At 64.3% G+C, this 56,398-nt stretch carries 51 protein-coding genes, 1 tRNA gene and 2 rRNA genes (2 of these 54 cut by a window edge); 34 read left to right on the forward strand and 20 right to left on the reverse strand.

Features of this window, described 5'->3' with window-relative positions; genetic code table 11:
- The 4 genes from HUK73_RS13365 to HUK73_RS13380 form a co-directional block, all read left to right on the forward strand.
- Positions 1–2,627 (forward strand): 23S ribosomal RNA (locus HUK73_RS13365); it begins 164 nt to the left of the window's first position.
- A 118-nt stretch (positions 2,628–2,745) separates the two neighbouring features.
- Positions 2,746–2,860 (forward strand): 5S ribosomal RNA (gene rrf / locus HUK73_RS13370).
- 65 nt (positions 2,861–2,925) lie between these two features.
- Positions 2,926–3,002 (forward strand) — tRNA-Met (locus HUK73_RS13375).
- 328 nt (positions 3,003–3,330) lie between these two features.
- Positions 3,331–4,629, forward strand: a complete 1,299-nt coding sequence (locus HUK73_RS13380) for an isoprenylcysteine carboxylmethyltransferase family protein (RefSeq protein ID WP_176592334.1) — start codon at positions 3,331–3,333, stop codon at positions 4,627–4,629.
- Positions 4,630–4,663: 34 nt separating this feature from the next.
- Here HUK73_RS13380 and HUK73_RS13385 read toward each other — a convergent pair whose 3' ends face one another.
- Both HUK73_RS13385 and HUK73_RS13390 read right to left on the reverse strand, forming a co-directional pair.
- Positions 4,664–6,037 carry a glutamate--cysteine ligase gene (locus tag HUK73_RS13385; RefSeq protein ID WP_176592335.1) on the reverse strand — a complete coding sequence of 458 codons (1,374 nt, stop codon included), beginning with the start codon at positions 6,035–6,037 and terminating at the stop codon, positions 4,664–4,666.
- A gap of 122 nt (positions 6,038–6,159) precedes the next feature.
- Positions 6,160–6,906, reverse strand: coding sequence for a 16S rRNA (uracil(1498)-N(3))-methyltransferase (locus HUK73_RS13390; protein ID WP_176592336.1), 747 nt, complete (start codon positions 6,904–6,906; stop codon positions 6,160–6,162).
- 79 nt (positions 6,907–6,985) lie between these two features.
- Between HUK73_RS13390 and ubiA the strand changes: the two genes are divergently transcribed.
- Positions 6,986–7,888 carry a 4-hydroxybenzoate octaprenyltransferase gene (gene ubiA, locus HUK73_RS13395; protein ID WP_176592337.1) on the forward strand — a complete coding sequence of 301 codons (903 nt, stop codon included), beginning with the start codon at positions 6,986–6,988 and terminating at the stop codon, positions 7,886–7,888.
- 15 nt (positions 7,889–7,903) lie between these two features.
- Here the strand turns inward: ubiA and smc are convergent, their stop codons facing one another.
- The 4 genes from smc to HUK73_RS13415 form a co-directional block, all read right to left on the reverse strand.
- Entirely contained in the window at positions 7,904–11,347 is a 3,444-nt protein-coding gene (gene smc / locus HUK73_RS13400) for a chromosome segregation protein SMC (protein WP_176592338.1), read from the reverse strand.
- Between the two features lie 80 nt (positions 11,348–11,427).
- A complete protein-coding gene (locus HUK73_RS13405) occupies positions 11,428–12,162 on the reverse strand; it encodes a thioredoxin domain-containing protein (RefSeq protein ID WP_176592339.1) in 735 nt (244 codons plus the stop codon).
- A 44-nt stretch (positions 12,163–12,206) separates the two neighbouring features.
- Positions 12,207–12,878, reverse strand: coding sequence for a thioredoxin domain-containing protein (locus tag HUK73_RS13410; RefSeq protein WP_176592340.1), 672 nt, complete (start codon positions 12,876–12,878; stop codon positions 12,207–12,209).
- Between the two features lie 45 nt (positions 12,879–12,923).
- On the reverse strand, positions 12,924–13,466 hold the full coding sequence (locus HUK73_RS13415; RefSeq protein WP_176592341.1) for a DUF721 domain-containing protein: 543 nt from the start codon (positions 13,464–13,466) through the stop codon (positions 12,924–12,926).
- A gap of 26 nt (positions 13,467–13,492) precedes the next feature.
- Between HUK73_RS13415 and HUK73_RS13420 the strand changes: the two genes are divergently transcribed.
- The 4 genes from HUK73_RS13420 to HUK73_RS13435 are packed head-to-tail and all read left to right on the forward strand — an operon-like array spanning position 13,493 to position 17,641.
- A complete protein-coding gene (locus HUK73_RS13420) occupies positions 13,493–14,563 on the forward strand; it encodes an A/G-specific adenine glycosylase (RefSeq protein ID WP_176592342.1) in 1,071 nt (356 codons plus the stop codon).
- The gene (gene nudC / locus HUK73_RS13425) at positions 14,550–15,470 is read left to right on the forward strand and encodes an NAD(+) diphosphatase (protein WP_176592343.1); all 921 of its coding nucleotides are present in this window, start codon (positions 14,550–14,552) and stop codon (positions 15,468–15,470) included. The genes HUK73_RS13420 and nudC overlap by 14 nt, the downstream gene beginning before the upstream one ends.
- A 40-nt stretch (positions 15,471–15,510) precedes the next feature.
- Positions 15,511–16,857: a TldD/PmbA family protein gene (locus HUK73_RS13430; RefSeq protein WP_176592344.1), complete on the forward strand. Its 1,347-nt coding sequence runs from the start codon at positions 15,511–15,513 to the stop codon at positions 16,855–16,857.
- Positions 16,844–17,641 (forward strand): inositol monophosphatase family protein, encoded by a 798-nt coding sequence (locus tag HUK73_RS13435; RefSeq protein ID WP_176592345.1) that lies wholly within the window; start codon positions 16,844–16,846, stop codon positions 17,639–17,641. The genes HUK73_RS13430 and HUK73_RS13435 overlap by 14 nt, the downstream gene beginning before the upstream one ends.
- Here HUK73_RS13435 and HUK73_RS13440 read toward each other — a convergent pair.
- Entirely contained in the window at positions 17,638–18,351 is a 714-nt protein-coding gene (locus HUK73_RS13440) for a GDSL-type esterase/lipase family protein (protein WP_176592346.1), read from the reverse strand. The two genes, HUK73_RS13435 and HUK73_RS13440, sit on opposite strands and share 4 nt — an antisense overlap.
- A 119-nt stretch (positions 18,352–18,470) precedes the next feature.
- On the opposite strand from HUK73_RS13440, the gene HUK73_RS13445 reads away from it, so the two are divergent.
- The gene (locus HUK73_RS13445) at positions 18,471–19,427 is read left to right on the forward strand and encodes an acyltransferase (protein ID WP_176592347.1); all 957 of its coding nucleotides are present in this window, start codon (positions 18,471–18,473) and stop codon (positions 19,425–19,427) included.
- 7 nt (positions 19,428–19,434) lie between these two features.
- Here HUK73_RS13445 and HUK73_RS13450 read toward each other — a convergent pair whose 3' ends face one another.
- Positions 19,435–19,956, reverse strand: coding sequence for a hypothetical protein (locus tag HUK73_RS13450; RefSeq protein WP_176592348.1), 522 nt, complete (start codon positions 19,954–19,956; stop codon positions 19,435–19,437).
- 63 nt (positions 19,957–20,019) lie between these two features.
- A complete protein-coding gene (gene purD / locus HUK73_RS13455; RefSeq protein WP_176592349.1) occupies positions 20,020–21,303 on the reverse strand; it encodes a phosphoribosylamine--glycine ligase in 1,284 nt (427 codons plus the stop codon).
- 7 nt (positions 21,304–21,310) lie between these two features.
- On the opposite strand from purD, the gene xseA reads away from it, so the two are divergent.
- From xseA to HUK73_RS13475, 4 genes are all read left to right on the forward strand, one after another.
- Positions 21,311–22,807 carry an exodeoxyribonuclease VII large subunit gene (gene xseA / locus HUK73_RS13460; protein ID WP_176592350.1) on the forward strand — a complete coding sequence of 499 codons (1,497 nt, stop codon included), beginning with the start codon at positions 21,311–21,313 and terminating at the stop codon, positions 22,805–22,807.
- A 32-nt stretch (positions 22,808–22,839) separates the two neighbouring features.
- Entirely contained in the window at positions 22,840–23,049 is a 210-nt protein-coding gene (locus tag HUK73_RS13465; RefSeq protein ID WP_176592351.1) for a DUF2093 domain-containing protein, read from the forward strand.
- Positions 23,050–23,886, forward strand: a complete 837-nt coding sequence (locus HUK73_RS13470) for a M23 family metallopeptidase (RefSeq protein WP_176592352.1) — start codon at positions 23,050–23,052, stop codon at positions 23,884–23,886. It abuts the gene before it with no gap.
- Between the two features lie 323 nt (positions 23,887–24,209).
- Complete coding sequence (locus HUK73_RS13475) at positions 24,210–27,200, forward strand: TonB-dependent receptor domain-containing protein (protein ID WP_176592353.1); 2,991 nt, start codon at positions 24,210–24,212, stop codon at positions 27,198–27,200.
- Between the two features lie 123 nt (positions 27,201–27,323).
- Here HUK73_RS13475 and clpB read toward each other — a convergent pair whose 3' ends face one another.
- Positions 27,324–29,903, reverse strand: a complete 2,580-nt coding sequence (clpB, locus tag HUK73_RS13480; RefSeq protein WP_176592354.1) for an ATP-dependent chaperone ClpB — start codon at positions 29,901–29,903, stop codon at positions 27,324–27,326.
- 98 nt (positions 29,904–30,001) lie between these two features.
- On the reverse strand, positions 30,002–31,621 hold the full coding sequence (locus HUK73_RS13485) for a M28 family metallopeptidase (protein WP_176592963.1): 1,620 nt from the start codon (positions 31,619–31,621) through the stop codon (positions 30,002–30,004).
- Positions 31,622–31,760: 139 nt separating this feature from the next.
- Between HUK73_RS13485 and HUK73_RS13490 the strand changes: the two genes are divergently transcribed.
- From HUK73_RS13490 to HUK73_RS13520, 7 genes are all read left to right on the forward strand, one after another.
- Positions 31,761–34,631: a pitrilysin family protein gene (locus HUK73_RS13490; protein ID WP_176592355.1), complete on the forward strand. Its 2,871-nt coding sequence runs from the start codon at positions 31,761–31,763 to the stop codon at positions 34,629–34,631.
- A gap of 23 nt (positions 34,632–34,654) precedes the next feature.
- On the forward strand, positions 34,655–34,957 hold the full coding sequence (locus tag HUK73_RS13495) for a hypothetical protein (RefSeq protein WP_176592356.1): 303 nt from the start codon (positions 34,655–34,657) through the stop codon (positions 34,955–34,957).
- A 149-nt stretch (positions 34,958–35,106) separates the two neighbouring features.
- Complete coding sequence (locus tag HUK73_RS13500; RefSeq protein ID WP_176592357.1) at positions 35,107–35,556, forward strand: MarR family winged helix-turn-helix transcriptional regulator; 450 nt, start codon at positions 35,107–35,109, stop codon at positions 35,554–35,556.
- Between the two features lies 1 nt (position 35,557).
- Positions 35,558–37,633 carry an FUSC family protein gene (locus HUK73_RS13505; protein WP_176592358.1) on the forward strand — a complete coding sequence of 692 codons (2,076 nt, stop codon included), beginning with the start codon at positions 35,558–35,560 and terminating at the stop codon, positions 37,631–37,633.
- A complete protein-coding gene (locus tag HUK73_RS13510) occupies positions 37,630–37,845 on the forward strand; it encodes a DUF1656 domain-containing protein (protein ID WP_176592359.1) in 216 nt (71 codons plus the stop codon). The genes HUK73_RS13505 and HUK73_RS13510 overlap by 4 nt, the downstream gene beginning before the upstream one ends.
- Positions 37,842–38,744: an efflux RND transporter periplasmic adaptor subunit gene (locus HUK73_RS13515; protein WP_176592360.1), complete on the forward strand. Its 903-nt coding sequence runs from the start codon at positions 37,842–37,844 to the stop codon at positions 38,742–38,744. The genes HUK73_RS13510 and HUK73_RS13515 overlap by 4 nt, the downstream gene beginning before the upstream one ends.
- Positions 38,737–40,137, forward strand: a complete 1,401-nt coding sequence (locus HUK73_RS13520) for an efflux transporter outer membrane subunit (RefSeq protein WP_176592361.1) — start codon at positions 38,737–38,739, stop codon at positions 40,135–40,137. The genes HUK73_RS13515 and HUK73_RS13520 overlap by 8 nt, the downstream gene beginning before the upstream one ends.
- Positions 40,138–40,221: 84 nt before the next feature.
- On the opposite strand, the gene pal is transcribed toward HUK73_RS13520, so the two are convergent.
- The 6 genes from pal to ybgC all read right to left on the reverse strand — a co-directional run bounded on the left by pal (position 40,222) and on the right by ybgC (position 44,800).
- The gene (gene pal, locus HUK73_RS13525) at positions 40,222–40,731 is read right to left on the reverse strand and encodes a peptidoglycan-associated lipoprotein Pal (RefSeq protein WP_176592362.1); all 510 of its coding nucleotides are present in this window, start codon (positions 40,729–40,731) and stop codon (positions 40,222–40,224) included.
- Between the two features lie 73 nt (positions 40,732–40,804).
- A complete protein-coding gene (gene tolB / locus HUK73_RS13530) occupies positions 40,805–42,154 on the reverse strand; it encodes a Tol-Pal system beta propeller repeat protein TolB (protein ID WP_255326279.1) in 1,350 nt (449 codons plus the stop codon).
- On the reverse strand, positions 42,151–43,113 hold the full coding sequence (locus HUK73_RS13535) for a cell envelope biogenesis protein TolA (RefSeq protein WP_176592965.1): 963 nt from the start codon (positions 43,111–43,113) through the stop codon (positions 42,151–42,153). Before HUK73_RS13535 ends, tolB begins: the two co-directional genes overlap by 4 nt.
- A 19-nt stretch (positions 43,114–43,132) precedes the next feature.
- Complete coding sequence (gene tolR / locus HUK73_RS13540) at positions 43,133–43,597, reverse strand: protein TolR (protein ID WP_176592363.1); 465 nt, start codon at positions 43,595–43,597, stop codon at positions 43,133–43,135.
- A gap of 16 nt (positions 43,598–43,613) precedes the next feature.
- Entirely contained in the window at positions 43,614–44,333 is a 720-nt protein-coding gene (gene tolQ / locus HUK73_RS13545; RefSeq protein ID WP_176592364.1) for a protein TolQ, read from the reverse strand.
- Positions 44,330–44,800, reverse strand: coding sequence for a tol-pal system-associated acyl-CoA thioesterase (ybgC, locus tag HUK73_RS13550; RefSeq protein ID WP_255326281.1), 471 nt, complete (start codon positions 44,798–44,800; stop codon positions 44,330–44,332). The genes tolQ and ybgC overlap by 4 nt, the downstream gene beginning before the upstream one ends.
- Before the next feature lie 170 nt (positions 44,801–44,970).
- On the opposite strand from ybgC, the gene HUK73_RS13555 reads away from it, so the two are divergent.
- Positions 44,971–45,849, forward strand: coding sequence for a 3-hydroxybutyryl-CoA dehydrogenase (locus tag HUK73_RS13555; protein WP_176592365.1), 879 nt, complete (start codon positions 44,971–44,973; stop codon positions 45,847–45,849).
- A 41-nt stretch (positions 45,850–45,890) separates the two neighbouring features.
- On the opposite strand, the gene pspF is transcribed toward HUK73_RS13555, so the two are convergent.
- Entirely contained in the window at positions 45,891–46,907 is a 1,017-nt protein-coding gene (gene pspF / locus HUK73_RS13560) for a phage shock protein operon transcriptional activator (protein WP_176592366.1), read from the reverse strand.
- Positions 46,908–47,085: 178 nt separating this feature from the next.
- On the opposite strand from pspF, the gene HUK73_RS13565 reads away from it, so the two are divergent.
- The 9 genes from HUK73_RS13565 to HUK73_RS13605 all read left to right on the forward strand — a co-directional run bounded on the left by HUK73_RS13565 (position 47,086) and on the right by HUK73_RS13605 (position 50,660).
- Positions 47,086–47,259: a hypothetical protein gene (locus HUK73_RS13565; protein ID WP_176592367.1), complete on the forward strand. Its 174-nt coding sequence runs from the start codon at positions 47,086–47,088 to the stop codon at positions 47,257–47,259.
- 38 nt (positions 47,260–47,297) lie between these two features.
- Complete coding sequence (gene pspA / locus HUK73_RS13570; protein WP_176592368.1) at positions 47,298–47,978, forward strand: phage shock protein PspA; 681 nt, start codon at positions 47,298–47,300, stop codon at positions 47,976–47,978.
- 3 nt (positions 47,979–47,981) lie between these two features.
- Entirely contained in the window at positions 47,982–48,278 is a 297-nt protein-coding gene (gene pspB, locus HUK73_RS13575) for an envelope stress response membrane protein PspB (protein WP_176592369.1), read from the forward strand.
- A gap of 1 nt (position 48,279) precedes the next feature.
- On the forward strand, positions 48,280–48,660 hold the full coding sequence (gene pspC, locus HUK73_RS13580) for an envelope stress response membrane protein PspC (protein WP_176592370.1): 381 nt from the start codon (positions 48,280–48,282) through the stop codon (positions 48,658–48,660).
- A 171-nt stretch (positions 48,661–48,831) separates the two neighbouring features.
- The gene (locus HUK73_RS13585) at positions 48,832–49,038 is read left to right on the forward strand and encodes a hypothetical protein (protein ID WP_255326365.1); all 207 of its coding nucleotides are present in this window, start codon (positions 48,832–48,834) and stop codon (positions 49,036–49,038) included.
- Positions 49,039–49,091: 53 nt separating this feature from the next.
- On the forward strand, positions 49,092–49,343 hold the full coding sequence (locus tag HUK73_RS13590) for a hypothetical protein (protein WP_176592372.1): 252 nt from the start codon (positions 49,092–49,094) through the stop codon (positions 49,341–49,343).
- 36 nt (positions 49,344–49,379) lie between these two features.
- The gene (locus HUK73_RS13595; protein WP_176592373.1) at positions 49,380–49,613 is read left to right on the forward strand and encodes a hypothetical protein; all 234 of its coding nucleotides are present in this window, start codon (positions 49,380–49,382) and stop codon (positions 49,611–49,613) included.
- A gap of 46 nt (positions 49,614–49,659) precedes the next feature.
- Positions 49,660–50,097 carry a SufE family protein gene (locus tag HUK73_RS13600; RefSeq protein ID WP_176592374.1) on the forward strand — a complete coding sequence of 146 codons (438 nt, stop codon included), beginning with the start codon at positions 49,660–49,662 and terminating at the stop codon, positions 50,095–50,097.
- Between the two features lie 68 nt (positions 50,098–50,165).
- Positions 50,166–50,660 carry a hypothetical protein gene (locus tag HUK73_RS13605; RefSeq protein ID WP_176592375.1) on the forward strand — a complete coding sequence of 165 codons (495 nt, stop codon included), beginning with the start codon at positions 50,166–50,168 and terminating at the stop codon, positions 50,658–50,660.
- Between the two features lie 2 nt (positions 50,661–50,662).
- Here the strand turns inward: HUK73_RS13605 and ggt are convergent, their stop codons facing one another.
- A complete protein-coding gene (ggt, locus tag HUK73_RS13610; RefSeq protein WP_176592376.1) occupies positions 50,663–52,363 on the reverse strand; it encodes a gamma-glutamyltransferase in 1,701 nt (566 codons plus the stop codon).
- A 48-nt stretch (positions 52,364–52,411) separates the two neighbouring features.
- Entirely contained in the window at positions 52,412–53,449 is a 1,038-nt protein-coding gene (locus tag HUK73_RS13615; protein ID WP_176592377.1) for a quinone-dependent dihydroorotate dehydrogenase, read from the reverse strand.
- A gap of 456 nt (positions 53,450–53,905) precedes the next feature.
- On the opposite strand from HUK73_RS13615, the gene HUK73_RS13620 reads away from it, so the two are divergent.
- From HUK73_RS13620 to sufB, 3 genes are all read left to right on the forward strand, one after another.
- On the forward strand, positions 53,906–54,736 hold the full coding sequence (locus tag HUK73_RS13620; RefSeq protein ID WP_255326366.1) for an AraC family transcriptional regulator: 831 nt from the start codon (positions 53,906–53,908) through the stop codon (positions 54,734–54,736).
- 104 nt (positions 54,737–54,840) lie between these two features.
- Positions 54,841–55,284, forward strand: a complete 444-nt coding sequence (locus tag HUK73_RS13625; protein WP_176592379.1) for an Rrf2 family transcriptional regulator — start codon at positions 54,841–54,843, stop codon at positions 55,282–55,284.
- Positions 55,281–56,398, forward strand: partial view of a Fe-S cluster assembly protein SufB gene (gene sufB, locus HUK73_RS13630; RefSeq protein WP_176592380.1) — the 5' portion only. The gene runs 367 nt beyond the window's last position; 1,118 of the gene's 1,485 nt are visible here — the first part of the coding sequence; it begins with the start codon at positions 55,281–55,283; its stop codon lies off the right edge, out of view. Before HUK73_RS13625 ends, sufB begins: the two co-directional genes overlap by 4 nt.

Here is a 56,398-nt window from a genome sequence, read left to right on the forward strand (position 1 = left end):
GCGAGGGTTTATCGGGACAGGTATCTCTTAGCTGAATAAAATAGGCTTCGAGAGGCGAACCCGGGGAACTGAAACATCTCAGTACCCGGAGGAAAAGACATCAACCGAGATTCCGTTAGTAGTGGCGAGCGAACGCGGACCAGGCCAGTGCCTGGTGCTTAATTAGCAGAACGATCTGGAAAGTTCGGCCATAGCGGGTGATAGCCCCGTATGCGAAAATGAAGCATCAGGACTTGAGTAGGGCGGAGCACGTGAAACTCTGTCTGAACATGGGGGGACCACCCTCCAAGCCTAAATACTCGTACATGACCGATAGCGAACCAGTACCGTGAGGGAAAGGTGAAAAGCACCCCGATGAGGGGAGTGAAACAGTACCTGAAACCGGATGCCTACAAGCAGTGGGAGGGTCCTTGAGACCTGACCGCGTACCTCTTGCATAATGGGTCTGTGACTTAGTGTATCATGCAAGCTTAAGCCGTTAGGTGTAGGCGCAGCGAAAGCGAGTCTGAATAGGGCGACAGAGTATGATGCATTAGACCCGAAACCCGGCGATCTAGGCATGACCAGGTTGAAGGTGCGGTAACACGCACTGGAGGACCGAACCGTTTAATGTTGAAAAATTATCGGATGAGTTGTGTTTAGGGGTGAAAGGCCAATCAAGCCGGGAAATAGCTGGTTCTCCGCGAAATCTATTGAGGTAGAGCGTCGGATGATTGCCGTTGGGGGTAGAGCACTGGATGGTTGCGGGGGTCGCGAGATCTACCAATACTAACCAAACTCCGAATACCAACGAGTCTAGTCCGGCAGACAGACGGCGGGTGCTAAGGTCCGTCGTCAAAAGGGAAACAGCCCTAACCTACAGCTAAGGTCCCCAAGTCACGTCTAAGTGGGAAAGCATGTGGGATTTCCAAAACAACCAGGAGGTTGGCTTAGAAGCAGCCATCCTTTAAAGAAAGCGTAACAGCTCACTGGTCTAAATAAGAGATCCTGCGGCGAAGATGTAACGGGGCTCAAGACGTGCACCGAAGCTTAGGGTTCAGCGTAAGCTGAGCGGTAGCGGAGCGTTCCGTAGGCCGTTGAAGCGATCTGGTAATGGGTCGTGGAGGTATCGGAAGTGCGAATGCAGACATGAGTAGCGATTAACAGTGTGAGATGCACTGTCGCCGAAATTCCAAGGGTTCCTGCTTAAAGCTAATCTGAGCAGGGTAAGCCGGCCCCTAAGACGAGCCCGAAGGGGGTAGTCGATGGGAACCACGTTAATATTCGTGGGCCTGGAGGTGTGTGACGGATGGCGTAACTTGTCTGGCCTTATTGGATTGGTCCAGGCAGGGAAGTTGTCCCAGGAAATAGCCCCTCCGTATAGACCGTACCCTAAACCGACACAGGTGGAATGGTAGAGTATACCAAGGCGTTTGAGAGAAGTATCCTGAAGGAACTCGGCAAATTGCCTCCGTACCTTCGGAAGAAGGAGGCCCCACATGAAGGCAACTTTTTGTGGGGGGCACAGGCCAGGGGGTAGCGACTGTTTAGCAAAAACACAGGGCTCTGCTAAGTCGGCTTCAAGACGACGTATAGGGCCTGACGCCTGCCCGGTGCCTGAAGGTTAAGAGGAGGAGTGCAAGCTCTGAATTGAAGCCCAGGTAAACGGCGGCCGTAACTATAACGGTCCTAAGGTAGCGAAATTCCTTGTCGGGTAAGTTCCGACCTGCACGAATGGCGTAACGACTTCCCCACTGTCTCCAGGATATGCTCAGCGAAATTGAATTCTCCGTGAAGATGCGGAGTACCCGCGGTTAGACGGAAAGACCCCGTGCACCTTTACTGCAGCTTCAGAGTGGCATTAGGAAAGAACTGTGTAGCATAGGTGGGAGGCTTTGAAGCTTGGGCGCCAGCCCAAGTGGAGCCATAGGTGAAATACCACCCTGTTGTTTTCTGATGTCTAACCTCGCACCGTTATCCGGTGCAGGGACCCTCTGTGGCGGGTAGTTTGACTGGGGCGGTCGCCTCCTAAAGAGTAACGGAGGCGCGCGATGGTGGGCTCAGGACGGTTGGAAACCGTCTGTTAGAGTGCAATGGCATAAGCCCGCCTGACTGCGAGACTGACAAGTCGAGCAGAGACGAAAGTCGGTCATAGTGATCCGGTGGTCCCTCGTGGAAGGGCCATCGCTCAACGGATAAAAGGTACGCCGGGGATAACAGGCTGATGATTCCCAAGAGCTCATATCGACGGAATCGTTTGGCACCTCGATGTCGGCTCATCACATCCTGGGGCTGGAGCAGGTCCCAAGGGTTTGGCTGTTCGCCAATTAAAGTGGTACGTGAGCTGGGTTCAGAACGTCGCGAGACAGTTTGGTCCCTATCTGCCGTGGGCGTCGAAATTTGAGAGGAGTTGACCCTAGTACGAGAGGACCGGGTTGAACATGCCTCTGGTGTACCTGTCGTCCTGCCAAGGGCGCAGCAGGGTAGCTATGCATGGACGGGATAACCGCTGAAAGCATCTAAGCGGGAAGCCTCCCTCAAGATAAGATTTCTTCGAGCGGTCGTAGACCACGACCTTGATAGGCCGGATGTAGAAGTGTGGTAACATATGGAGCTAACCGGTCCTAATTGCTCTGATCGCGCCTGAGAGTCCCACCATCAATGACAACACTGGATACCCCAGCGTCAGACGATGTGGTGATAACCCAGACCAGATACGAATTTGCACGGAAACATCGATTGAAACCCAAAGCGCAAGCTTCATTGCTTGGTGACCATAGCGTCTGTGACCCACCCGATCCCATCCCGAACTCGGCCGTGAAACCAGTCTGCGCCGATGGTACTGTGGCTCAAGCCCCGGAAGAGTAGGGCGTCGCCAGGCATTGCAGCTCGCGCTTTGATACAAATACCCATCACAACATTTGCGACCTCCGGTCACGCCTTTGGCGCGGGATGGAGCAGCCCGGTAGCTCGTCAGGCTCATAACCTGAAGGTCGTAGGTTCAAATCCTACTCCCGCAACCATAGGTCGCCTTCCTTTCATTATCATAGCCGCCTCAGCAGTCAGGCGATTTGCCCCCATGATCTCTCAGATCATTGGGCTGCGTTCGTTTCGCCGGATTGCATTTTGTCCTGCCATCTCGTCAGGTTCATAAGCTGAAGGTCGCAGGTTCAAACCCTGCCCCCCGCAACCAGATCCAGCCCGCATTCAACCGCCGTGGCCAAGGCTATCGCTTCCACACCTATTCCGGTCAGTAGACGCCATATGGGCTATCCGCTGCACATCCGCGCTACAATTCCCTAAACATCGACCTTCACGGCTTGCTTACCATTCATTGCTAGGCCCGGCAGCATGAGCAAAAATGCCGATCCTTGCCCCAAATCCGCTGTCAGTCATGGCGTTGGTATCGCCGGGCTTGTCGGGCTGGCGCTTTGGACCTTGGTCGCACGGCATTATGGCATGAATGGGCCTAATGCAGGTTTTGCCGCCGTGATCGCCTGTGGCGTGCCGATGCTGTTGTGGTCGCTGCTTGTCGATAAGGTTCATAGAAATACGTCGACCGGCATCGACTGGCATGCGCCCATAAGAGCCTGGCGCTCGGTGCTGGATATCAGCTTGGTGAAGATCGCTGGGCTTTGGGCGACCTGGCTCGCCATGGCCGTCTTTTACTGCGTTGCCCGTTGGTATTGGAGCGGGAATTATCATTATTCGATGGCCTTGTTCATCACTGTGGCTCCCTGGTTGCTGCTGACATCGGTGCCCTATGTGATCTGGCTCGATCAGCGGCTGACAGAACCCAGGGACGCGACCTATGCCTTCGGGCAGTGGGTGATTGGCGGGGTCGCCGGTGTGCCGGACAGGACCGAGGTCGCCCATCATGCGCGGGCCTGGGCGGTGAAGGGATTTTTCCTCGCCTTCATGCTGTCGATCGTGCCTGGCAATTTCGCCAGTGTCGTTGAGTGGCGGATCGAGGATGCCTTGCGCGGTCCGGTTGCTCTGGCCGGATTCCTGATTGCAATCATGTTCATGATCGATGTCTGCATGGCGACCGTGGGCTACATGCTGACGATGAGGCCGCTGGATTCACATATCCGCACGGCCAATCCGTTGCTGGCCGCCTGGGTGGCCGCATTGATCTGTTATCCGCCATTCGTGCTCATGGGGAATGGTGGGCCGCTGGATTATCATGCGGGCGGTGCTGAGTGGGATTATTGGACGCAGGGGCATGTGCCGTTGCAATGGCTGCTCGGAGGAGTGTTGGTGCTGCTGACCGGCATCTATGCCTGGGCGACGGTGGCTTTTGGACTCCGTTTTTCGAACCTGACCCATCGCGGGATTTTGACCCATGGTCCTTATCGCTGGACACGGCATCCGGCCTATCTGTCGAAGAATTTGTTCTGGTGGTTTTCCGCGCTGCCATTTCTGAGCGTGTCGGGAAGTTTGACCGATATCGTGCGCAACTGTGCGATGTTGGCGATGACCAATGCGGTTTATTACTGGCGCGCCAAGACCGAGGAAGCCCATTTGCAGGCTGACCCGGATTACCGGGCCTATAGCGACTGGATGGAGCGCAATGGCTTGGTGCCGCGCTTCTTTGCCCGGTTAACAGGACGCAGGCCACAACCGAATGTGGTGCAGCCGGCGGAGTGAGGGTAACTTCTCCATCCGGCCGCAACCTTCTCCATCAAAAGCTTTCTTCGGCGTAGATGTGACTCAAATCGCCTTGCCATTCCCCATGATAGCGGGCGAGCAGCCGTTCCGCATGGGTCTGGCCTGACGCGACGATCTCATCCAGGGGAGCGAGATAGCCGGTCTCATTGTCGCCCGACGCGTTGAGCCGGGCGCGGGCGGAAAGGCCGCTACGGGCGATTTCCAGCACTTCGCCAGCGATATCCCGCAGCTTGCGATCGCCCGCAACAGGTGCGTCCAGAGCCAGTTTCGGCACGGAATCGCGCAGGACCTGCCGCTCCTCCATGCTCCAGTCCTTCACGAGATCCCAGGCAGCGTCCAGCGCGCCTTCATCATAGAGCAGGCCGACCCAGAAGGCCGGAAGCGCGCAAATGCGGTTCCACGGCCCGCCATCGGCACCGCGCATTTCGAGGAAGCTCTTCATCCGCACTTCGGGGAAGGCGGTGGAGAGATGATCCTCCCAATCCTTTTCGGTCGGCTTTTCGCCGGGCAAAGCGGGCAGTCGGCCGTTGAGGAAGTCGCGGAAACTTTGCCCGGCGGCGTCGATATAGCGGCCGTCGCGATAGACGAAATACATCGGCACATCGAGCGCATAGTCGGCATAGCGTTCATAGCCGAAGCCGTCCTCGAACACGAAGGGCAGCATGCCGGTACGGCCGGGGTCGGTATCCGACCAGATATGGCTGCGATAGGACAGATAGCCGTTGGGCTTGCCGTCGGTGAAGGGGGAATTGGCGAAGAGCGCCGTCGCCAGCGGCTGCAGGGCGAGGGAGACGCGGAACTTCTTCACCATGTCCGCCTCGCTGCCATAGTCGAGGTTGGTCTGGATGGTGCAGGTCCGCAGCATCATGTCGAGGCCCAGCGTCCCCACGCGCGGCATGTGCCGCAGCATGATGTCGTACCGGCCCTTGGGCATGATGGGCAGCTCTTCGCGGCTCTTGTCCGGCCACATGCCCAGGCCCAGAAAGCCCAGGCCCAGCATGTCGCCGACATATTTCACCTGCTCCAGATGCCGGCTGGTTTCCGCGCAGGTCTGGTGCAGGTTCTCGAGCGGCGCGCCGGACAGTTCGAGCTGGCCCGCCGGTTCCAGGCTGACCGTGCCGTCGGTGCCGGACAGGGCGATGATATTCTCCCCCTCGAACACCGGATTCCAGCCATAGCGGGTGAGCCCGATCAGCAGCGTATGAATGCCGCCACGCTCATCATAAGAGGGCGCGTGATGATCCTTGCGGTTGTAGACGAATTTTTCGTGTTCCGTACCGATCCGCCAGCGATCCTTGGGCTTGGCGCCCTTGGCAAAGGCCGCGATCAACTGCTCGCGGCTCTCGATGATGGGATCATTGCCCCCTGAGTCGGTTCTGGTGCTCATGCCCCGCCTTAATCTATCCCCCTGATGCGTCAAACGCGCAACGTTCGGCGCACAGATAAGCTGCGTCTATGACAGCTTCAATCCGGTTGCGGAGGAAAACTGTATGAAACTTGTCTTGCCTCTCAGCGCCAATCGCCGTTGATCGTCATCCAGGCCGTGGTGGCGGCGATGGCGGCGGTTTCGGCGCGCAGGATGCGGGGGCCGAGCGAGATGGGCACGGCTTTCGCCTGCGCGCGGATGGCTTCGCGCTCCACGGGATCGAAGCCGCCTTCGGGTCCGATGAGGAAAGCCGCCGGGCCGGGATGGGCTTTCAGCGTATCCGCAAGGGGGGCGCCGCCCGTTTCGTCGGCGAAGAAGAGCCAGCGATCCTCCGGCCAATCCCTGAGCAGGGCGTCGAGCTTCATCATCTCGCCAAGCTCTGGCAGCGCCGTGCGCCCGCATTGCTCGGCGGCCTCGACCAGATGGGCGTGGAGGCGGTCGAGGTTGAGCTTGTCCACCACTGCGCGGCGGGTGAGCACGGGTTGCAGCCGCGCCACGCCCAGTTCGCAGGCCTTTTCCGCGATCAGGTCGATCCGGCCCTTCTTGATGGGGGCGCAGCACAGCCAGAAATCCGGGACATCCTCGGGCGCTTTGGTCTGGCTGACGACTTCCAGAATCAGGTCGCGCTTGCGGATGTCCCGCGCCCTGGCGGCCCATTCGCCCGATCGGCCGTCGAAGAGCAGCACGATATCGTCCGGCTTCACCCGCATGACGCTGATGAGATAATGGGCCGGGTTGCCGTCGACCGGCACGGCGACGCCCTCGCCCAATGGGGTTTCGACATGAAGGCGCGGGGCGCTCTGCGGTGGCCAGGCGGGGGTTGCGGTCATTTTGTCTCTTTGCTTGTGGTTGCCCCGTTCTAAAGAGAAGGGGAGGGCTTCGACAAGCTTTGGCCCGAACGGAGTGGTGGTGAATCAGACGATAGTTCCCGACAGCGAAGCGCGCGGTCTGGTCGCGCGCCTGCCGGATGTTCCGCGTGCATTGGCCCTGCTGGCGCGTTTCGACCGGCCCATCGGCTGGTGGCTGCTGTTCTGGCCGGGTGCCTGGGCAGTGGTGCTGGCGGGCGGCGTGCGTGCGCACTGGCCGCTGATCCTGTGGCTGCTGCTGGGCAGTATCGCCATGCGTGGGGCAGGGTGCGTCTTCAACGATATCGTCGACCGCGACCTTGACCGGCAGGTGGCGCGCACGGCTTCGCGTCCGCTGGCGAGCGGGGCGGTCTCGCTCAGGACCGCCTGGATCTGGCTGGTGTCGCTCTGTCTGGTCGGGCTGGTGGTGCTGCTGCAATTGCATCTTTACGCGCAGATCGTGGCGCTGGGATCGCTGGCGCTGGTGGCGGCCTATCCCTTCATGAAGCGGATTACCGGATGGCCGCAGCTTTGGCTGGGGTTGGTCTTTTCCTGGGCGGCTCTGGTCGGATGGAGTGAAGTCGCCGGTGCGCTGACCGTGGCGGGGTTGCTGCTCTATGGCGGCTGCATCTTCTGGGTGGTGGGCTATGACACCATTTACGCGCTTCAGGACCGGGAGGACGATGCGCTGATCGGTATCGGGTCCAGCGCCCTTTCCATGGGCCGGCATGTGCGGAGCGGGGTGATGCTCTGCTATGGGCTGGCGCTTGCGCTGTGGGCGGCGGCGATCTGGCAGGTCCGACCGCAGGGACTGGCGCTGGCGGCGCTGTTGCCGATGGCGGCGCATCTGTTCTGGCAGGTGGCGGCGCTCAAGGAGGATGGCGTCGATCCTCTCACCAAGTTCCGGTCCAATCGTTTTGCCGGGCTGCTGATGTTCCTGTGCTGCCTCGTGGTAGGCAGCGCGTGACGGAGGGAAGCGGGCCTATTCCGCGGCGAGCAGGGCTTCCGCGCCGCCCAGATTGACCGAAACCAGGCGGCTGACCCCCCGTTCGACCATGGTGACGCCGAACAGGCGGTGCATCCGCGCCATGGTCACGGCATTGTGGCTGACGATCAGATAGCGTGTGTCGGTCTGCCCCACCATCGCGTCGAGCAGATCGCAGAAACGCTCCACATTGGCGTCGTCCAGCGGCGCGTCGACTTCGTCCAGCACGCAGATCGGCGCCGGATTCGTCAGAAACAGCCCGAAGATCAGGGCGACGGCGGTGAGCGCCTGTTCGCCGCCCGACAGCAGGGTGAGCGCGGCGAGTTTCTTGCCCGGCGGCTGGGCCATGATTTCCAGCCCAGCCTCCAGCGGATCGTCGCTGTCGATCAGTTCCAGATGCGCCTGACCGCCGTTGAAGAGCGTGGTGAAGAGGCGGCGGAAATGGCCGTCCACCGCCTCGAACGCGGCGAGCAGGCGCTGGCGGCCCTCGCGGTTGAGGCTGCCGATCGATCCGCGCAGGCGGTTGATCGCCTGCGTCAGTTCCTCGCTTTCGGCGCGGCTGTTCGCCTGGGTGGCTTCCAGTTCCTCCAGTTCCTGCGCGGCGACAAGGTTGACCGGGCCGATGCGCTCGCGCTCGGTGGAGAGGCGGTCATGCTCACCCTGCTCGGTCTGCGCGATGCGGATTTCCGCGCTGGGAAAGCCCAGTTTTTCGGGCAGGACTGGGGGCGGGCATTCGAAGCGCTCCCCCGACAGGCGGTTGGTTTCGACGCGCTTTTCATCCGCCGCCTCGGCGCGGGCGACGGCGGTGGCGCGGGCTTCGCGGCATCCGGCGAGGGTTTCACCTGCCTGAGAAGCACGCTGCTCGGCGGCGCGCAGGGCGATGTCGGCGTCACTTTCCTCGCGCCGGGCAGTGTCGGCGGCCTCCGTCAGCGCGTTGCCCTGTTCGCTGAGCGTCGCGATCGTGGCAGCGAGGCTGTCGGGTTGGTCCGCGATTTCGGTGCGCTCTTTCGCGATGGCTTCGCTGCGCTCGACCATGGCGGCGATGCGCTTGGCCGCTTCGCCCGCGCGGGCGCGCCAGCCCTTGGCCTCGGCGTCGGCGGCGGCCATACGTTCCCGGTCGCTGCCGAGTGCCCGGTCGGCCAGCGCCTGATCGGCCTGAAGCTGACTGACGGTCAGGCGGGCCTTTTCGCTTGCCTGCTGCAATGTGGTGACGAGGGCACGGGTTTCCTCACCATCCGGCACGGCGATGCGGGCGGCTTGCGCCTTTTCATGTTCCGCCGTGGCAGAGCTGAGGTCGGCGCGTGCTTCGGTGAGGCGTTCTTCCACGGCTTCACGGCGGCCAGTCAGGCGTTCGAGCGCGGTGGCGGCTTCGTCGGCGGCGCGGAGCGCGGAGCGCAGGCGCTGATCGGCGCTGGAAAGCTGGGTGCGGCCGGTGGCCAAAGTCTGGGCGGCGTCGCGTTCTTGCGCGGCGGCCGAATCCTGCGCTGCGCGGGCGGTTTCGACCTCCGCGTCGGCAGCGGGGCGGGCGGCGGCAATGGCTTCGAGGCGGTTGAGGCGGATCAGCCGTTCGGCGGCGGCCGCGCCGCCCTCGATCGCCACATAGCCATCCCAGCGGCGAAGTTGACCGTCTGTGGTGACAAGGCGTTGGCCGACCGCGAGGGGCTGGCCTTCGTCACTGTCCGCGACCGCCACCTGCGACAGGCGGCGGGCCAGTTCTGGCGGCGCGGTCACATGGGCTGACAGGGCCGTGCAGCCTTCGGGCAGTTTCGGGTCGCTGTCGAGCGGCGCGGCGCCGGCCCAGCGGCGCTTGCCTTCGGTGGCGATGGGGGCTTCCAGATCGTCGCCCAGAGCGGCGGCCAGCGCCCGTTCATAGCCGGGGGCGGCCTTCAACCGGTCGAGCGCCCGGCTGCGGTTGTTGGTGCCGCTGTCGACGGCCCTTTTCAGGGCAGCGGCTTCGCTGTCGAGCGCGGCGAGCGCGGCGCGGGCGGAGGCGAGGGCGGCTTCGGCGCTGGCGCGGGTTTCGGCGGCTTCGGCGCGATCGGTTTCGGCGGAGCGGATCGCGGCTTCGGCGGCGTCGCGGTCGGCGCCTGCCTGTTGCTGGGCGGAGAGAGCCTCGGCGCGTCTGGCCTCCAATGGAGCGGCGTCGGGCAGGGCAGCGGCTTCGGCTTCAAGCCGCTGCGCCTCGCGGGTCGCGCGGTCGAGCCGGTTGCGCGTGGCGGCAAGGGCCGCTTCGGCCACGCGCAATTCGGCCTGCTCACCCGCCTGCTTGGCCATGGCCTTGGCGAGATCGAGTTCGGCGTCGCGGGCGGCATCCTCGGCGCGGGCGATGCGGCCCGCGAAATCGGGGCGCATTGCTTCGGTTTCGGCGATACGGGCTTTCAGCCTGGCGATTTCGTCGGTCAGGCGGGCAATCGCCTGCGCCGCGTCATTGGCGAGCGTGCCTTCGCGCTCCCGGTCTTCCTCCAGCCTGTCGGTCTGCTGCGCCAGATCGTGCAGGCGGCGAACCACCCCATCGCGCTCGGTGCGCAGGACGGCGAGTTTGTGCCCCGCTTCGCTGGCGGCGTCGCGGGCGGTCTGGGCGGCGACGCGTTTTTGGGCGAGGGCTTCAACGGCGGCATTGGCGTGGACGGCTGCGGCCTGCTGCGCCTCCTGCGCGGCGATGACGGCGGTTTCGGCCTGCTTCGCCTCGGCCCGGGCGGCGTCGGCACTGGCGGCGGCCTCACGCCAGCGGGCGAAGATCACGCGGGCCTCGGCTATGCGGATCTGCTCGGACAGGCGGATATAGCGTTCCGCCGCCTTGGCCTGACGGCGCAGGTTGTTGGCGCGGGCGTCCATGTCGGAGAGGATTTCGTCGAGCCGCGTCAGATTGGTTTCGGCGGCGCGCAGCTTCTGCTCGGCATCCTTGCGGCGGACATGGAGACCGGAAATGCCTGCCGCCTCCTCCAGCATGGCGCGGCGCTCCTGCGGGCGGGCGGCGATGACGGCGGCGATGCGGCCCTGACTGACCAAAGCCGGGCTGTGCGGACCAGTGGCGGCGTCGGCGAAGATCAGCGAGACATCCTTGGCGCGGACGTCGCGGCCATTGGCGCGATAGGCGCTGCCTGCGCCGCGCTCGATCCGGCGGGTGACTTCCAGCTCGCCGTCGGAGCCGACCTCCACCGCATTGAACAGTTCGCCCTGTTCCTGGATCGTCAGCAACGAAACTTCGGCAAAATCGCGTTGGGGGCGGGTGGAGGTGCCCGCGAAGATCACATCCTCCATGCCGCCGCCGCGCATCGACTTGGCGCTGGATTCACCCATGACCCAACGGATCGCTTCGAGCAGGTTCGACTTGCCGCAACCGTTCGGCCCGACAATGCCGGTCAGGCCGGGTTCGATGCGCAACTCCGTCGGGTCGACGAAGCTCTTGAAGCCGGAGAGCTTGAGGCGTTTTATCTGCATGATGCACGGTTGGGGCAGCGCGAAGCCGCCCCGCCCTTAGCGGGAAGCCGCATCGATGATGTCAGCCCCCTTTTTGCCAATCAGATCCCTGCCTGTTTGAGCTTGGGTTTGAGAGCGGACCATGCCGCCGTGTTTTCCACCATCACGCCGTTCAAGATGAAGGTCGGCGTGCCTTCGATCTTATATTGCTGATTGGCCGCTTCCACGCCCTTGGCCAGCTTTTCGGCGGCGGCGGTGTCAGCCAGGCACTGTTTCGCCTGATCTTCCGAAATGCCGCGCTGCTTGGCGAAGTCGATCAGGCCGACGGCAGCGGCGAGCTGACCGAAGCGCTGCGCCGGGGGCGCGCTCATCAACGCCTTATATTTGGCGTCGCCCAGCGCCTGCGCCTTTTCGAACATCGCATTCTGGTTGGCGAAGAACTGTTCCGACAGCGGATAATAAATATCCTTGCCACCACAGCGCGCCAGCAGCGATGTCGCGATGTCGATCGGGTCGCGCACGAAGTTGCGGAATTCGTAGCTCATCTTGCCGCTGTCGACCATCTGCTTGATCTCCTCCGACGATTCAGCGGAGAAATCGCGGCAGTGCGAGCAGGTGTAGGAGCCATATTCGACCAGCTTCACCTTGGCATTGGGGTTGCCCATCACAAACTGCCCTTCGGGCGTCGTGTTGAAGGTGGTCGACCAGGTCGTGCCGGCCGGCGGCGCCACGGCGGCGACCGGCGCGCTGGTGGGCTGGCTGGAACTGTCATTCTTGCCGCAGGAGGCAAGCGTCAGGGAAAGGGCGACAAGGGCAAGTCCGGACAGGGCTTTCACGTTCTTTTGGCTCCGTGGTCGGGCGAGAATGAGACGGGTGTAGATTAGTGTGACACGTCGGGCAATGCGGCCTGAACATGGGTCCAGTCCGAACCGCGAATCAGCGTGCCGTTCAGCGTGAAGCCGGGCGTGCCGGAAATCTGCACCTTGTTCCACGCCTCGTCGGTCATGGCGAGCACCTGCTTCATCGCATTGGCGTCGTTGATGCAGGCGTCGAGTTGGGCAGGCTTGTAGCCGCGCTTGGCCATGAAGGCGTAAAGGCCGGTCTTCTGCCCGATGTCGCGCAGGGCGGCCTTCTGATCGGCGGGCTTGGCCGCGTCCTTGTCATAGGCGACGACCTGTTCCATCCAGCTTTCCTGATTGGCGAACAGCGCCTCATGATTGCCGAAGAAGCGCTTTGGGTCGCCGCAGCGGGCGAGCAGGGCGACGGTCAGGTCATATTTGTCGCGCACCGCGTTGCGGATTTCGACGCTGACCTTGCCGGTCCTGACGTAATTGGCCTTGAGCGGCGCGCTCGCCTCTCCCGTGAAATGGGCGCAGTGCGGGCAGGTGTAGCTGATATATTCAACCAGCTTGCTGGGCGCGGCAGGGTTCCCCAGAATATGGCCGCCCGCAGGGGAGATGGTAACATGGTCGGCCCAATTGACGGCGGGGGCCGCGAGAGCGCCCGCGGGAAGGGCGAGCAAGGCGAGCAGAGCCAGGCGAATTTTCGTCATGCGATGATCCAATGAAGCGCCGCCCCTGCACGGCAATGGGTTGTTTCAACTGATCTTCGGCAAACCGCTCGAATTGGCAAGCCCCTGAGCGAGTGATTCAAGCACGGCGCGCAATTCCGGGTCGCCGATGTCGCGCAGCGAATCGCCCAACTCCATCGGAATGGGCTTCAGGTTGCGCGGCGGCGGGCGCCGTTCGGGTTCCGCCGCGCGGATCATGCCCTGTTTCATCGCGACCTTGGCGACGGCGGCATAGCCGAAGAAGCGGTTCACCCGATCGATGATGTCGGGCAGCACATGCTGGATCATCGGCGCATGGCCGCTCATGACGGTCAGTTGCAGCGTGCCGCCCGCTTTCTTGCCCGCCGGGAAGCGGATCGATTCGGGTTCGCTGATCGCGGCATAATGGGCGCCGACAATTTCCGCCCAGCGGGTGACGATGCTCGACTGCACGAAGCCGAATTTGCGGAAGGCGGCGGCGCCGATGGCCGGCATCAGGTCCGCGATCTGGCGCGGCGCGCCGATGCGCGGGCGTTCTTCCGCCGCTTTCTTGCGGCTTTTCATTTTGGGTGTCGCGGGGCGTTCCGTCATCGGCTTCACCATGGCATAGGGCTGGCATGCGCGTCGAGGGTAACGGAAAGAAAATCGCGGCAGATCTGCTCGCCCACTATGATGTTCATGCGCGCAAGCTGCCATGGCGGGCGCCGCCGGGGGCCAATGCCGCCGACCCCTATCGGGTGTGGTTGTCGGAGGTGATGCTCCAGCAGACGACCGTGGCGGCGGTCGGACCCTATTTCGCGAAATTCACGGAGCGCTGGCCCGATGTGACGGCGCTGGCGGCGGAAGAGGATGCCGAGGTGATGGCCGCCTGGGCGGGGCTTGGCTATTATGCCCGTGCCCGCAATCTGCTCGCTTGCGCGCGGGCGGTGGCGGGGGAGCATGGCGGGACGTTCCCCGATACGGAGGATGGGCTGCGGGCGCTGCCGGGCGTGGGCGCCTATACGGCGGCGGCGGTGGCGGCGATCGCCTTCGGCCGCCGCGCCGTGGTGGTCGACGCCAATGTCGAGCGGGTGGTGGCGCGGCTCTTTGCCATAGCGACGCCTCTGCCCGCGGCGCGCCCGGAAATCCGTGCGGCGACCGACGCCATCACGCCGGATGCCCGCGCCGGGGACTTCGCGCAGGCGATGATGGATCTGGGCGCGACCATCTGCACGCCCCGCAATCCGGCCTGCGGCATCTGCCCCTTGCGGCTGGATTGCGCGGCCTGTGCGACTGCCGATCCGGCGGCTTTCCCGGTCAAGGCGGCGAAGAAAGCCAAGCCGCATCGCCTGGGCCATGGCTGGTGGATCGAGCGGCCGGACGGGCATGTCTGGCTGGTGCGGCGGCCGGACAAGGGCATGTTGGGCGGGATGCGCGCGCTGCCCTCTTCGGACTGGAACGACACGCCTGATGCGACGCCGCCCCTGGCTGCGGGCTGGCGGCGGGTGCCTGATCCGGTGGCGCATGTTTTTACCCATTTCTCCCTCGCATTGACGGTGCACCATGCCCATGTCGGGCAGGACGCGACCCCGCCCGGCGAGGGGGAATGGTGGCCGGTGGCGGAGATCGGAAAGGCGGGCCTGCCAACCCTGTTCGCCCGCGCGGCCGAAGCCGCGATGAAGGAGAGAGTGAACGATGCACGGCCGTAATGTCCCGGATTCGCAGCTATTGGCTTATGTGGGGGGACGGCTGGACCGGGTCGATCACATCCGCACCAATCCCGATCTGCTGGCGCAGGTCTTTGCTTCGCCGCTTGCCCTCCGGGTGGTGCTGGAGGGGCTGGAGCCGGTGGTGGAGGGCGGCCATCTGCTGATGGAGCCGTTGCCGGGCGGCGCCTGGGTGGAACATTATGTGTTGCTCGGCATGGACGAGGGGCAACGCCCGATCTTCGCGGAACTGCTGGCGGATACGCCGGACAGCGCCTTTGCCACGGCGCGCAGCCGGGGTCTGGTGAGCGAGGTGCCGGGCCATGAAGTGGCTCTCTACGGCACGGCGCGCAGCCTGCTGTCCTGGCATGCGCGGCATCGCTTCTGCTCGGTCTGCGGGCAGCGCACCGCGCCGGTCAAGGCGGGCTGGTCGCGCCAGTGCCAGTCCTGCCAGGCCGAGCATTTTCCGCGTGTCGACCCGGTCGTCATCATGCTGGCTGAACATCGCGGGCGCGTACTGCTGGGCCGTCAGCATGGCTGGCCGGCGGGACGTTATTCCGCGCTCGCCGGTTTCGTCGAGCCGGGCGAGGCGCTGGAAGAGGCCGTGGCGCGGGAGATCAAGGAGGAGGCGGGCGTCGCCGTCCATTCGGTGCGCTATGTGATGAGCCAGCCCTGGCCCTTCCCCTCCTCGCTGATGATGGCCTGCACGTCGCAGGCCGATGACGATGCGCTGAAAATCGACGAAACCGAACTGGAACATGCCTTCTGGTGCGATGCCGAGGGCGTTCGCGCCGCGCTGGCGGAGGAGGAGGGCGCGCCCTTCATCGCCCCGCCGCCGATGGCGGTCGCCTGGCACCTTCTCCGCCACTGGCTGGACGGGCAGGTTGCGGGCGGCAACCCAAGCGCGTAAGGCCGCAAGCTTCCGCCCCAGACAGGAATCCGATAAGTCCATGCTCAGCCTCGAAGAAGCCCAGTCTCGCGCGGAGGATCTGGTTGCGGCGGCACGCCGGGCGGGGGCGGATGCGGCCGACGCCATCTACGCCTGCAACGCGTCGACCAATGTGTCGGTGCGGCTGGGCGCGCTGGAAGATGTCGAACGGTCCGAGGGCGAGGAAATCGGCCTGCGCGTCTTCGTCGGCCAGCGGTCCGCCAGCATTTCCGCTTCGGATATGAACCCCGCGACGCTGGCGACGCTGGTGGAGCGCTGCATCGCCATGGCGCGAGAGGCTCCGGAAGATCCATATGCGGGTCTGGCGCCGGAAGACCGGCTGCTCAGGAAGAAGCTGCCTGCGCTCGACCTGGCCGATCCCTTCGAGCCGGAACCGGCGGACCTCAAGGCCCGCGCCATGATCGCCGAAGAGGCTGCGCGGGCGGTAATGGGCGTCACCAACAGCGAAGGCGGCGGTGCGGCGACCGGACGCAGCCAGGTCGCGCTGGCGACCAGCCATGGTTTTGCCGGGGCCTATGCCGGGACCAGCCATTCGACCTGGGTGAGCGTGCTCGCCGGGACCGGGGCCGATATGCAGCGCGACCATGCCAGCCACAGCGTCCGCCATATCGAGGATCTGGACGATGCCGAAGCGGTCGGCACGCGCGCCGGACACCGGGCCGTGGCGCGGCTCAATCCCGTGAAGATGGAAAGCGGCGTCATGCCTGTGATCTTCGACCCGCGCATCGGCGCCAGCCTGATCGGTCATCTGATCGGCGGCATGGTCGGCCCGGCGATTGCGCGCCGGTCGAGTTTCCTGCTGGACTCGCTGGGTGAGAAACTTTTCGACGCCGACATCACCATCATCGACGATCCGCTGCGGCCGCGGGGCTTGCGCTCGCGCCCCTTCGATGGCGAGGGGCTGCCGGTCGAACGCCGCGCGCTGATCGAAGCGGGCGTGCTGACCGGCTGGCTGATGGACAGCGCCTCCGCGCGGCAGCTTGGCCTTGAGCCCACCGGCCATGCCAGCCGGGGTGGCAGCGGAGCGCCAGGCGCGGGCGTCACCAATGTCCATATGGAGCCGGGCACGCTTTCGCCTACGGAACTGACGGCGGACATCCAGCGCGGCCTGTATGTTACCGAGCTGATCGGCATGGGCGTCAATGGCGTCACCGGCGATTACAGCCGGGGCGCGGCGGGCTTCCTGATCGAAAATGGCGCGGCGACGCGGGCGGTGTCGGAAATCACCATCGCCAGCAATCTGAAGGATATGTTCCGTACGCTGGTGCCGGCCAATGATCTGGTCTTCCGCTACGGCATGAACGTGCCGACCCTTCGCGTCGACGGAATGACCATTGCCGGCGGCTGACGTCCCCCTGCGCGACCTGGTGTCGGTCGTGTCGGATGCGGCCGACCGCGCGCTGACGCTCTGGGCGGGCGGGGAAACGCGCGTGCGCCAGTGGGAAAAAATGCCTGGTCATCCGGTGTGCGAGGCTGATCTGGAACTGGATGCCATGCTGCGGGAGCGGCTTTATGCGCTCGATCCGTCGGCGGGCTGGCTGTCGGAAGAAACCGCCGATACCGTGCACCGGCTGGGCCTTCCGCGCGTCTGGGTGGTCGATCCGATCGACGGCACCCGCGATTATCTGCGGGGGAAGCCCGGCTGGGCGGTGTCGGTCGCGCTGGTGGAAAATGGCGCGGTGCGCATGGGCATATTGGCGGCGCCTGCCCGCAACGAGCTGTGGATCGCGCAGGCGGGCGCGGGCGCGACCCGCAATGGGCGCAGGTTGCAGGCGGGTGGCCGCACCATGCTGCCGGGCGCCCGGGTGCCTGCCGATCAGCTTCCCCGTCATGACCGCGATCTGGTGACGGTCGACAAACCCAACAGCATCGCGCTGCGCATGGCGATGGTCGCCGCCGATGAGGCCGATCTGGTTGCCACCGTGCGCTGGGGCAATGAATGGGATGTCGCCGCTGCGGCACTGATCGCGCAGGAAGCAGGCGCCGTCGTCACCGATGCGCTGGGCGACCCCTTTTCCTTCAACCGGCCGCAGCCGACCGCCTTCGGTCTGCTCTGCGCTGCGCCGGGCATTCACGCAGCTGCGGTCGAGCGTTTGGCGCCACGGGCACAGGAAATATTGGGGCGGAGTTAGGGCGCGCAGCGGCGCACGGTTTCGGGCGGCAGGATCTCGTTCAGCCGCTGGCGCACCACGCCGGCCCAGATCCGGTATCCCGCCGGGTTCATATGCACGCCGTCGTGCCGGTAATTGTCACCCAGCTTGCCGTCCTTCAGCAGCGGTGTGGTGATATCCGCATAATAGGCAAGCGGGACATGGGGGATGAGGCGCTGCGCCGCCGCGTTGAACAATTGCTGGTTCGCGAAGCTCGACCGGCGCGTGGGGCTGGGCTTCATCGACAGCACCAGTACCGGCACATCGCTCATGATCCGGCTGCGCGAGTCCAGGAAATGGCCCAGTTCGCGGATCACCGTGCGAACCGGCACGCCATTGGCGATGTCGTTTTCCCCGGCATAGAGGATGATGGCGACCGGCCGGCCGTCTCCCCCGCTATTGGCGAAGCGGGGCAGCAGGTCGGCGAAGGTCGCGTTGTCGATGCCGCGATTATGCGTGATCCAGGGCGCCATGTCGCGGCTGAGGCTGGTCCAGCGGTGCATGGACGAACTGCCGATGAACCAGAGCGAACAGGCGCCTTGACGCGGTTCGTCATCGGGCAGGGTCGCGCTGGCCTGTCGATGATCTTGCACCGCCAGCCAGCCGCCGACGATCAGACAGAAGATCAGGATTGCCATCCCCATCTTGGCAACAGGTGAGGCGTCGAGGCGTTGCAGCAGCGGCGTCTTCATCGAAGGATATAAGTAAAGCTTTTTTCCTGCCTGCAAAGTGGCCTTTTACCCGGTCGCCATTAACGATGCCGCAATCATGTGACGATAACGTTCCAACCTGGGGGTGCTAGGGCAATATCATGGGCAAGAATCCGTCAATCGACCTGCTGAAAGGCGTGTTGATCCTGCTCGTCATGGGCGGGCATGTGATGGAACTGACCGGCGGCCATGATCTGGTGCTATGGGTCGGATCGGGGTTTCGCATGCCGTTGATGGTCGGCATTTCGGGCTATCTGCTCAATGTCACCCGGACCCGCAGCGATTCCGCGTCCAACCTCTTTTCCCGCTACGGGCGACGAATGCTGCTGCCCTGGGCCTTTGCAGGGATCGTCTATATGCTTGCCAGCGGGGAAGCGCTGCGCTGGACCTTGCCTTTTGACCTGCTGTTCCGACCGCCGTTCCATCTCTGGTATGTGCCGACGCTGTTCTTCATGATCATGCTGACGCGGCTGTTGCCCTTCTCCCCGCTGGCGCTGCTGGCGGTGGGCGCGCCCGTCAGCCTCGCCATCATGTACGGCTTCGGTCTTGGCCATGGTCCGGTAGGGGACAGCCTGCTGTCGCTGGACAGTCGATTTCTGCGTTACCCCGTTTATTTCTTCTTCGGCATGATGATGGCGGAACGGCCCATTTCGCGGCGGCATTTGCCCATCGCGGTGATCGTCATGCTGCTGGGTCTCTTCTGGTGGTCGGGCCTGTACGATGCCGACAATGAACTGGCCTTCGTTCCCGCGCGTCTGTTGATGAACCTTGGCCAGATCGCGCTGTTGCCGACGCTATCGGCATGGCGGGCGGATTTCGCGCCGGTCAGCGCGATCGGGCGCGACAGCCTGTTCTTTTATCTCTGGCACCCGATGGTCATGGGCGTGGTCATCATGACGGGGATAGGACCGCTGGCGACGCTGGCGCTGTCGATACTGCTGCTGACCTTTGCCAGCCGACTGACTGCGCGAGGGGCGCTCTTGCCGCTGCTCTTCGGCAGCGTGCCGGAACGGCGGGGGACGAAATCCGCAACCCCCGCCGCAGCCTTAGCGGCCTGACGATGTTTCAGATCTTCCCATATTTCGCTTCGAAGCCGGCAATGTCGCCGGCGGCGAGATATTTCGCCTGATCGACCCACTGGTCGCGCACCGGGCGCCCTTTGAAATTGCCGAGCTTCGCGTCGATCAAGGCGATGTCCGCATCGCTCCATCCGGCAATCTGGGCATAGCGGGTGACGCCCAGTTCGATCAGCAGCATGTTGAGCTTCGGTCCCACGCCTTTCAGCTTCAGGAGATCGTCGGCGCCGTCCACTGTCGCCGTGACTGCTGGAGAAGCTGGGATTGGCTCCGGTGCGGCCGCGATCGGTTGGGCGGGTGCGATTTCAACCGGCTCCGGCGCAGGCGGCGGCGGTGCAGGGGCGGCCGGAGCGGCGACCGGCGGGGCGGCAACCGGGGCGGGTGCCTGCCTTGTCTCCGCGACCGGTGGTTCGGCCGGCCTTTTCCGCCCTGACAGCAGGAAGACGACGCCGATGATGACCAGCAGCGCGATCAGCAACCACAGGCCATAGTCCATGAAGAATTCTTGCATCGATCACCCCTCCCTGTCTGACTTTGCCTTATTTAAGGGTGCTTGCACACGCCAGGCAAGGTATCAGCGCGATGTTTCCTCGCGCGCGACCTCACGCCAACCGATATCGCGGCGGCAAAAGCCGGTCGGGAAGTCGATCGCGTCCACCGCCGCATAGGCGGCCTGTTGCGCGGTCTTCACCGTGTCGCCGGTCGCGGTGACGTTGAGGACACGTCCGCCATTGGCGACGATCGCGCCGTCCTTGTCCGCCGTGCCCGCGTGGAAGACGCGGGCGCCGCTGGCCTCTGCCGCGTCGATGCCGGTGATGGCGCCGCCCTTTTCCGGCGTCCCCGGATAGCCATTCGCCGCCATGACGATGGTCAGCGCGGTGCGGTCCGCCAGTTGCACCGGCCCCTGTTCAGCCAGCCTGCCCTGCGCCACGGCAAGCAGCAGGTCGACCAGATCGCCGTCGAAACGCATCATCAGCACCTGGCATTCCGGATCACCGAAGCGGGCATTATATTCGATCAGCTTCGGGCCTTCGTCGGTCAGCATCAGCCCGGCATAGAGCACGCCGCTATAAGGCATGCCCTCGGCGGCCAGCGTGTCCACGGTCGGACGGATGATCTTCTCGATCACTTCGGCTTCCAGTTCGGGCGTCAGCACCCGCGCCGGGCTATAGGCGCCCATGCCGCCGGTATTCGGGCCGGTGTCGCCGTCGCCGACGCGCTTATGGTCCTGCGCCGAACCGAAGGGCAGGATCGCGCTGCCGTCGGTGAGCGCGAAGAAGCTTGCCTCCTCGCCGCTCATGAACTCTTCCAGCACCACTTCCGCGCCCGCCGCGCCGAAAGCGCCGGAGAACATATCCTCGATCGCCTCGATCGCCTGTTCACGGGTTTCCGCGATGATCACGCCCTTGCCCGCCGCAAGGCCGTCGGCCTTGATCACCACCGGCAGCGCGAAATCGTCGAGCGCGGCGATCGCGCCGTCCTTGCTGTGAACCCGCTCATAGGCGGCGGTGGGGATGTTCGCGCGCTTGCACAGGTCCTTGGTGAAACCCTTGGAGCCTTCCAGCTGCGCCGCCTTCTTGCCGGGACCGAAGACCGGATAGCCCTTGACCCGCAGATTGTCGGCCAGCCCGTCGACCAGCGGCGCTTCCGGGCCGATCACCACCAGGCCGATATTATGGCGCAGACAGAAATCGACCACTGCGCGATGATCCGTGGCATCAAGGTCGACCAGCGTCGCATGCTGGGCTATGCCGGGGTTGCCCGGCGCGGCATAAAGGGTGGTAAGGGCAGGCGATTGCGCCAGCTTCCAAGCCAGAGCATGTTCGCGGCCGCCGCCGCCCAACAGAAGGATGTTCATTTCGCCCATGTCCCCGGAATATGAAGCTGGTTTCGATGTCTCGGGGCGCCTGTTAGCCGAGGAACGCGCAGGGGACAACGCGCCGCCGCTTTCGGTGAGCGAATTGTCGGCCATGTTGAAGCGCACGGTCGAGGACCGTTTCGGCCATGTCCGCCTGCGTGGCGAGATTTCGGGGTTCAAGCGGGCGGCGTCGGGCCACCTCTATCTGGCGCTGAAGGATGACAGCGCGGTGATCGACGGCGTGATGTGGAAGGGGGGCGCCGCCCGCCTGCCCTTCGCGCCGCAGGACGGGGTGGAGGTGATCGCCACCGGCAAGCTCACCACCTATCCCGGCCGTTCCAAATATCAGATGGTGATCGAGCGGATGGAGCTGGCGGGCGAGGGCGCGCTGATGGCCCTGCTCGAAAAGTTGAAGCAGAAGCTCGCCGCCGAGGGTTTGTTCGACCGCGACCGCAAGCGGCGCCTGCCTTTCATGCCGCGCGTCATCGGCGTCGTGACGTCACCCACCGGCGCGGTGATTCGCGACATCCTGCACCGTCTGGAGGACCGCTGCCCGACTCAGGTGCTGCTCTGGCCGGTGCTGGTGCAGGGGCAGGGCGCGGCGGAACAGGTGGCGCGTGCGGTGCGTGGTTTCAGCGCCATGCAGCCGGGCGGTCCCGTGCCCCGGCCCGATCTGGTGATCGTGGCGCGCGGCGGCGGCTCGATCGAGGATCTGTGGAGCTTCAACGAGGAGATCGTCGTCCGAGCGGTGGCGGAATGCACGATCCCGGTCATCTCCGCCGTGGGGCATGAAACGGACACGACGCTGTGCGACTATGCCGCCGACATGCGCGCGCCGACCCCAACCGCTGCGGCGGAAATGGCGGTGCCGGTGCGCGCGGAACTGCTGGCGATGCTGACCGAACAGGGGTTGCGCATGGATCGGGCCGTGCGGCGTGGCGCTGCCCAGGCGCGGGAACGGCTGGAGATGCAGGCGCGGCTCATGCCGACGCCCGATACGCTGCTGGCGCCCCAGCGTCAGCGGCTCGACCAACTGTCCGATGGCCTCGCCAGCGGCTTGCGTCATCGGGTTGCCGATGCCCGCGCCCATCTGGGGCAGGCGAGCGGCGCGCTGCGTCCCGCTCTGCTCCGCCAATATGTCAGCCGCGCCACCGAGCGCGTCGACCGGCTGCGGTTGCGCCCCGATTATCTGGAGCGTGCCTATAAGGATCGCGCGACGGCCTTCGACCGCGTCTCGCGCCTCTTCACCTCGGTCAATCCCGACCTGCCGCTGGCACGGGGTTTCGCGCGGGTGATGGCGGGCGACCGGCTGGTGAAATCCGTGGTGGAGGCGCGGGCGGCGGGGGCCGTCAGCCTGCACTTCCGCGACGGTGCGGTCGGTGCGATCATCGAAGGCGGCACGCCTCTTGAGAAGCCGTCCGCCGAAGCTATATCGACTCCATCCCGCCCTCCCCGCAAGCCGCGTGAGGGCCGGGAAAGCGGGCAGCAGGACCTTTTTTCCTGATGCCGCTTCGTTCAGGAAAGGCCGTTTGATCCATGCTGATGTCCAACCGCGATCGCCCGGCCCGGCTGCATTATATGGCCTATAGTTTCCGTGTCCTTCAGACTGGCGACCATGTCGTCTGCGCCCTCAGCGGGCAGAAGATCCCGCTGGAGGACCTGCGCTACTGGAGCATCGCCCGGCAGGAGCCCTATGCCAGCGCCGAACTCTCCGCCCAGGCCGAACTGAAGGCGCGCGGCCTGTAGATGAAAAGCTGGATCGCCGCCGTTGCGCTGGCGTTGGCCGGTGCGACGGCCGCGCCATCGGCCACGCCGCCTGCCGCCGATATTGTCCTTACCGGCACGCCGACGCAGGGCGGTGTGATGCTTGGCACGGTGCCTGCGGGGACCGTGGAGCTGCTTTTCAACGGCCAAGGCGTGCCGGTAGATGCCGATGGCCGCTTTCTGATCGCCTTCGACCGCGACGCCCTGCCTCAGGCGACCCTGGCCGCGCGCCTCGCCGATGGCCGCACGCTCGACCGGCTACTGACCGTCGCGCCGCGCGCCTGGCGGATCGAGCAGGTCAACGCTCCGCTGCGCCCCACCGGAAGCAGCGAGGCGTTCCTCACCCTGCGCAAGCCTGAACTGGAACAGATCGCCGCCGCCCGCGGCAAGGTGACAGATGCCCAGGGTTGGCGCCAGCGCTTCATCTGGCCGCGCACGGGGCGCATTTCCGGCCTGTTCGGATCGCAGCGCGTCTATCAGGGGCAGCCGGGCGCCTATCATGGCGGCATCGACGTTGCGGGCGCGACAGGCGATCCGGTGGTTGCGCCCGCTGACGGCGTGGTGATCCTGGCCGCCGACCATCCCTTCACGCTGGAAGGCAATCTGTTGATGATCGATCACGGTCATGGTCTCAACAGTGCCTTCCTGCACCTGTCGCGAATAGATGTGATTCCCGGTCAGCATGTGGTTCAGGGACAGCGCATCGGGGCGATAGGCGCCACGGGCAGAGCGACCGGACCGCATCTTCATTGGGGCATGAAGTGGAACGAGGCGCGGATCGACCCTCTTTTGCTTGCGGGAGCGATGTCGCAAAATTGAATTAATATTACATGGAACAATAATTTTATTTGTACGTTGCCGCGACCGGAAATGCGAAAATTTTCCCCGGAAACACAGGGCTGTAACATTATTGTTATATAGCCGTTCAACAATTCCGGCGCGTTTGTTGCATAATTGCTACAGTTTATATCAAATCCGATCTTGTCCTCTCTGACATTGCTTTACACTCATAAAACGACTGCGCAGAGTGCCTCGCAGTACGTGTGAGAGGAGTGTGCTGTCGGGCTCCTTTGCTCCTGTCATGCGTCAAAAAAGCAAGCGCGCGGAGCGATTCGCGTGACTCCAGAGCAAGGGACTGGATTGTGAAGACCATAAACAAGATCGGGCTGCGCGGTGGCGCGGCTCTCCAGGCGTTGACGCTCGTCGGCGCCGGCCTCGCGGCCTTCTCCGCACCTGCATTCGCACAGGCTCCGCAGGCTGCCGATAAGCAGGCTGCATCCGATGAAGGCAGTGAAACCATCGTCGTTACCGGCTCCATCTTCCGCAATCCGTCGACGGCGACTGCCGCTCCGCTCACGGTGCTGAGCTCGGAAGAACTGTCCAAGCGCGGCGTCAACACCATTTCCGACGCTGTTCAATCGATCTCCGCGAACAATGCGGGTTCGATGAGCAAGAGCTGGAACAGCTTCAACTTCGCGACCGGCGCAACCGCCGTGTCGCTTCGTGGCCTAGGCAGCGGCAACACGCTGACCCTGTTCGACGGCCTGCGCAGTGCGCCCTATCCGCTGGCGGATGACGGCCACCGCAACTTCGTCGACCTGAACGCGATCCCGGACGCCATTGTCGACCGTATCGACGTTCTGCAGGACGGCGCGTCGGCCACCTATGGCGCGGACGCCGTCGCGGGCGTGGTCAACGTCATCGTCAAGAAGGAAATCGTCGGCCTGCACGCCAATGCCTCCGCTGGCATTTCGCAGCGCGGCGACGCCGGGGAGCGCCGGATCGACGCGACCTATGGCTATGGCAAGCTGAACGAAGACGGCTTCAACATCTACATCAACGGCGAATATCAGAAGAGCGACCCGCTCTACGCCCGCGATCGTGGTTTCCCCTGGAACACGGCCGATCTCAGCTCCTATTGCAATGCGGCGGGCAGCTGCCTCGCCAACAACGTCATCAATGGCGTTCAGAGCAATGGTGCGATCCTGAGCATCGGGTCCACCCGCGTGCCTGTCATGCGTCCTTATGATCCCACCACGCTGACGCCGAGCGGCAATTGGGTACTCGCCAATCCGGCAGCCGGATGTCGCGACTTGACGTCGGTCACGCTGACCCCGGCGCAGCAGGCTGCACTCGGCGCCACGGCGCAGCAGTGCCAGCAGGACAATGTGAAGGACTATCTGCAGGCCCAGCCGTCGATCGAACGCATCGGCGGTACGCTGCACGCGACGGTCAATGTGGGCAGCAGCGCCCAGGCCTATGCGATGTTCAACTTCTACAACGTCAAGACGGCGTCCTCCATCGCGCCGCTGACCTTCGCTGGCCAGACTGCCGCAGGTGGCGACACCTTCGTCCTCAGCCCGGTCCTGCTGCCGGTCTATGTCTGCCCGCAGGGCACCGTGACCTGCACCGCGGCGAACGGTACGCTGAACCCCAACAACCCCTTCGCCTCCTCGGGCCAGCTGGCACGCGTCAACTATCGCTATGACCGTCCGCGTGAGACGTTCAGCGATGCCAAGACCTATCGCGCTGCCGCCGGGATCAATGGCTCCTTCGGCACGGGCTGGGACTATGACGCGAACTTCACTTGGTCGCGCGTCGATCTGAAGGTCACGAACAAGAATTATCTCTTCGCCCAGCATCTGGTCGACGTGATCAATGACGGTTCGTGGAACTTCATCAATCCGGCCGCCAATTCGGAAGCGCTGCGCAACTATATTGCGCCGGTCAACGTCAACAAGTCCAGCTCGGAACTGTGGCAGGTCCAGGGCACGCTGGCCAAGGAATTCTTCCAGCTGCCCGGCGGCGCGCTGAAGCTCGCCATCGGCGGTGCCTATCGTCACGAATCGATCGACAACCCGAGCGCTAATCCGCCGAACAATGACAATCCGTCCGAGCGTTATTACAGCATCAACGCCGTGGGCGCGATCGGCAGCCGTAACGTCAAGTCGGCTTTCTTCGAACTCGATGCGCCGGTTTTCGACCAGCTGTCGCTGAACGCTTCGGGCCGCTACGACAACTATTCGTCGGGTCAGAAGAATTTCTCGCCGAAGTTCACTGCGATCGTAAAGCCGATCGAGCAGGTCCGCCTGCGCGGGACCTTCTCCAAGGGCTTCCGCATCCCGAGCTTCAACGAGGCCTATGGTCTGCCGACCACTGGTTATGTGACGACCACTATTGATTCGAGCACGCCGGAAGGTGCGGCCTTCATCCAGGCTCATGGCGGCAATGCTTATGCTTCGCTGCCCTATTCCTATGGTCTGACGGCAACGGGCAATCCGGAACTGAAGCCTGAAAAGTCGACCTCCTACACCCTGGGTGCGGTGTTCGAGCCGTCTTCGCGTTTCTCCTTCACCGCCGACTATTGGCATATCAAGATCAAGGGCCTGATCGGCAGCCCCGATTATTCGAGCGTCGCCAGCCTCTATTATCAGAATAACGGCGTCGTGAATCTGCCGGGTCTCGTGGTCAAGCCGGGTATCCCTGATCCGGATCACCCCAGCGCGCTGCCGGTCCTGGGCTTCATCGAATATTCGTTCGTGAACTCGGATTCGCAGATCGCTTCGGGTCTGGACTTCTCGGCGACGGGGCGTTTCGATCTGGGCAGAAACATCCGGCTGACCAGCAGCGTGAACGCCTCCTATCTGATGAAGCTGCAGAAGACCGTCGGCGGCGTCGTCCAGCGTTATGACGGTACGCTCAGCCCGTGCGACGTGACGTCCTGCTCGGGTGCGCCGAAATGGCGTGGTACTTGGAGCAACACGCTCGACTTCAACGACAAGGCCTTCATCAACCTGACCGCCTATTACACGTCCGGTTATGACATGGCCTCGATCGACTATGAAGGCGTGAAGGGTGATTGTGAGGCCAGCGTTGGTGCTTCGGTCTATACCTATCGCGACGGCACCCCGTTCAAATGCCGCGCCAAGCGCTGGATCGACCTCGACATGACCGCCAGCGTCAAGGTTGCCGATCAGTTCACCCTGTACGCCAACGTCATGAACCTGCTCGACACCAAGCCGGACTTCAATCCGGGGCAGACCTACAGCCTGGGCTACAACTATAACGTGGCCTGGGAAGGCGCCGGCTTCACCGGCCGTTGGTTCCGCGTCGGCGTGAAGGTCGATTACTGATCGGCTAGCCACAATCTGAATGAAGAGGGGCGCTTCCATCAGGAAGCGCCCCTTTTTGTTGGCATCAAATCAAAAGAGCAGGGCAATTGAACCGATGTATCGGTTCAATTGCCCAGGCTTCCCTCAACCAACGCTGAGTTTCAGCGCGCCGTCGCCTTCATCGACCCGGACCAGCGATCCGTCCGGCACCTCGCCGCGCAGGATCAGGTCGGCCAGCGGGTCCTGCAAATAGCGCTGGACCGCGCGTTTCAGCGGTCTTGCGCCATAGACCGGGTCATAGCCGACGCGCCCCAGCCAGGCCCGCGCGCCATCGGTCAGGTCGAGCGTCACCTTGCGGTCCTTCAGCAACTTGCCGATCCGCGCGACCTGAATGTCGACGATCGGCGCCATATGGCTCGCGCCAAGGCGGTGGAACAGGATCACCTCGTCCAGACGGTTCAGGAACTCCGGCCGGAAATGCGCCCGGACGATCTCCATCACCTGATCCTCGACCTTCTCCACCGGCTCATCGTCGGCAAGGTTGGCGATGAACTGGCTGCCGAGGTTCGACGTCAGCACGATGATCGTGTTGGTGAAGTCCACCGTGCGGCCCTGTCCATCGGTCAGGCGGCCATCGTCCAGCACTTGCAGCAGCACGTTGAACACGTCGCCATGCGCCTTTTCGACCTCATCGAACAGGACGACCTGATAGGGCCGCCGCCGCACGGCTTCGGTCAGCACGCCGCCTTCCTCATAACCGACATAGCCCGGGGGCGCGCCGATCAGCCGCGCGACGCTGTGCTTCTCCATGAACTCGCTCATGTCGATGCGCACCATCGCGCTGTCGTCGTCGAACAGGAAGCCCGCGAGCGCCTTGGTCAGTTCCGTCTTGCCGACGCCGGTGGGGCCGAGGAACAGGAAGCTGCCCAGCGGCCGGTTCGGGTCCTGCAAGCCCGCCCGCGAACGGCGCACGGCGGTCGCCACGGCCTTCACCGCGTCGGCCTGACCGATGACGCGCTTGCCAAGTTCCGCCTCCATCGCGAGCAGCTTCTCGCGTTCACCCTCCATCATCTTGTCGACGGGGATGCCGGTCCAGCGGCTGACGACCGAGGCGATGTCTTCGCTCGTCACCTCCTCGCGCAGCATCGCCCCTTGCGTGACATTCTGCGTCTCGGTCAGCTTGCGCTCCAGTTCCGGGATGCGGCCATAGGCAAGCTCGCCGGCCTTCGCGAGATCACCGGCACGCTGCGCCTGATCCAGTTCGACTCGCGCAGCGTCCAACTGCTCCTTGAGCCTGCTTTCGCCCGCGATCTTGTCCTTTTCCGCCTGCCAGCGCTGGGTGAGTTCCGCCGATTGCTGTTCGAGGTTTGCGAGATCCTCCTCCAGCGCGTTCAGACGATCTGCCGAGGCCTTGTCGGTTTCCTTCTTCAGCGCCTCCCGCTCGATCTTGAGCTGGATGATGCGGCGGTCGAGCGTCTCGATCTCCTCGGGCTTGGACTCCACCTCCATGCGCAGGCGGCTCGCGGCCTCGTCCATCAGGTCGATGGCCTTGTCCGGCAGGAAACGGTCGGTGATGTAGCGGTTGGAGAGCGTCGCCGCCGACACGATCGCGCCGTCGGTGATCCGCACGCCATGGTGCAGCTCATATTTCTCCTTCAGGCCCCGCAGGATGGAGATGGTGTCCTCCACCGTCGGCTCGCCCACGAAGACCGGCTGGAACCGCCGCTGGAGTGCGGGGTCCTTCTCGACATATTTACGATATTCGTCGAGCGTGGTCGCGCCAATGCAATGCAGCTCGCCGCGCGCCAGAGCAGGCTTCAGCAGATTGCCCGCATCCATCGCGCCCTCGGATTTGCCCGCGCCGATCAGCGTGTGCATTTCGTCGATGAACAGCACGATCTGGCCTTCCGCGCCCTTCACCTCGTCCAGCACGCCCTTCAGCCGCTCCTCGAACTCGCCGCGATATTTGGCGCCGGCGATCAACGACCCCATGTCGAGCGCCATCAGCGTGCGGTCCTTCAGCGTATCGGGCACGTCGCCATTGGCGATGCGCAGCGCGAGGCCTTCGGCGATGGCGGTCTTGCCGACGCCGGGGTCGCCGATGAGGACGGGGTTGTTCTTGGTGCGCCGGGCGAGAATCTGGATGGTGCGGCGGATTTCCTCGTCGCGGCCGATGACAGGGTCGAGCTTGCCCATGCGCGCCGCTTCGGTCAGGTCGCGGGCGAATTTCTTGAGCGCGTCATAGCGATCCTCCGCGCCAGCCGTGTCGGCGGTGCGCCCGCCGCGCAGATTGTTGATTGCGGCGTTCAGCGCCTCGGCCTTCACGCCGGCCGCCGCCAGCGCCTTGCCCGCCGCCGTGGTGGTGGCGAGGGTGAGCGCCAGCAACAGCCGCTCGACAGTGACGAAGCTGTCGCCCGCCTTGGTCGCCACCTGCTCGGCGGAATCGAGGACGCGCACGGCGTCATTGTCGAGGCCGGGCGTCTGCTGCGCGCCGCTGCCGGAAACGGACGGCACCTTGGCCAGAGCCGCATCGGTTTCGCGCAGCGCCACGCTCGCGTCGCCGCCCGCCGCCTTGATGAGGCCGGACGCCATGCCCTGCTGGTCCTCCAGCAGGGCCTTCAACAGATGCTCCGGACTGATGCGCTGGTGGCTCATCCGGATCGCGACGGTCTGCGCCGACTGGAGAAAGCCCTTGGCGCGGTCGGTAAATTTTTCGAGATTCATGCGGTCCTCGTCTGGGAATCGGCCCCTTCGTGAAATCTGTCACGATGTAGTGTTGCTTAAAAGCCACACAAGAGGCGCTACGCAAATATCCTTAGTCGTTATGGTTTCACCGCCTTGGGCGCATCCGGCGCAAAGGCATCCCCGAAGAAATCGCCCTTATACCAGCGCGGCGCCTCCGGCTCATCGGCAATCTCGCGGGCGATGGCATAATTCACCTTGGCGAATTTCGCCGCCGCCTCCCAATGGAAGGGCAGGCTCATCTGGTCGGAGGGCTGGTGATAGTCGGTCTTGAGGAAATGCTCGAACGCCTCTTTTCCCGGCCCGGCGAACCCGGTCATCAGGAACACCGCAGGCACCCCTTCCTGCACGAAGCGATAATGGTCGGATCGGGTGAACAGCCCTTCGGCGGGCAGCGGATCAGGCGAGAGGGAAATGCCCTCCGCCTTGGCCGCCTTGGCGACGATGGGGCCGAGGGTCGAATGTTCGGCGCCGAACGCCACTACATCCTGAAAATCATAGGTCAGGATCGGCATGTCGAGATTGACCACGCCGACCAGCTTCGCCCCTGCCGGCAATACCGGATTCTTCGCCAGGAACTGCGAGCCGAGCAGCCCGTCCTCCTCCGCCGTCACCGCCGCGAACAGGATGGAGCGCTTCGGCCGTTCCCCGCTTTCAGCAAAGGCCTTCGCCACCGCCAGCATGGTCGCCACGCCGGAGGCATTGTCCATCGCGCCATTATAGATCTTGTCCGGTCCCTTCGCGCTTTCCTTGATCCCCAGATGGTCGAGATGCGCCATCAGCAGCACATATTCATGGGACAGCGCCGGGTCGGAGCCGGGCAGCACCGCGAGGACATTGCTGCTGGGCGCTGTCTCGACGGTGCTGGCGCGGTCGAGCTGGACCGTCGGTTTCAGGGCAAAGCCCTTGGGCCGCCCGCCCTTCTTTGCCGCCTGCGCGCGGATCATGGCGAGATTCTTGCCCGATCCGGCGAGCAGCGCTTCGGCGGCGGCGGCATCGGCATAGGCGGTGCCGCGAATGCCGGGCGTGCGGACAAAGGGCTGGCCCTGCTTGTCGAGCCAGCTCACCGTGGGGGATTGCGCCCGCTCGCGCAGCTTCTCCCAAGGGGTGCGGGAGAGCAGGGCGTCGCTGGGAATGGTGATGAGGCCGATGGCGCCCGCCTCTTGCGCGGCCAGCGACTTTTCGGAAGCGAGGTGCGCGCCGATCTCGCTCGGCATGCCGACCGGCGATCCGGCGAGGGCCACCGCGAACTTGCCGTGCAGGTTCAGGCCCGCATAGTCGTTGATCTTCTCACGGTCCGATTTCAGTCCATAGCCGACGAACACCGCCTGACCCGACAGGCTCTGCTTCAACTCACGGCCGAAGGCGCTGATGGCGACATCGTCGGTGAAGCGCTTGCCCGCGATGGTGAGCGAGGGGGTGGTGTCCTTGTCGAGCCGGGCGACAGCCAGCGTCACCGGCTGATACCAACTGCCGGGCAGCGCCTGTTGCAGGCCCAGAGTCTCGAACCGCGCGGCGACATAGCGGGCGGCGATATCGTAACCGCGCGTGCCCGCGTCGCGCCCCTCCAGCAGATCGTCGGCGAGGAAGCCGATATCGGCGCGGATTTCATTCCCGGTGATGGAAGCGGTCTGCGCCGTCGCCGCGCCGGGAGCGGCGAGGACCAGAGCGAGGGCGGAGAGGAGGGGCAGGGTGCGCATCGGGTGCAAGACCTTCTTCTTATGGTTGAATGCGCGGAAGCCTATCGCGCCAGTTCGCACTGTCCAGCCTAATGCGTATTGCGAGTCTAAAACGCCCCGCTATGCTGCCCGTCGATCCACTGACCTTCATGAGGCGCTCATGACCTTTTCCCCCTTTTCCCGCCGGGTAGCCTTGATGCTGGGCCTGTCTTCGCTCGCGTTCGTGCCTACGATGCAGGCGGTGGCGGCTCCGGCGGCGACCAGCGTGGCCGCGCCCGCGCCGCTCTCCAGCCTCGTGGCGGCGGTGAACATTCCCTATGAGGAATTCACGCTGCAAAACGGTCTGCGCGTCATCGTCCACACCGACCGCAAGGCGCCGGTCGTGGCCGTGTCGGTCTGGTATCATGTCGGGTCGCGCTTCGAACCGGCGGGCAAGACGGGCTTTGCCCATCTGTTCGAACATCTGATGTTCTACGGTTCGGAAAATGCGGACGGGCCTTTCTTCGGGCGGCTGGAGGATATCGGCGCGACCGACTGGAACGGCACGACCTGGTTCGACCGCACCAATTATTTCGAGACGGTGCCGACCGGCGCGCTCGACCGGGCGCTGTTCCTGGAGTCCGACCGGATGGGCCATCTGCTGGGCGCGGTGACGCAGACCAAGCTCGATACCCAGCGCGGCGTCGTGCAGAATGAAAAGCGCATGGGCGAGAATGAGCCTTATGGCCTTGTCGAATATGCCCAGCTTGCCGCGATGCTGCCGGAGGGGCATCCCTATCGCCATTCGACCATCGGTTCGATGGCGGACCTGAACGCGGCCAGCCTTGCCGACGTGCAGAACTGGTTCAAGACCCATTATGGCCCGAATAACGCCGTGCTGGTGCTGGCGGGCGACATCGACGTGCCGACCGCCAGGGCGAAGGTGGAGAAGTGGTTCGGCAATATCGCTGCCGGTCCCGCGCCCAAGGATGTGGACGCGACGGTGCCGACGCTCGACAAGGATGTCGAAAAGGTGATGCACGACAATGTCGCGGCGACCCGGCTCTATCGCAACTGGATCGTGCCGGGGGTCAATAGCGACGATCTGCCGCAGCTTGATCTGGCCATGGCGGTCTTCGGCGGGCTGAAGTCGTCGCGGCTCGACAACATATTGGTGCGCGACGAGAAGGTGGCGGTCGGCGTCAAGGCCAGCATCCAGCCCTTCGAGAAGCTCAGCATTGCCGAGATCACGGTGGACGTGAAGCCGGGGCAGGACCCGGTGGCGGTGGGCAAGCGCCTGGACCAGCTTCTGGCCGACTATCTCGCCAAGGGGCCGAGCGCGGATGAGGTGCAGCGCGCCGCGACGCAGCAGCTTTCGGGCACCATCGGCGGGCTGGAGAAGGTCGGCGGCTTCAACGGCAAGGCGGTGACGCTGGCAGAGGGGGCCGTCTATTCCAACGACCCGGCCAAATATAAGAAGGATCTGGAGGCCTATGCCGCCGCCACGCCGCAATCGGTGAGCGAGGCGGCGCGCAAATGGCTGGGACGGCCGGTGTTCCGCCTGACCGTGGCGCCGGGCGAGCGTTCGGCGGAGGACAATGCGCTGGCGGGCAACGCCATCCACCATCCCGCCTATTTCCGCGATCCCAAAAAGCCCGCGCCTGTGGCCGCGACCCCGCCGCCGCCCCCGAAGATCGCCGAACCGGGGATCGAGCCGGTCAAGGATCTGGAGTTCCCGGCGGTTGAACATGCGACGTTGAAGAACGGCATAGCGGTGGTCTTCGCGCGCCGGGCGACGGTGCCGGTGGTGCGAGTGTCGGTGTCCTTCGACGCGGGCAATGCCGCCGATGACAAGGCCAAGCTGGGCACGGCGGGGCTGACCACGGCGCTGCTGGATGAAGGCACGACGACGCGCAGTTCGATCCAGATCGCGGAAGAGCAGGAGCGGCTGGGCGCATCGATCAGCGCGGGCAACAGCATGGATGCGACCAATGTGGGCCTCTATGCGCTTAAGCCCAATCTGGATGCTTCGCTGGGGCTTTTGGCCGATGTGATCCGCAATCCCGCCTTCGCGCCGACCGAGGTTGAGCGTCTGCGCGGGCAGGTGTTGACCCGGATCGCGGCGGAAAAGACCGAACCCATGCCGATCGCGCAGCGTCTGCTGCCGCCGCTGCTTTATGGGCAGGCGCATCCCTACGGCATCCCCTTCACCGGCTCCGGTACGGAAAGTGGCGTCAAGGCGGTGACGCGGGCCGATCTGATCGCTTTCCATGACAAATGGTTGCGGCCCGACAATGCGACGATCTTCGTGACCGGCGACACGACGCTGACCGATGTGATGCCGCTGCTCGAAAAGCGCTTCGGTGACTGGAAGGCGCCGAAGATTGCCAAGGGCGCCAAGCTGTTCCGCATGGACCGCATGATGCGCCCGGCGCGGATCATTCTGGTCGACAAGCCGCAAAGCCCTCAGTCGATGATCCTGGCCGGCCTGCTGACCAACAGGCAGGGCACCGACAATCCAGTAACGCTCATCACCGCCAATGAGGTGATGGGCGGCAGCAGCACCTCCCGCCTGATCATGGACCTGCGGGAGAGCAAGGGCTGGGCCTATTATGCCGGGAGCGCGCTGCCGGGGGTCAAGGAAACGATCCCGCTGCTGGTCTATGCCCCGGTGCAGACCGACAAGACCGGCGAATCCATCACCGCCGCGCGCAAGGACATCAGCGACTTCCTGACCACCAAGGGCACGACCGAGGCGGAGCGCAACCAGACGATCAACAGCCAGATCCTGTCGCTGCCGGGCAGCTTCGAAACCTCGTCAGACCTGCTGGGCGCGATGATGCGCAACCGGACGCTGGGGCGGCCGGACGATTATTATGCGACGCTGCCGGGCGTCTATCGCGCCATGACCGCCGCCGACATGGACAAGGCGGCGCGGGAGGCGATCAATCCCGACCGTTTGATCTGGGTCGTGGTGGGCGACGCGAAGCTGGTGAAACCGCAGCTTGACGCGGTCGGCCTTCCGGTGGAAATGGGCACATTGGCTGATTGACGATTACGTAAAGGAGAAGTGCTATGGCAGCAGTGGACGGGGCCTATGATTGCGTGGCGAAGACGCCGATGGGCGACCAGAATGGCGTGCTGACGGTGATCAGTTCGGGCGACAGCTTCCACGGCACCTTTGCCGGCATGATGGGCTCGCTCGACGTGACCGAGGGCAAGGTCGACGGCAACAAGCTGAACTGGAAGATGAACATGACCCTGCCCATGCCGATGACGCTGGAATGTGAGGCAGAAGTGAGCGGGGACAGCATCACCGGCACGATGCAGCTCGGCGCCTTCGGCGCGGCGGGCTTTTCGGGAACGCGCCGGGGCTGACCGGTTCAAAAGGCTTTGGGAAGGGGCAGGGAACCAGGGCGTTCCCGGCCCCTTTTTTCATTTCTGACCCGTGCCAGCATGAACAAAATTTAAGGAGCAAATCGAAACTAAAATCTTGACGATGGCCATTAGTTAGCTATCTAACAAAAATGCCCGAATCGGAGTTGAAACGCGCCTTGGCGCATAAAATGCCTCAGGTCTCGCGCCAGTGGCGGCAATTGGCCGACATGGCGCTGGCAGAGTTCGGCGTTTCGAACAGCGCGGGCTGGTGCCTGATCTATCTCGACCGGCTGGGGGCCGATGCGCGGCAGGCCGATCTGGCCGAGGAACTGGGCATCACCCAGCCCTCGCTGGTGCGGACGCTGGACCAGTTGCAGGCGGCGGGGCTTGTCGAGCGCGTGCCTAATCCCGACGATCGGCGTTCTAATCGAGTCGCCTTCACGCCGGAGGGGCAGGACATGGTAGGGCAGATCGAGGCCAGGCTGGATAATTTGCGGCGCGAGTTGCTGGAAGGCGTCCCCGACGCCGCGATCGAGATTGTGGTCAACCTGCTGAGCCTGCTGGAACAACGCATGGCCGAGCGGCGGGGGCAAGGCTGACATGAACGCCTTTGGCGAGCGCATCGGCTGGCCTGCCGCGCTTTTTTCGCTGAAATGCTTCGCGGCGGCGATGCTGGCGCTGTTTGTCGCATTCAGCATCGGGCTGGAGCGGCCCTACTGGGCATTCCTGACCTCTTATATCGTTGCCCAGCCGCTGGCGGGCGCGGTGATTTCCAAGGCCATGTTTCGCGTCATCGGCACGTTGGCCGGCGCGACATTCGCCGTTGTTATCGTGCCGCCGCTGGTCAATTCGCCTGAACTGCTCACGCTTGCCATGGCGCTGTGGCTGGCCACATGCGTGTTCGTGTCGCTGCTCGACCGCACGCCGCGATCCTATATGTTCGTGCTGGCGGGCTACAGCGCCTGTCTGATCGTCTTTCCCGATGTCGACACGCCGCAGACCATCTTCACCGTCGCGTCGCTGCGCGTGCAGGAAATCACCATCGGTATCCTGTCCGGCAGCCTGATCCATGGTGTCGTTTTTCCCGGTTCCATCACCAATTTGCTGCTGGCGCGGGTGGAGGCGATGCTGCGTGATGCCGAGCGCTGGTCGCATGACGCCATTGCGTTGGACCCGGTGCCGGGATTGGCGCAGGAGCGTCGCCGCCTGGCGCAGGACATTACCGAACTGCATCAGATGTCGGTGCACCTGCCTTTCGATATTTCCCGCCTGGCGCCGCGCGTGCGGACGGTGCGGGCGATGCAGGACCAGCTTTCGCTGCTGCTGCCGTTGGGCGCGGCGGTGGAGGACCGGCTGGCAATGCTCAAGGCCGCCAGTGGCGGCGCCGTGCCGGCGGAGGTCATTGCGCTGATCGCCGAAGTGCGCGCCTGGATCGTCCAGCCGGGTGAGGATCGGACCGAGCGCACGGAACGGGCGAATGCGCTGATCGACCGCTGCGCTGCGCTGGAGCCGGCGGCGCGGGCGGACATGGGGTGGGCCGACATGATGCGCCTCAGCCTGTTCGCGCGGCTGTCGGCGCTGATCGCGGCGCATCGCGACTGTCGCGACCTGAACGATCAAATGGCAACGCACAGCCGCCAGCCGGTCAACCCACGCGTCGCCGAACTGCTGGAGGGGCGTCGCAATCGCGAGTTGCACAAGGATTATGCCGCCGCCGCGCGCGGTGCCTTCGGCGCCTTCGTCACCGTGGCGCTGGGTTGCGCGCTATGGATCGGCAGCGGCTGGAAGGATGGCGGCAGCGCGGTGATGCTGGCGGGCGTGTTCCTGGCGCTGTTCTCCGCGTCCGACAATCCGTTGGCGCCGCTCAAGGGTTTCATGATCGGCACGATCGTCGCCTCCTTGCTGGGGGCGGTCTATGGCTATGCGATCATGCCGCGGCTCGATGGGTTCACCTTGCTGGCGGCTGTCTACGCCCCGATGCTGCTGGTCCTGGGAACGATGATGGCCTCCCCGCGCTGGGCCGGGATCGCGCTGCCGACGCTGCTGGGGCTGGGAAGCCCGGTGCTGTTGTCGGCCAGCTATATCAGTGCCTTTGCCAGCTATGTGAACGGGACGGTGGCGCAGCTCGTCGGCATCTGGTTTGCGATCATCATGGCCGGGCTATTGCAGTCGGCAGGCGTTGAAAGAGCGATCCGGCGGACGGTGCGCGCTGGCTGGAACGACATTGCCAATCGCGCCACGCTGATGACGCCGCCCGATGTGCGCGGGTGGATCAACCGGATGCTGGACCGCATCGCCCTGCTCGCGCCGCGTCTGGCGGCCACGCGCAAGGATAGCGGCCAGCCGCTCTATGACGCGTTGCGCGACCTGCGCACGGGGGTCGCGATCGGGGAACTGCGTCAGTTGCGGCTTGACCTGCCCGTCAATGAAGCCGGACCTTTGACCGACGTGCTGAAGGGCGTCAGCGCGCATTATCGCACGCTGGACCCGGATGCGCCGAAGTCCGCAGAACCTGATCTGCTGGCCGATATCGATGGCGCCATCGGCGACCTGTCGCATAATCCCAGCGCAGACGTTCGGCGCGACGCGATCCTCGCGCTGGTCAGCCTGCGCCGCAATCTGTTTCCTGAGAGCGAAGGCTATCGGACCCCTCCCATGATCGGACAACCCGCATGACCGGAGAAATCGCCCTGGGCGGCGTTTACGTGCCCACGCTTTTGTTGTTGGCGCTGGTCGCGCTGATCCTCAGCTGGGGCGCGACCCGGCTGATCGGCGCCTTCGGCCTCTATCGTTTTCTTGCCTATCGGGCCGCGGTCGATCTCAGTATTTTCGTGCTGATGCTGGGCGCGCTCGCTATTCTTGTTCCCACCCTTGGAATCCGCTTATGAACCGCCTGACTGCCACGCTGCTTCGCAGTGCCGCCACCATTGTCATTGTCATTGCCGCCGTCCTGGTCGCAATCTGGATGTGGAACCATTATGAGCGGAGCCCGTGGACGCGCGATGGCCGTGTGCGCGCCGATGTGGTGCGGGTGACGCCGGATATCAGCGGCCTCGTCACTTCGGTCTCGGTGCATGACAACCAGGCGGTGAAGGCGGGCGATCCGCTGTTCGTGATCGACCGTCCCCGCTATGCGCTCGCGCTGGAAGAGGCAGAGGCGCAGATCGCTTCGGCCAAGGCGACCCTGGGGCAGGCGCGGCGGGAGGCGACCCGCGACCTGGCGTTGGGCAATCTGGTCGCCGCCGAAGCGCATGAGCAGAATGTTGCGCGCGTGGCGACGGCGGAGGCTGCGCTGGCCGTGGCGTTGAGCACGCGGGACGCCGCCGCGCTGAATCTCAAGCGGACGCAGGTCGTGGCCTCGGTCAACGGCAGGGTCACCAATCTGGACCTGCATCCGGGCGATTATGTCGCCGCAGGCAAGCAGGCGATGGCGCTGATCGACGATGACAGCCTGCGGATCGAGGGCTATTTCGAGGAAACCAAATTGCCGCTGGTCTGCATCGGGGCGCCGGTGACGGTGCGGCTGATGGGCGAGGAGCAGGACCTGCATGGGCGTGTCGACAGCATCGCCTATGGCATCAACGACAGCAGCCGTTCGGATTCGGGCAATTTGCTGCCCACGGTCGAGCCGACCTTTTCCTGGGTGCGGCTGGCCCAGCGTATTCCCGTGCGGGTGAAGTTGACGAAGGTGCCTGAGGGCCTGAAGCTCATCGCCGGGCGCACCGCGACGGTGACGATCGAACCGGCCCGGAAGGACGTCAAGCCGGGAGCCTGTCGCCATGCCTAAGCCCATTTGGACGCCCCTGCTGGCGCTGGGGCTGGCGGCCTGTGCGACGGCGGGCCCCGATTACCGGCCGCCGGAAAAGTCGGCGGCAACGACAGCCGGAGCGCAGGGGGAGTTTCTCTCGGCGCAGGGCGAGGCGTTTGGCAACGCCGAACTGCCCGACCATTGGTGGCAGCTCTATGACGATCCGAAGCTGGATGCGCTGATCGAGCAGGCGCTGGCGGCCAATACCGACCTGCGCGTGGCAGACGCCAATCTGACGTCGGCGCAGGCGGTGCTGCGGGAGGCGCAGGCCCAGCGCACGATCAGCACGGCGATCAGCGGTGGCGTCACGCTGGCGCGGCCGTCCGGCACGGGTGAGAGTCTGCCGGGTGTGGTGGGCTACGATCTGGGACTGAGCGCGGCCTATCCGCTCGACCTGAACGGCCGGATCAAGCGGGCGATCGAGGCCAGTACGGCCGATGTCGAAACCGTCATGGCGGCGCGCGATTATGTGCGGGTCAGCGTCGCCGCGGCAACGGCCAAGGCCTATGCGCAGGTCTGCGCCGCCAATTATTCGCTGGGGGTCAACCGCCGGGTGGTGAGCTTGCAGCGGGAAACACTGAACGCCACGCAGCGCCTGTTCAAGGGCGGGCGGGGCACGGCCTTCGACGTCAGCCGGGCGCAGGCGGCGGTGGACGCCAGCGAAGCAACTCTTCCCGCCTTCGAGGCGCAGCGGCAATCGGCGCTGTATCTGCTGGCGACCTTGCTGGGCCGGGCGCCAGCGGACTATCCCAGGGACGTTGAGGCTTGCGCGGTCCTTCCCGCCCTGCACGCGCCCATGCCGGTCGGGGACGGCGCCGCGCTGATCCGGCGGCGGCCCGACATCCGGCAGGCGGAACGCGGCATTGCCGGGGATACGGCGCGGGTCGGCGTGGCGACGGCGGACCTCTATCCGCAGGTCAGCATCGGCGGATCGCTGGGGCTTGGCGGGCCGATCAAGAGTTTCGCGACGGGATCGAGCTTTGGCTTGAGTCTGGGGCCGCTGCTCAGTTGGACCTTTCCCAACCGGCCGGTCGTGAAGGCGCGGATCGCGCAGGCCGATGCGCAGGTACAGGCCGATCTGGCGCGCTTCGACGGGAGCGTGCTGGAGGCGCTGCGCCAGACCGAGACCGCGCTGGAGAGCTATCGGCGCCACAGCGAGCAGTCGGCGGCGCTGGACAGGGCGCGGGACAGCGCAGGTGTGTCGGCGGGTCAGGCGGGCAAGCTGTTCCGCTTCGGGCGCGGGGATTTCCTGTCCCTGCTGGATGCGCAGCGGTCGCTTGCCGGTGCCGAAGCGTCGGCTGCGGCGGCGCGGGTGCAACTGGTGCAGGACCAGATCGCGATCTTCCTGGCGCTGGGCGGCGGCTGGTCCTGAATACCGCCGGAAAAGTAAAGGCCCGCCGGTCGATAGACCAGCGGGCCATGAAGCATCGGTGCGACCCAGGACTTCAATCGGTCCTCAATATTGGACGGTCACCGTCACCGCGCGGCGGTTCTGGGCCCAGGCAGCTTCGTCCGAACCCAAAGCGGCGGGACGTTCCTTGCCATAGCTGACGGTGGTGATCCGGCTGGGGTCGATACCCAGCGAGGCGAGGTAATTCTTCGCCGCATTGGCGCGGCGTTCGCCCAGCGCGATATTATAATCGCGGGTGCCGCGTTCGTCGCAATGGCCTTCGATGGTCACGCGGACATTGGGATTCTGCTGCAACCAGGCGGCCTGGCTTTGCAGGATCTGCTGATCCTGCGGTTCGACGTCATATCTGTCGAGGCCGAAGTGAATGCGGTCGGACGTCACAGAGGCGACGAAATCCTCCTGGCTGCCTTTGACCGGGCCCGACGGCGTGGCCGGAGCGTTGGTCTGCGTGGAGGTGTCGGCGGGTGGGGGCGGCAGTTCCTTCGGCGCCTTCTTGGAGCAGGCGGCGAGGGCCACGATGGCGGTCGCCACCAGCAGGGTGCGGGACAGTTTCATTGGGTTGCTCCTCAATTCATATTCTGAAAATCGTTACGCAATCGGGACGTTTCGGTTCCGGTCATGACGCAGATTAAGGCAGCAGCGGACCCCAGGCGGGATCGGAACCGCTCAAAGGCGTTGGAATCCGCCGCTCGTTCACGCCGGTCAGGTCGACCTGCCACACCTGGCTGTTGCCATCGCGGCCGGGCGTGGTGCGGAAGAATTGCAGCACGCGGCCATTGGGCGACCAGCTGGGCTGCTCATCCTGCCAGCCATTGGTCAGGATGCGCTCATTGTCGCCCGTGGGGGTCATGACCGCGATTTTGAAGTCGCCCGACATCTTGGTGAAGGCGATCAGGTCGCCGCGCGGGCTCCATTCCGGCGTGGCATAGCGGCCACCGCCATGGCTGATCCGGCGCTGGTTCGATCCGTCGGCGTTCATCACATAGATTTGCTGGCTGCCCGAACGGTCGCTTTCGAACACGATCTGGCGCCCGTCGGGCGAATAGCTGCCGCCCACATCGATGCCCGGCGCATTGGTCAGGCGAACCGGCGCGCCTCCGCTGGCGGGGACGCGATAAATGTCGGTATTGCCCGCAATCGCCATGGAGAAGAGGATGTTGCGGCCATCGGGCGACCAGCGCGGCGCGAAGGTCGGATTGCTGCTTTCCGTCACCAGCCGCTGCTGGCCCGTGCCGATGTCGTAGATGTAGATGCGCACCCGGTTGTTCAGATAGCTCACATAGACGATCGACTTGTAATCGGGCGAAAAGCGCGGGGTCAGCGCGATCGACTGGCCATTGGTGATGAAGCGGTGGTTGGCGCCGTCCGAATCCATGATGGCGAGGCGCTTGGTCCGGTTCCCCTTGGGACCGCTTTCCGCGATATAGGCGATGCGGCTGTCGAAGAAGGGGCTTTCGCCCGACAGGCGCGCATAGATGGCGTCGGCGCATTTATGCGCGGCCCGGCGCCAGTCGCGCGGGGCGACGACATAGCCCTGCCGCGTCAGTTCCTGCTTCAGCGCCACGTCATAGAGGTAGCAGCCGACCGTGATGTCCGCTTCGCCGCCCGTGGTGCGGACGAATCCTTGCACCAGTGCCTGATAGGCCGCCCATTTGTCATAGGCGGGGTTGGTGACTTCGGAAAAGGCGATGGTCGGAATGCCGCCGGGGCCGGAGGGATCGAACAGCCCCGATCCCTTGAGGTCGGAGGCAATCACTTCGGCGATTTTGCGCCCCAGTTCCGTCGACGACCCGGCGGGGGTGGAGACTTCCGCCTGCGCCGGCAGCGCCGGTACGACGATCTTGAGATTGGAAGAGGATTCGTCGGTCACGTCGACGCTGAGCTGCGCTCGGCTGACAGGCGCGAACGCCAGCAGCAGCAGAGCCCCCAGCGCGGCCCCAAATGTTCGGGCCTTTCCTGTCCTGAAGGGTGGGGTCATTGCGATAGCCTCTTGTCGAAGGAGATGCGGAGGGATTTCCAGCCGTCATAAAGATCGGGCGGAAGCTTGAAGGGCGCGGCCAGACGGATGGCCTTGACCGCCAGTTCCTGATGCAGCGTCACCTGCGCGCGGTTGCTGGCGGTGATGCCGGTGGTGTTGAAGACCTGCGGTTGACCGGCCAGCGATCCGTCGCGGTTGAGTTGCACGTCGACAAAGGTGCGGAGCTGTTCGACATCCGCCCCCGTCGGGGATTTCCAATAGGGTTTGAGCTGGCGGCGGATTTCCGCGTCCAGCGCGGCCTTCTGCGCCTGACCCATGGCGGCGGCGGGCGGCGGCGCGGGTTTGCGCGGCGCTTCGGTCTCGGTGTCGATGCCCTTGAGGAAATCCTTGCCCAGCAGCGATCCCTTGGGCTTTTCCGCCTTGCCCTGACCCGAAGCATGCGCCGGGGCGTTGGAATTCGGCTTGGCCGCGGGCTTTTGCGATGCCTTGGCGGGCGCGGCGGCGGCGGGCCTGGGCTTTTCCGGTGCAGGCCTGGGCGGCGCCGGAGCGGGCTTTTCAGCCGCTGGCTTCGGTTTGGGCCTGGCTGCGGGCACGTCCTTTTTCGGCGGAGCGGGCGCTGGCTTGGGGGGCGCTGGCTTCGCCACCGGCTTGGGCGGCGCGGGCCTGGGCGCAGGGGGTGCCGGGGTCGGTTCGGGCTGGGGCGCGGGTTCAGGTTCCGGCGCGGGCGCGGCCTCCTCGGTCGGGCCTTTCTCCGGCGCGACGCTGGGCGGCGGCGGCTGGGTCGAGACCTGAGGGGCCATTGATTTCAGCGCGACCTCATCCACCAGGCTGACGTCCATCGGCGGGGAATTGAGCTTGAGCGGGTTGGGGGTAGCCAGAAAGCCGGTCGACAGCAGGCCGAACAGCAGGACATGTCCCGCCGTCGCCACGCCAAGGCCGATTTTCTCCGCACGATCCATAGCCAAAACCTATGGCCCCCTATTCTGAACCGCCGCTGACCGCAGGCTCTTCGGCGCCCGTGCTGACCAGCGCGACCCGGTTCAGGCCCGCCCGGTTCAGCTCGCCCATGACCAGCATCACCCGGCCATAGTCCAGCCCCTTGTCGGCGCGCAGGAAGATCTGCGGCGGCTCTGCCTTGCCAGCATTGGCGGACATGATCTCGGCCAGGCGACCGGGCAGGTCGGCGTCGCTGATCTGCGCGTCGTCGATGAAGACGCCGCCGTCGCGATCGATCGAAATGACGGTCGGCTTCTGATCCTGATCCAGCCCCTTGGCGCGGGTTTCCGGCAGGTTCACCGGCACGCCCGTCACCAGCAGCGGCGCGGTCACCATGAAGATGATCAGCAGCACCAGCATGACGTCGACCAGCGGCGTGACGTTGATGTCGGCCATCGGCGCGCGATGACGCCCGCGACGGGTGGAAGGAGGGCCGGACATGGCCATTACAGGGCCTCCCTCATCACCGTTGCGCTTCCAGTTCACGGCTCAGCGTCGAGTAGAACCCGTCGGCAAAGCGCGTCAGCCCGGATTCCATCCGGTTGATGCCATGGCTGAAGCGGTTGTAGGCAATCACCGCCGGGATCGCCGCGAACAGGCCGATGGCGGTGGCGAACAGCGCTTCGGCAATGCCGGGCGCCACGACCGCGAGCGAACTGTTCTGCGCGGCCGCGATGCCGGTGAAGGCGCGCATGATGCCCCAGACCGTGCCGAACAGCCCGACAAAGGGCGCGACCGATCCGATGGTGGCGAGGATGTTGAGACGATCCGAGAGGCGATCCACTTCCGCCGCGATGGTGCTGGACATGGCGGTGGAAAGCCGGTCGCGCGTGCCGTCGCGGTCGATCACCTTCTGCGCGGTCGAACGGCGCCATTCGGTGACGCCGGCGGCCATCACCTTGGCGGCGGGGAACTCCGCCTTGCCGCGTGCTTCATAGAAGCGGTCGATATCCTCCGCCTTCCAGAAATCCTGTTCGAAGGCGCGGCTCTGCTTGCTGGCCTTGCGCAGGGTGAAGCTGAAGCCAAGGATCATCGCCCAGGTCCAGATGCTGGCCAGCAGCAGGCCCAGCATCACCACCTTCACGACGATGTCGGCCTGAAGAAACAGGTTCAGCGGCGAAATGGCGGCGGCTTGCGCGGCACCGCCGACAGCGGCGCCAACGTCGGGCATCGAAAGGCTCATGGGTTGATGTCTTCCCCTCTCATCAAACGGCTGAAAATATCGGTCCAGGGCTTGGGTTGCCTGCGGGGGCGGCCCTGGGGCGTCAGGAAGGCGACGGTAATTTCGCCTTCGGTCAGTATTTCATCATCGCGCATGACCGTCTGATGAATGGAACATGAAGCGGCGCCGACTTTGGTGACGCGGCTGACCACCATCAGGTCGTCGTCCAGCCGCGCCGGGCGGCGGTAGCGCAGTTGGAGGTCGGTGACGGCATAGACGCCTTCCCCATCCTCCAGATTGGCGCGCTGGTCGATCCCGGCGATGCGCAGCATATCCGACCGGGCGCGCTCCATGTAACGCAGATAATTGGCGTGATAGACCAGTCCCGAGAGATCGGTATCCTCGAAATAGACGCGTAGCGGGAAGTGATGCACGGCGGCAATGAACCTTCCGGTCGCCGGCGCGGGCAGCAGGTCAGAAACGGACATGCCGGGGCTTTTAACCACCAAGCAGGCGCGGCGCAAAGCCGGAAATGATCCAAAGAACGCTGGACCGGGGCTTTCCGTCCGCTTTCGCCCGCCCGGAAGCTCTGGCGGCCCGGCTGTCATGGCGCTACGGGGGCAGATGAAGAGCGATTCAGTGCAGAGAGGTTCCAGAAATGACGGATATTCGGACCGTGGGTGTGATCGGCGCGGGCCAGATGGGCGCGGGCATCGCGCAGGTGGCGGCGCAGGCGGGCTATGATGTGATCCTGTCCGACATCGACCTGTCGCGCGCGCAAAAGGGGCGCGACGGCATCATCCGGCAACTCGCCAAGGCGGTCGAGAAGGGCAAGCTGGCGCAGGCGGATGCCGATGCTGCCATTGCGCGGATCACGCCGGTTGGCGAGATCGCGCCTCTCGCCGCCTGTCAGCTGGTGATCGAAGCCGCGACCGAGCGTGAAGAGATCAAGCGCGCCATCTTCGCCAATGTCGGCACGCTGCTGGCCAGCGATGCGATTCTGGCGTCGAACACCTCGTCCATTCCGATCACCCGGCTGGCGCAGGCCGCACCGGATGCGAGCCGCTTCGTCGGCGTGCATTTCTTCAATCCGGTGCCGGTGATGGCGCTGGTGGAGGTCATTCGCGGTCTTGCCACCAGTCCGGAAACGGTCAGCGTGGTGGAAGCCTTCGCCGCCAGCCTCGGCAAGCAGGTGGTTCATGCCTTCGACGCGCCGGGCTTCGTGGTGAACCGCATCCTGCTGCCGATGCTCAACGAAGCCGTGTTCGCGCTGGGCGAGGGCGTGGGCAATGTGGTGGACATCGACAAGGGTGTGATGCTGGGCCTCAACCACCCGATGGGGCCGCTGACGCTGATGGATTTCATCGGCCTCGATACCTGCCTGGAGATCTGCAAGGTGCTTCAGGACACGACCGGCGACCCCAAATATCGCCCCGCGCCGCTGCTGGTGAAATATGTCGAGGCGGGCTGGCTTGGCCGCAAGACCGGCAAGGGCTTCTATGACTATTCGGGCGCGGAGCCGGTGCCGACGCGCTGACGGCAGGCTGCGTGCTCCTGCCTTAACAGGAGCACCGGCTCTCACCCCGCGCTCAAGCCATGTTTTTTCATGCAATGGCGCAGCTGGTCATAGGTGAGGCCCAGACCCTTGGCGGTTGCGCGCTGGTTGTAGCGATAGCGCTCCAGCGCCGCCCGTACGATGGCCGCTTCATGCGCATCGACGGCGGATTTGAGGTCGGTGATCGCATCATGACCGTTCACCGCCGGCGCGTCGGAAGGCGCCGGCGCACTATCCTCCCTTACAGGCATCAAGGGCTTGGGTTTCCAGGGCGAGGCGAAGGGATCGAACACGATCGCCGCGATCGGGCGGCCGGGGTCGCCCCAGCGATAGACGGCCCTTTCCACCACATTACGCAACTCGCGGACATTGCCGGGCCAGTCATGCGCCTCCAGCTCGGCCATGCAGGCGGCGGAAAAGCCCGGCCATTGCGGCCAGGCGATCTCCGCCGCCATGCGCCGCCCGAAATGGTCGGCCAGCACGGCGACATCCCCCTCCCGCGCGCGCAGCGGGGGCAGGGTGATCACCTCGAAACTCAGCCGGTCCAGCAGGTCGGGCCGAAACCGCCCCGTCTCGGCGGCGGCGGGCAGGTCCTCGTTGGTCGCGGCGACGATGCGGACATCGACCGTCAGCGGCTTCGATGCGCCGATCCGCGTCACCTCGCCATATTCGATCACGCGCAACAGTCGTTCCTGCGCCGCCATGGACAGCGTGCCCAACTCGTCCAGAAACAGCGTGCCGCCATCGGCTTCCTCGAAGCGCCCGGCTCGCGCCCGCGCCGCGCCGGTGAAGGCGCCCTGTTCGTGGCCGAACAGTTCCGCCTCGATCAGCGTTTCCGGCAAGGCCGCGCAATTCATGACGATCAGCGGTTCATCCCAGCGCGTCGACAGGCGATGGAGGCGCTCGGCGATCAGTTCCTTGCCCGTCCCGCGCTCCCCGATCACCAGAATCGGCCGGTTGAGTTCGGCGGCGCGCCCCGCCTGCTCGACCGCATCCAGAAAGGCCAGAGACTGGCCGACGAACTGGGTATTTTTCTCCATACCCCAACTTATGGTGAAATTTCCCACCTTTCGGCAAGCGATATTCTGGCGCACCTCTGAAAAAATCACGCAACTCCGCCATTTTTCAAAATTGGCACGCCTTCTGCAAAGCAGGAACGCGAAGCCGCCGATCAATCAGGCGGCACCCCATGAAGGCCAAGGTTCAGGAGTATTTGTCATGGAAAAGCAAAGCTACAAGGCACGCGAAATCGGTCAGTTGCTGTCCGTCGCCATTGCCTCCGTCCTGTTCGGATCGACCCTGATCCTCTCGGCGGTCGGCCCGGCCCGCGCCAGCGAGGTGCCCATGCTCGCCAACCATGATTGCCCCGCGGCCTTGCATTATCTTGCCTAAGACGCGGCCAACCAGTTCGTACCAGGAGTGAAGTTCAAATGGGTATTTTCTCCCGCACCCGAGACATCATCGCCGCCAATGTCACCGACCTGCTCGACCGGGCGGAAGACCCAGCGAAGATGATCCGCATGATCATCCTTGAAATGGAGGAGACGCTCGTCGAGGTGCGCGCCTCTGCCGCCCGCACCATTGCCGACCAGAAGGAAATGCGGCGCCATATCGCCAAGCTTCAGGGCTTGCAGGACAGTTGGACGGAAAAGGCCCAGCTGGCGCTCAGCAAGGATCGGGAGGATCTGGCCAAGGCCGCGCTGGTCGAAAAGCAGAAGGCGACCGACATGGCCGAGCAGCTTGGCCACGAGATCGAGGTGCTGGAGGAATCGCTGCGCGCGTCCGAAGAGGACATCGCCAAGCTCCAAGCGAAGCTGCGCGAGGCCCGTGCCCGCCAGAACAGCCTTGTGACCCGGATGGAAAGCGCCCAGAATCGCCTCCGCGTCCGCGAAGCCTATGCCGGTGAGAAGGTGAACGACGCCTTCGCCCGCTTCGAGATGCTGGAACGCCGTGTGGACATGGCCGAGGGGCGCGCCGACGCCGCCGGTCTGGGTCAGGCGTCCAAGACGCTGGAGGAAGAGATCGCGGAACTCAAGGCGTCGGACAAGGTCGATGCCGAACTCGCGGCCCTCAAGGCGAGCATGAACGCCAGCGGAAACAGGGAAGGGTGATCCATGGAGGATGTTTTTCTGCCGATCATGATCTGCGGCATGCTGTTCATCGGCATGCCCTGGCTGATCTTCCACTATGTCACCAAATGGAAGCAGGCCCCCAAGATCACCGATGAGGATGAAAAGCTGCTGGACGAGCTTCATCTGCTCGCCCGGCGTCTGGAAGACAGGCTCCAGACGGTCGAGAGGATCGTCGCCGCCGACAATCCCGATTTTCGTCCCGTCCGCCCTTCGCAGGACGAGGCCTATGACTTCGACCGCCCCAATATCGACCGCCAAAATCCCGACCGGAGGAACTGAAATGGCTGCCCGTCGCACCAAATTCTATCTCGACAAGCAGAATGGCAAGTGGATGGGCGTGTGCGCCGGCATTGCCGACTATACCGGGATCGACGTGGTCTGGGTTCGGGTCGGCGCGGTGCTGGTGACGCTGATGGGGGCCTTCCCCTGGTCGCTGATCGCCTATTTCGCCGCCGCCTATTTCGCCGACAACAAGCCGCTGGGCCTTTATGCCGACCGGGATGACGAGAAATTCTGGCAGGGCGTGCGCAGCAATCCCGCCCGCTCCACCCGCGATGTCCGTTCCAAGTTTCGCGACATCGACCGGCGACTGGCCGACATCGAAACCTATTATACCAGCCGCAACACGCGTCTCGCGGACGAGATCGACAGCCTGCGCTGAAGGCGAAGGGGGGACTGCCGTTCATCGAACCGTTCCCGACGTCGGTCGAAAAGGCGGTCTGGCCGGGCGCGGAAGCGCCGCATGGAGGCCGGCATTGCCTCAAATGAGGATAGACAGATGAATCACATCGCAAGCTGGATCTGGGTGCTCATCCCCCTGACCGCCATCGGCATGAAGGGGTTCAGGAGCTGGCTGGCCCTGAAGGAACGGCAACTGGAAGCGCAGTCGCGCGAAACCGCCGAGAAGACCGCCCAATATGCGGCGCAGACCGAAAGGCTGGAGCAGCGGGTGCGGGTGCTGGAACGGATCGTCACCGACAAGGGGATGGACCTGTCCGATGAGATCGAACGGCTGCGGGATGCGCCGCCGTTGAATTGAGGATCGCGTAAAGATGCCGGCCGCCCGATGGCTGGCAGGCAAGGGGAAATTCGATGAATCCGTTTGAAATGGTCGTCGCCATCGTTGCGATCACCGCCATCGCCAGCGTGATCCGCGCCAAATATGGCGTCGTGCGCCGCGACAAGGGCGAGGATTTCGTGTCTCGCGGTCCCGATCCGGAAGCGGAACGGCTGCGGGCAGAGGTGAAGGCGCTGAAGGATCGGGTCGCCGTGCTGGAGCGGCTGGCGACCGACAGTTCCACCGCGCTGGAGCGGGAATTCGACAAGCTCAGGGACCGCGACTGACGCGGCCTGCGCGAAATGACCCACAGGGAGGACGATATGCAGGACCCCCTTATCATTCTGACATTGGCGGTGGCGGGTTTGACGGGACTTGCCATCATCGCGGTCACGGCCCTGCGCGGCTGGAACGGTTGGCTCGATCTGAAGCGGGCCGAACTGGCGCGGCGTAGCGAGGAAGGTACGCCGCCCTCGACCACGACAAGGATCGAGGTCGCGGACCTGAAGGAACGCATCCGCAAGCTGGAAGCCATCGCCGCGGGCGTGGACCTGTAGTCGCAAAAGGGGAATAGCGGCTTTCGCATCGCGCTTTTCCCCCTATATGACGGGTATGACTTTGCTGCCCGTCCTGACCGATCTGGTCGAAGAATATGAATTTCTCGATGCCGATGACCGGTATCGGCTGCTCATCGATCTGGGCAAGGCGCTGGAACCCATGCCCGATGCGCTCAAGACCGACGCGACGCTGGTGCGGGGCTGTTCGGCGGCGGTCTGGGTCTATCCCACGGTGCTGGACGCCGATTCTGCCAATGGGGGCCGCCTTCATTTCCTGGCGGACAGCAATGCCGCGATCACCAAGGGGATCATCGCGCTGGTGCTGCTGACGGTGCAGGATCAGACGCCTGTCGCGATCGCCGCGACCGATATCGAAGGCGCTTTGTCGCCCTTCGATCTGCGCAACCAGCTCAGCTCCAACCGGACGCAGGGCATCCCCAACATGATCGCGCTGATCCGGGAAACCGCCTCTCGCTATAGCTGAATTGAGGGAAACCGCGCCTCGCTGATGCGTTCTCCTCCCGTAATGATGACGGGAAAAGGAGAAAAGCGATGCGGACCTTGTGGCCATTGGCTGTCGTGGGATTGATCGCGGCCTGCTCCTCATCCGGGGACAAGGCGCCGACCCAGCGCGACCAGATCGGGCAGGTCTGGAAATATGAAGGCGGGCAGGGCGCAAAGGCCAAGGTCGCCTATATCGGCAGCGCCAACATGGTGCAGACCATGACGGCGGCGGACACTTTCTCCGTGCTGCTGGTCCAGCCCATGGCGCAGGGAGAGGCGGACGTCACCGTCAAGCTGGTGGGTGCGCCCTTCACCTGCGATCTGTCCGACTGCCGCGTCACCGCCACCACGGAAGATGGCAAGACCCACGAATGGAAGGGACGGATGACCGAGAACAGGGACGGTATCGAAGTCCTGCCCGCCGCCAAGGCCTATGACGCGATCAGGCAAGCCAGGATGATCAAGGTGAATCTGGTGGTCGGGCCGAAGGACAAGACCTTCCCGTTTCAGTTCAACGTCGCCGGGCTGGATCTGAAGATCTGACGTTATTCCTGCAGGGACACGCCCGGACTGCGCGGGTCGGCGGCGCCGATCCAATGGCCGTCCACGGTCCGCTCGGCGGCATTGGCCTTCAGGCCGAAGCGGCCGATCGATACCTTGTGCCCCAGCTTTTCCAGTGGCGCCTTCATCGCTTCGAGCGACGTGCCCTGTTCCAGCACCAGCCCGTCCTTGTCGAAAAACTCAAAGCCCTGCGCGATCGAATCCTGCGCTGACAGCCCCCAGTCGAAATGGGCGATGATCGCCTTGGCGACCTGCATGATGATGGTCTTGCCGCCCGCTGCCCCGATGGTGAAGACAGGCGTGCCCGCCGCGTCATAGACGATGGTGGGGGCCATGGACGACAGCGGGCGCTTGCCCGGCTCGACCCGGTTGGCGACCGGCGCGCCGTTCTTTTCCGGCGTGAAGCTGAAATCGGTCAGCTCATTGTTCAGGATCACGCCATTGGCGACCAGCTGGCTGCCGAAGAAACTCTCGATGGTGGAGGTCCAGGCGGCGATGTCGCCGTTCCGGTCGATCGCGACGAAATGGCTGGTGCCCGATTCCGGCTGAGGCAGGGCGGCGGTGCGCTTTTCCGCGCCGGGGGGCGTGCCGGGGCGATAGTCATTCAGCGCCCTGCCCATGCTGATGAGCGCGGAGCGCCGCTCGAGATAGGCGGGGTCGATCAGTCCGGCGATGGGCACGGTCACGAACTCAGGATCGCCCAGATAGGTGTCGCGGTCGGCATAGGCGAGCTGCATCGCTTCCCCGATGACGTGCCAGGACCGGGGATCGTCCTTGCCCCATTGCGCCAATGGGAAGCGCTGGACCATGCCCAGCACCTGCAGCACGGTGATCCCGCCTGCGGAGGCTGGCCCCATGCCGCAGACCGTATAGACGCGATAGGGACCACAGACCGGCTTGCGCGGCTTGGCCTGATAGCCGGCGAGATCGGCCTCCGTCATCGGCACCGGGTTTTTGGGGGCATGGGTGACGGTGTCGGCAATCGCCCTGGCATTGTCGCCGCCATAGAAGGCGTCCGGTCCCTCCGCCGCGATTCGTTTGAGCAGGGCGGCGAGCGGCGGATTTTTGAGGATCGTGCCCATCGGCGCCGGCTTGCCGTCGATCCAGAAATATTTCTGGATTTCCGGGAAGTCGGCCCAGATCGGCTCCACCGCCTTCATCGCCGTATCGAGCCGCTGGCGCACCTCGAACCCCTGCTCGGCGAAGCGGATGGCGGGCTGGAACAGGTCGGCCCAGGGCAGCTTGCCCCATTTCCGGTGCGCGTCCCAGGCGAGCCGCACATTGCCCGGCACGCCGACCGAATAGCCGCCGGGCCATGCCTGGCGGAAGGGCAGGGGCTGGCCGTCCGGTCCCATGAAGCGGTCGGGATGGGCCGCCGCCGGTGCCGTCTCGCGCCCGTCGATCGACTCCAGCACGCCGGTGCGTCCGTCATGATGCATCAGGAAACCGCCGCCGCCGATGCCGCTATTATGCGGCTCGACGACATTGAGCGTCAGCATCATGGCGATGGCGGCGTCGGTCGCGCTGCCGCCCTTGCGGAGGATTTCCTGTCCGGCCTCGGCGGCGCGGGGGTCTGCGGCGGAAACGGTCGCATTGACCGACACCGGCTCCCGCGCGGCGAGCGGCGCGGGGAGGAGGGCATAAAGGGCGAAGGGAGCCAGCAGGCCGGACAGGCGGGAAGTCATGTCCGGCACCCTAATCGCTGCATTGCGTTCTGCAACCCATAGGGCGGATCAGGCGTCGATACCCACTATCTCGCTGATATTCCTGACCCCGTCGCGCTCCATCAGCGCTTTCAGGCCCGCATTGATCCGCCTGGCGAGATAGGGGCCCTCATAGACCAGCGCGCTGTAGAGTTGGATCAGGCTCGCTCCGGCGCGGATGCGGGCATAGGCCTGCTCGGCATTGGCAATGCCGCCCACGCCGATCAACGGCAGGCGCGTGCCCAGCAGCCGGCGGAAATCGCGCAGCCGTTGCAGCGCCATGTCATGCAGCGGCGCGCCCGACAGGCCGCCCGCTTCCCCGGCCTGCGCCGAACGCAGAGCGGGGCGCGAAATGGTGGTGTTCGACACGATCAACGCATCGATCCCGTGATCGAGGCAGGCTGCGGCGATATCGTCCACATCGGCCGGTTCGAGATCGGGCGCGACCTTCAGGAAGATCGGGGTCCGGTTCGCCCCTCGCGCCGTCATCACCGCGCCCAGCAACTGGTCGAGCGCCGCCCGATCCTGCAGGGCGCGCAGTCCCGGCGTATTGGGGGAGGAGATGTTGACCGTCAGATAATCGGCCAGCGGGGCCATGCAGGTCACGCCCGTGGCATAGTCCGCGATCCGGTCGGTGGCATCCTTGTTCGCGCCGATATTGATGCCGATCACCGGGCCGCCCGGCCGTTTCCGCTTGGCGATCCGCTCCGCCGCCGCTGCCTGGCCGCCATTGTTGAAGCCCATGCGGTTGATGACGGCCCGATCCTCCACCAGCCGGAACAGGCGGGGCAGCGGATTGCCCGGCTGGGGCAGGGGGGTCAGCGTGCCCAACTCGGCAAAACCGAAGCCCAGGCCATGCATCTTGTGCGCGACCAGCCCTTCCTTGTCATAGCCCGCCGCCAGCCCCACGGGATTGGGAAAGCGGATTCCCGCCACGGTCTGGGTCAGCGCCGAGTCGGGTGCCAGCGGCGCCGGAGTCGGCATCAGCCGGAGCAGCTTGATCGACAGATGATGGGCGCGCTCGGCTTCCAGCGCGAAAAAAAGGGGTCGGATGAGGCTGTAGGACATGGCGGCGCTATGCCAGTGCCGGAGGCTGGCGTCGAGTCGCTGTTGCGTGACGGCAACAGTCAGGTCGGAACGACATTTCTTAACAAGATTCCTTGGGATTCGTCCCGTTTTGGTCCGCCTAATGTCCGATTCATCCAATATAATTTCCCCGATTCGGACGTAAGAGAGTCTCGCGACCCGAAGGCTCTAGGCCCATGGCCGACGAGACCTTTTCCTGACCCGGTGGTGAGAACCACCGGGTCATTTTTGTTGCCGCTGCCCCTCAGTCCTGCGGAAAAGTGATATTCCGTTAAGCATAGCCTCTTGCGCCTTCGCCCCGATGGCGCATAGTGCGGCTCGGGGTGAAATATGCGGTCGCATGGCAGCGAAGCGTCCGGGGGGACGCCAAATATTAAGGCAAAAGACGATCAGGCACCGCTGTCCTATACCGTCGATGCCGTGCACGGTCCGGTCCGGTTGCGGTACTTTGCGTTGCCGGAACAATTAAATGCCTATTTCGGTTCGCTCTATGTTTTCACCGAAGCGGCCGATCATTATTCGGATGTGACCCGCGCCGATGTGCCGCAACTTCGCTTCATGCTGGAAAGCAGTGGCGACTATCATTTCCATGATGGAACGAGCGCGCCGACGCCTGAAATATGCCTGTTGGGGCCGACTTTGGGCGCGACCCGGTTCGAACTGAACGGTCCCGGGCGCGTGGTCGGCATTTCGCTGCTTCCCGCCGGATGGCTCGCGCTGCATGGCGGTGACGCCAGCAGTCTGACCGATCGGGTTCAGGATCTGAGTGACAGGCCGGACTATCGCGAGTTGCTGGACAATCTGCGCGCCACCGATGATGCGGAGGTCATGGCGGCGCTGTGCTGGGCGTTCCTGGCCGAACGGCTGGTCGCCCTGCCCGAAGCGACCTGGCGATTGCTGGAGGCGGTCGACGCCTGGCTGATGGGGGAGGGGTCGCCCCGCATCGAGACCCTGGCCGACGTCACCGCCCTGTCGCCGCGTCAGCTCGCGCGGCTGACCAATAAATATTATGGCTGCCCGCCCAAGCTGCTGGCGCGCAAATATCGGGCGCTTCGTTGCAGCGCGCGGATCGCGCTGGATCATGAAAGCTGGCAGGCGCTGTGCGAGGATGGGCGCTTCTACGACCAGTCGCATTTCATCCGGGAGATCAAGCATTTCATCGGCCTGACCCCGCACCAGTTGCAGACCGAGCCTTCCGCCGTGGCGCAGCTTACCCTGCTCCGCCGCTCGCTGGGTGGCGATGTGGCGGTGCTCAACCGTTTCAGCTGAGCAGCTGACCCCAAGCAAAAATGCCTTGATTCCGTGGCCGCGCGGGACCACATGCCAATCGGATTGATTCGATCCGATTTGAGAATGGTTCGCAAGACGGGGTCATGAGGCTTTCGAGTTTCGCAGATTATGCCGTGGTGTTGATGTCGGCCGCCGCACGCCATTGCGGTGCGGGCGCTGGGCTTGACCCTGCGACCAACAAATATGTGAAGATGAACGCGACCACGCTGTCCGCTGAAACCGGCATCCCGCTGCCCACCGCGCAGAAGCTGGTGAGCCGGCTGTCGGCGGCGGGCCTGCTCGAATCGAGCCGTGGTACGGGCGGGGGCGTGCGTCTTTCCCGTCCGCCCGCCGCGATCACGCTCGCGGATGTGGTGGAGGCCGTGGAAGGCCCCATCGCCATGACCGCCTGCACGGAAATGGGCACGCACGACTGCTCGCTGGAGCAGGAATGCCGTGTCCGCCCGCATATGAATGTCGCGAATAATGCGATCCGGTCGGCGCTTGCGGGTGTCACGATCGCTAGTCTTACACGAGAAATGGCATGACCGAAGAAGCTACGACTGTTCGCAACCTCGAAGCGCATGAGGCCGCCGAACGCGCCTCCACCTACGAGCATGGCTGGTCCTCGGCCATCGAGCAGGACTTCGCGCCCAAGGGGCTGAACGAGGACACGGTCCGCTTCATTTCCGCCAAGAAGAAGGAGCCGGAATGGCTGCTGGAATGGCGGCTGAAGGCGTTTCGCATGTGGCAGGAGATGGAAGCGCCCGAATGGGCCAAGCTCAACATCCCGCCGATCGACTATCAGGACGCCTATTATTACGCCGAGCCGAAGAAGAAGGCGGAGCTGGAGTCGCTGGACGAACTCGATCCGGAAATCCGGGCGACCTATGAGAAGCTGGGCATCCCCATTGCCGAGCAGGAAGTGCTGGCCGGGGTGAAGGGCAGCCGCAAGGTCGCGGTCGACGCGGTGTTCGACTCCGTGTCCGTCGCCACCACCTTCCGCAAGGAGCTGGAGGAAGCGGGCGTCATCTTCCGCTCGATCAGCGAAGCGGTGCGCGAATATCCGGACCTCGTGAAGAAGTGGCTGGGCAAGGTCGTGCCGATGCACGACAATTATTTCGCTACCTTGAACTGCGCGGTCTTTTCCGACGGCACCTTCGTCTACATCCCCAAGGGTGTGCGCTGCCCGATGGAACTCAGCACCTATTTCCGCATCAATGCGGAGAATACGGGGCAGTTCGAACGCACGCTGATCGTCGCGGACGAGGGGGCTTATGTAAGCTATCTCGAAGGCTGCACCGCGCCGATGCGAGACGAGAATCAGCTGCACGCCGCCGTGGTCGAACTCGTCGCGCTGGACGATGCGGAGATCAAATATTCGACCGTCCAGAACTGGTATCCGGGCGACGAGAACGGCAAGGGCGGCATCTATAATTTCGTGACCAAGCGGGCGCTCTGCCAGGGGCGGAACAGCAAGGTCAGCTGGACGCAGGTGGAGACCGGCTCCGCGATTACGTGGAAATATCCGAGCTGCGTGCTGAACGGCGAGAATAGCGTGGGCGAGTTCTACTCGGTGGCGCTGACCAACAATCTGCAACAGGCCGACACCGGCACCAAGATGATCCACAATGGCAAGGGGTCGCGTTCGACCATCGTGTC

Source organism: Sphingobium sp. EM0848, assembly GCF_013375555.1.
GTDB lineage: Bacteria > Pseudomonadota > Alphaproteobacteria > Sphingomonadales > Sphingomonadaceae > Sphingobium.

Bases quoted from the DNA above. Each gene is read 5' to 3' on its own strand.
- HUK73_RS13380 (WP_176592334.1), top strand. From the start codon at position 3,331: ATGAGCAAAAATGCCGATCCTTGCCCCAAATCCGCTGTCAGTCATGGC.
- HUK73_RS13385 (WP_176592335.1), bottom strand. From the start codon at position 6,037: ATGAGCACCAGAACCGACTCAGGGGGCAATGATCCCATCATCGAGAGC.
- HUK73_RS13390 (WP_176592336.1), bottom strand. From the start codon at position 6,906: ATGACCGCAACCCCCGCCTGGCCACCGCAGAGCGCCCCGCGCCTTCAT.
- smc (WP_176592338.1), bottom strand. From the start codon at position 11,347: ATGCAGATAAAACGCCTCAAGCTCTCCGGCTTCAAGAGCTTCGTCGAC.
- HUK73_RS13410 (WP_176592340.1), bottom strand. From the start codon at position 12,878: ATGACGAAAATTCGCCTGGCTCTGCTCGCCTTGCTCGCCCTTCCCGCG.
- HUK73_RS13415 (WP_176592341.1), bottom strand. From the start codon at position 13,466: ATGACGGAACGCCCCGCGACACCCAAAATGAAAAGCCGCAAGAAAGCG.
- HUK73_RS13420 (WP_176592342.1), top strand. From the start codon at position 13,493: ATGCGCGTCGAGGGTAACGGAAAGAAAATCGCGGCAGATCTGCTCGCC.
- nudC (WP_176592343.1), top strand. From the start codon at position 14,550: ATGCACGGCCGTAATGTCCCGGATTCGCAGCTATTGGCTTATGTGGGG.
- HUK73_RS13430 (WP_176592344.1), top strand. From the start codon at position 15,511: ATGCTCAGCCTCGAAGAAGCCCAGTCTCGCGCGGAGGATCTGGTTGCG.
- HUK73_RS13440 (WP_176592346.1), bottom strand. From the start codon at position 18,351: ATGAAGACGCCGCTGCTGCAACGCCTCGACGCCTCACCTGTTGCCAAG.
- HUK73_RS13445 (WP_176592347.1), top strand. From the start codon at position 18,471: ATGGGCAAGAATCCGTCAATCGACCTGCTGAAAGGCGTGTTGATCCTG.
- HUK73_RS13450 (WP_176592348.1), bottom strand. From the start codon at position 19,956: ATGCAAGAATTCTTCATGGACTATGGCCTGTGGTTGCTGATCGCGCTG.
- purD (WP_176592349.1), bottom strand. From the start codon at position 21,303: ATGAACATCCTTCTGTTGGGCGGCGGCGGCCGCGAACATGCTCTGGCT.
- xseA (WP_176592350.1), top strand. From the start codon at position 21,311: ATGTCCCCGGAATATGAAGCTGGTTTCGATGTCTCGGGGCGCCTGTTA.
- HUK73_RS13465 (WP_176592351.1), top strand. From the start codon at position 22,840: ATGCTGATGTCCAACCGCGATCGCCCGGCCCGGCTGCATTATATGGCC.
- HUK73_RS13470 (WP_176592352.1), top strand. From the start codon at position 23,050: ATGAAAAGCTGGATCGCCGCCGTTGCGCTGGCGTTGGCCGGTGCGACG.
- clpB (WP_176592354.1), bottom strand. From the start codon at position 29,903: ATGAATCTCGAAAAATTTACCGACCGCGCCAAGGGCTTTCTCCAGTCG.
- HUK73_RS13485 (WP_176592963.1), bottom strand. From the start codon at position 31,621: ATGCGCACCCTGCCCCTCCTCTCCGCCCTCGCTCTGGTCCTCGCCGCT.
- HUK73_RS13490 (WP_176592355.1), top strand. From the start codon at position 31,761: ATGACCTTTTCCCCCTTTTCCCGCCGGGTAGCCTTGATGCTGGGCCTG.
- HUK73_RS13495 (WP_176592356.1), top strand. From the start codon at position 34,655: ATGGCAGCAGTGGACGGGGCCTATGATTGCGTGGCGAAGACGCCGATG.
- HUK73_RS13500 (WP_176592357.1), top strand. From the start codon at position 35,107: ATGCCCGAATCGGAGTTGAAACGCGCCTTGGCGCATAAAATGCCTCAG.
- HUK73_RS13505 (WP_176592358.1), top strand. From the start codon at position 35,558: ATGAACGCCTTTGGCGAGCGCATCGGCTGGCCTGCCGCGCTTTTTTCG.
- HUK73_RS13510 (WP_176592359.1), top strand. From the start codon at position 37,630: ATGACCGGAGAAATCGCCCTGGGCGGCGTTTACGTGCCCACGCTTTTG.
- HUK73_RS13515 (WP_176592360.1), top strand. From the start codon at position 37,842: ATGAACCGCCTGACTGCCACGCTGCTTCGCAGTGCCGCCACCATTGTC.
- HUK73_RS13520 (WP_176592361.1), top strand. From the start codon at position 38,737: ATGCCTAAGCCCATTTGGACGCCCCTGCTGGCGCTGGGGCTGGCGGCC.
- pal (WP_176592362.1), bottom strand. From the start codon at position 40,731: ATGAAACTGTCCCGCACCCTGCTGGTGGCGACCGCCATCGTGGCCCTC.
- tolB (WP_255326279.1), bottom strand. From the start codon at position 42,154: ATGACCCCACCCTTCAGGACAGGAAAGGCCCGAACATTTGGGGCCGCG.
- HUK73_RS13535 (WP_176592965.1), bottom strand. From the start codon at position 43,113: ATGGATCGTGCGGAGAAAATCGGCCTTGGCGTGGCGACGGCGGGACAT.
- tolR (WP_176592363.1), bottom strand. From the start codon at position 43,597: ATGGCCATGTCCGGCCCTCCTTCCACCCGTCGCGGGCGTCATCGCGCG.
- tolQ (WP_176592364.1), bottom strand. From the start codon at position 44,333: ATGAGCCTTTCGATGCCCGACGTTGGCGCCGCTGTCGGCGGTGCCGCG.
- ybgC (WP_255326281.1), bottom strand. From the start codon at position 44,800: ATGTCCGTTTCTGACCTGCTGCCCGCGCCGGCGACCGGAAGGTTCATT.
- HUK73_RS13555 (WP_176592365.1), top strand. From the start codon at position 44,971: ATGACGGATATTCGGACCGTGGGTGTGATCGGCGCGGGCCAGATGGGC.
- pspF (WP_176592366.1), bottom strand. From the start codon at position 46,907: ATGGAGAAAAATACCCAGTTCGTCGGCCAGTCTCTGGCCTTTCTGGAT.
- HUK73_RS13565 (WP_176592367.1), top strand. From the start codon at position 47,086: ATGGAAAAGCAAAGCTACAAGGCACGCGAAATCGGTCAGTTGCTGTCC.
- pspA (WP_176592368.1), top strand. From the start codon at position 47,298: ATGGGTATTTTCTCCCGCACCCGAGACATCATCGCCGCCAATGTCACC.
- pspB (WP_176592369.1), top strand. From the start codon at position 47,982: ATGGAGGATGTTTTTCTGCCGATCATGATCTGCGGCATGCTGTTCATC.
- pspC (WP_176592370.1), top strand. From the start codon at position 48,280: ATGGCTGCCCGTCGCACCAAATTCTATCTCGACAAGCAGAATGGCAAG.
- HUK73_RS13585 (WP_255326365.1), top strand. From the start codon at position 48,832: ATGAAGGGGTTCAGGAGCTGGCTGGCCCTGAAGGAACGGCAACTGGAA.
- HUK73_RS13590 (WP_176592372.1), top strand. From the start codon at position 49,092: ATGAATCCGTTTGAAATGGTCGTCGCCATCGTTGCGATCACCGCCATC.
- HUK73_RS13595 (WP_176592373.1), top strand. From the start codon at position 49,380: ATGCAGGACCCCCTTATCATTCTGACATTGGCGGTGGCGGGTTTGACG.
- HUK73_RS13600 (WP_176592374.1), top strand. From the start codon at position 49,660: ATGACGGGTATGACTTTGCTGCCCGTCCTGACCGATCTGGTCGAAGAA.
- HUK73_RS13605 (WP_176592375.1), top strand. From the start codon at position 50,166: ATGCGGACCTTGTGGCCATTGGCTGTCGTGGGATTGATCGCGGCCTGC.
- ggt (WP_176592376.1), bottom strand. From the start codon at position 52,363: ATGACTTCCCGCCTGTCCGGCCTGCTGGCTCCCTTCGCCCTTTATGCC.
- HUK73_RS13615 (WP_176592377.1), bottom strand. From the start codon at position 53,449: ATGTCCTACAGCCTCATCCGACCCCTTTTTTTCGCGCTGGAAGCCGAG.
- HUK73_RS13625 (WP_176592379.1), top strand. From the start codon at position 54,841: ATGAGGCTTTCGAGTTTCGCAGATTATGCCGTGGTGTTGATGTCGGCC.